This is a genomic window from Rhodococcus sp. OK611 (assembly GCF_003050885.1).
Classification (GTDB): Bacteria; Actinomycetota; Actinomycetes; order Mycobacteriales; family Mycobacteriaceae; genus Rhodococcus_G; species Rhodococcus_G oryzae.
In genome coordinates this window covers 1-55,273 of record NZ_QAOZ01000024.1, presented here as the reverse complement: position 1 = coordinate 55,273, position 55,273 = coordinate 1, and the positions used below count along the sequence as shown (strand labels likewise).

General features: G+C 68.1%; 61 protein-coding genes and 1 riboswitch (1 of these 62 cut by a window edge). Of the genes, 31 read left to right on the top strand and 30 right to left on the bottom strand.

The features are described from left to right. Positions 1-278 carry the start of a DUF3027 domain-containing protein gene (locus C8K38_RS25505; RefSeq protein ID WP_257017837.1) on the bottom strand. Its footprint begins 607 nt before the window's first position, so 278 of the gene's 885 nt are visible here — the first part of the coding sequence; it begins with the start codon at positions 276-278; its stop codon lies beyond the left edge, outside the window. 59 nt (positions 279-337) lie between these two features. On the opposite strand from C8K38_RS25505, the gene C8K38_RS25500 reads away from it, so the two are divergent. The 3 genes from C8K38_RS25500 to C8K38_RS25490 are packed head-to-tail and all read left to right on the top strand — an operon-like array spanning position 338 to position 3,346. Further along, positions 338-1,138 carry a glutaminyl-peptide cyclotransferase gene (locus C8K38_RS25500; RefSeq protein WP_097214225.1) on the top strand — a complete coding sequence of 267 codons (801 nt, stop codon included), beginning with the start codon at positions 338-340 and terminating at the stop codon, positions 1,136-1,138. A 58-nt stretch (positions 1,139-1,196) separates the two neighbouring features. After that, positions 1,197-2,867 (top strand): MFS transporter, encoded by a 1,671-nt coding sequence (locus tag C8K38_RS25495; protein ID WP_097214224.1) that lies wholly within the window; start codon positions 1,197-1,199, stop codon positions 2,865-2,867. Continuing rightward, a complete protein-coding gene (locus C8K38_RS25490; protein ID WP_077042755.1) occupies positions 2,864-3,346 on the top strand; it encodes a DUF2771 domain-containing protein in 483 nt (160 codons plus the stop codon). The genes C8K38_RS25495 and C8K38_RS25490 overlap by 4 nt, the downstream gene beginning before the upstream one ends. Positions 3,347-3,413: 67 nt before the next feature. Here the strand turns inward: C8K38_RS25490 and C8K38_RS25485 are convergent, their stop codons facing one another. Next, on the bottom strand, positions 3,414-3,827 hold the full coding sequence (locus C8K38_RS25485; RefSeq protein WP_097214255.1) for a cold-shock protein: 414 nt from the start codon (positions 3,825-3,827) through the stop codon (positions 3,414-3,416). 122 nt (positions 3,828-3,949) lie between these two features. Here C8K38_RS25485 and C8K38_RS25480 point away from each other — a divergent pair, with 122 nt between their 5' ends. From C8K38_RS25480 to C8K38_RS25465, 4 genes are all read left to right on the top strand, one after another. Continuing rightward, positions 3,950-4,177, top strand: a complete 228-nt coding sequence (locus tag C8K38_RS25480) for a hypothetical protein (RefSeq protein ID WP_097214223.1) — start codon at positions 3,950-3,952, stop codon at positions 4,175-4,177. After that, entirely contained in the window at positions 4,174-4,581 is a 408-nt protein-coding gene (locus C8K38_RS25475; protein ID WP_097214222.1) for a YccF domain-containing protein, read from the top strand. Before C8K38_RS25480 ends, C8K38_RS25475 begins: the two co-directional genes overlap by 4 nt. Then, positions 4,578-5,888, top strand: coding sequence for a glycosyltransferase 87 family protein (locus C8K38_RS25470; RefSeq protein ID WP_097214221.1), 1,311 nt, complete (start codon positions 4,578-4,580; stop codon positions 5,886-5,888). Before C8K38_RS25475 ends, C8K38_RS25470 begins: the two co-directional genes overlap by 4 nt. Positions 5,889-6,056: 168 nt before the next feature. Beyond that, a riboswitch (cyclic di-AMP (ydaO/yuaA leader) is annotated at positions 6,057-6,261 on the top strand. A 5-nt stretch (positions 6,262-6,266) separates the two neighbouring features. Continuing rightward, entirely contained in the window at positions 6,267-6,881 is a 615-nt protein-coding gene (locus tag C8K38_RS25465) for a transglycosylase family protein (RefSeq protein WP_097214220.1), read from the top strand. 67 nt (positions 6,882-6,948) lie between these two features. Here the strand turns inward: C8K38_RS25465 and C8K38_RS27930 are convergent, their stop codons facing one another. Continuing rightward, complete coding sequence (locus C8K38_RS27930) at positions 6,949-7,143, bottom strand: hypothetical protein (RefSeq protein WP_072751546.1); 195 nt, start codon at positions 7,141-7,143, stop codon at positions 6,949-6,951. A gap of 60 nt (positions 7,144-7,203) precedes the next feature. Here C8K38_RS27930 and C8K38_RS25455 point away from each other — a divergent pair, with 60 nt between their 5' ends. The 4 genes from C8K38_RS25455 (at position 7,204) to C8K38_RS25445 (ending at position 12,629) form a co-directional block, all read left to right on the top strand. Next, a complete protein-coding gene (locus tag C8K38_RS25455; RefSeq protein ID WP_097214219.1) occupies positions 7,204-9,516 on the top strand; it encodes a helicase-associated domain-containing protein in 2,313 nt (770 codons plus the stop codon). A 109-nt stretch (positions 9,517-9,625) separates the two neighbouring features. Then, positions 9,626-9,751, top strand: a complete 126-nt coding sequence (locus tag C8K38_RS27925) for a hypothetical protein (RefSeq protein ID WP_257017835.1) — start codon at positions 9,626-9,628, stop codon at positions 9,749-9,751. Between the two features lie 532 nt (positions 9,752-10,283). Next, on the top strand, positions 10,284-11,942 hold the full coding sequence (locus C8K38_RS25450) for a DNA repair helicase XPB (protein WP_097214218.1): 1,659 nt from the start codon (positions 10,284-10,286) through the stop codon (positions 11,940-11,942). Positions 11,943-11,969: 27 nt separating this feature from the next. Further along, complete coding sequence (locus C8K38_RS25445) at positions 11,970-12,629, top strand: DUF3239 domain-containing protein (protein WP_097214217.1); 660 nt, start codon at positions 11,970-11,972, stop codon at positions 12,627-12,629. On the opposite strand, the gene C8K38_RS25440 is transcribed toward C8K38_RS25445, so the two are convergent. The 6 genes from C8K38_RS25440 to C8K38_RS25415 are packed head-to-tail and all read right to left on the bottom strand — an operon-like array spanning position 12,626 to position 18,406. Further along, entirely contained in the window at positions 12,626-13,195 is a 570-nt protein-coding gene (locus C8K38_RS25440) for a GNAT family N-acetyltransferase (protein ID WP_097214216.1), read from the bottom strand. The genes C8K38_RS25445 and C8K38_RS25440 overlap by 4 nt on opposite strands. Before the next feature lie 13 nt (positions 13,196-13,208). Further along, positions 13,209-14,201, bottom strand: coding sequence for an LLM class F420-dependent oxidoreductase (locus C8K38_RS25435; RefSeq protein ID WP_097214215.1), 993 nt, complete (start codon positions 14,199-14,201; stop codon positions 13,209-13,211). 43 nt (positions 14,202-14,244) lie between these two features. Further along, positions 14,245-15,591: an LLM class flavin-dependent oxidoreductase gene (locus C8K38_RS25430; RefSeq protein ID WP_097214214.1), complete on the bottom strand. Its 1,347-nt coding sequence runs from the start codon at positions 15,589-15,591 to the stop codon at positions 14,245-14,247. A 13-nt stretch (positions 15,592-15,604) separates the two neighbouring features. Further along, the gene (locus C8K38_RS25425) at positions 15,605-16,480 is read right to left on the bottom strand and encodes an ABC transporter permease (RefSeq protein ID WP_097214213.1); all 876 of its coding nucleotides are present in this window, start codon (positions 16,478-16,480) and stop codon (positions 15,605-15,607) included. After that, positions 16,473-17,306, bottom strand: coding sequence for an ABC transporter ATP-binding protein (locus tag C8K38_RS25420; RefSeq protein WP_097214212.1), 834 nt, complete (start codon positions 17,304-17,306; stop codon positions 16,473-16,475). Before C8K38_RS25420 ends, C8K38_RS25425 begins: the two co-directional genes overlap by 8 nt. Next, positions 17,303-18,406 carry an ABC transporter substrate-binding protein gene (locus C8K38_RS25415; protein ID WP_097214211.1) on the bottom strand — a complete coding sequence of 368 codons (1,104 nt, stop codon included), beginning with the start codon at positions 18,404-18,406 and terminating at the stop codon, positions 17,303-17,305. Before C8K38_RS25415 ends, C8K38_RS25420 begins: the two co-directional genes overlap by 4 nt. Positions 18,407-18,526: 120 nt before the next feature. Here C8K38_RS25415 and C8K38_RS25410 point away from each other — a divergent pair, with 120 nt between their 5' ends. After that, on the top strand, positions 18,527-19,450 hold the full coding sequence (locus C8K38_RS25410; RefSeq protein WP_097214210.1) for a sigma-70 family RNA polymerase sigma factor: 924 nt from the start codon (positions 18,527-18,529) through the stop codon (positions 19,448-19,450). Here the strand turns inward: C8K38_RS25410 and C8K38_RS25405 are convergent. From C8K38_RS25405 to C8K38_RS25395, 3 genes are all read right to left on the bottom strand, one after another. Next, entirely contained in the window at positions 19,422-20,024 is a 603-nt protein-coding gene (locus tag C8K38_RS25405; RefSeq protein ID WP_097214209.1) for a carboxymuconolactone decarboxylase family protein, read from the bottom strand. The genes C8K38_RS25410 and C8K38_RS25405 overlap by 29 nt on opposite strands. Before the next feature lie 81 nt (positions 20,025-20,105). Beyond that, positions 20,106-21,689: an ABC transporter permease gene (locus C8K38_RS25400; RefSeq protein WP_097214208.1), complete on the bottom strand. Its 1,584-nt coding sequence runs from the start codon at positions 21,687-21,689 to the stop codon at positions 20,106-20,108. After that, positions 21,686-22,597 carry an ABC transporter ATP-binding protein gene (locus C8K38_RS25395; protein ID WP_097214254.1) on the bottom strand — a complete coding sequence of 304 codons (912 nt, stop codon included), beginning with the start codon at positions 22,595-22,597 and terminating at the stop codon, positions 21,686-21,688. Before C8K38_RS25395 ends, C8K38_RS25400 begins: the two co-directional genes overlap by 4 nt. A gap of 114 nt (positions 22,598-22,711) precedes the next feature. Between C8K38_RS25395 and C8K38_RS25390 the strand changes: the two genes are divergently transcribed. After that, positions 22,712-23,896: a pyridoxal phosphate-dependent aminotransferase gene (locus C8K38_RS25390; protein ID WP_097214253.1), complete on the top strand. Its 1,185-nt coding sequence runs from the start codon at positions 22,712-22,714 to the stop codon at positions 23,894-23,896. Between the two features lie 7 nt (positions 23,897-23,903). Then, the gene (locus C8K38_RS25385) at positions 23,904-24,923 is read left to right on the top strand and encodes an AraC family transcriptional regulator (protein ID WP_097214207.1); all 1,020 of its coding nucleotides are present in this window, start codon (positions 23,904-23,906) and stop codon (positions 24,921-24,923) included. A gap of 15 nt (positions 24,924-24,938) precedes the next feature. On the opposite strand, the gene C8K38_RS25380 is transcribed toward C8K38_RS25385, so the two are convergent. The 4 genes from C8K38_RS25380 to C8K38_RS25365 form a co-directional block, all read right to left on the bottom strand. Beyond that, a complete protein-coding gene (locus tag C8K38_RS25380; RefSeq protein ID WP_097214206.1) occupies positions 24,939-25,364 on the bottom strand; it encodes a VOC family protein in 426 nt (141 codons plus the stop codon). Positions 25,365-25,404: 40 nt separating this feature from the next. After that, the gene (locus C8K38_RS25375) at positions 25,405-26,448 is read right to left on the bottom strand and encodes a zinc-binding dehydrogenase (RefSeq protein ID WP_097214205.1); all 1,044 of its coding nucleotides are present in this window, start codon (positions 26,446-26,448) and stop codon (positions 25,405-25,407) included. A gap of 12 nt (positions 26,449-26,460) precedes the next feature. Further along, the gene (locus tag C8K38_RS25370) at positions 26,461-26,889 is read right to left on the bottom strand and encodes a CBS domain-containing protein (RefSeq protein ID WP_097214252.1); all 429 of its coding nucleotides are present in this window, start codon (positions 26,887-26,889) and stop codon (positions 26,461-26,463) included. Between the two features lie 109 nt (positions 26,890-26,998). Further along, a complete protein-coding gene (locus C8K38_RS25365; RefSeq protein WP_097214204.1) occupies positions 26,999-27,643 on the bottom strand; it encodes a LysE family translocator in 645 nt (214 codons plus the stop codon). A gap of 118 nt (positions 27,644-27,761) precedes the next feature. Here C8K38_RS25365 and C8K38_RS25360 point away from each other — a divergent pair, with 118 nt between their 5' ends. Genes C8K38_RS25360 through C8K38_RS25350 form a run of 3 tightly spaced genes read left to right on the top strand, consistent with a single transcriptional unit; the run spans position 27,762 to position 29,298 of the window. Continuing rightward, the gene (locus C8K38_RS25360; RefSeq protein WP_097214203.1) at positions 27,762-28,259 is read left to right on the top strand and encodes a GbsR/MarR family transcriptional regulator; all 498 of its coding nucleotides are present in this window, start codon (positions 27,762-27,764) and stop codon (positions 28,257-28,259) included. Between the two features lie 13 nt (positions 28,260-28,272). After that, entirely contained in the window at positions 28,273-28,617 is a 345-nt protein-coding gene (locus tag C8K38_RS27420) for a hypothetical protein (protein ID WP_245221042.1), read from the top strand. 48 nt (positions 28,618-28,665) lie between these two features. Beyond that, positions 28,666-29,298 (top strand): alpha-ketoglutarate-dependent dioxygenase AlkB, encoded by a 633-nt coding sequence (locus C8K38_RS25350; protein ID WP_097214202.1) that lies wholly within the window; start codon positions 28,666-28,668, stop codon positions 29,296-29,298. Here the strand turns inward: C8K38_RS25350 and C8K38_RS25345 are convergent. From C8K38_RS25345 to C8K38_RS25335, 3 genes are all read right to left on the bottom strand, one after another. Continuing rightward, positions 29,264-30,361, bottom strand: a complete 1,098-nt coding sequence (locus tag C8K38_RS25345; RefSeq protein ID WP_097214201.1) for a 3-deoxy-7-phosphoheptulonate synthase — start codon at positions 30,359-30,361, stop codon at positions 29,264-29,266. The genes C8K38_RS25350 and C8K38_RS25345 overlap by 35 nt on opposite strands. A gap of 469 nt (positions 30,362-30,830) precedes the next feature. After that, complete coding sequence (locus tag C8K38_RS25340; protein WP_097214200.1) at positions 30,831-31,991, bottom strand: GDSL-type esterase/lipase family protein; 1,161 nt, start codon at positions 31,989-31,991, stop codon at positions 30,831-30,833. Further along, positions 31,988-32,569, bottom strand: a complete 582-nt coding sequence (locus C8K38_RS25335) for a TetR/AcrR family transcriptional regulator (RefSeq protein WP_097214199.1) — start codon at positions 32,567-32,569, stop codon at positions 31,988-31,990. The genes C8K38_RS25340 and C8K38_RS25335 overlap by 4 nt, the downstream gene beginning before the upstream one ends. Positions 32,570-33,155: 586 nt before the next feature. Here C8K38_RS25335 and C8K38_RS25330 point away from each other — a divergent pair. Together C8K38_RS25330 and C8K38_RS25325 are read left to right on the top strand one after the other, a co-directional pair. Then, a complete protein-coding gene (locus C8K38_RS25330) occupies positions 33,156-35,456 on the top strand; it encodes an ATP-binding protein (protein ID WP_143548530.1) in 2,301 nt (766 codons plus the stop codon). Between the two features lie 240 nt (positions 35,457-35,696). Further along, entirely contained in the window at positions 35,697-36,455 is a 759-nt protein-coding gene (locus C8K38_RS25325) for a hypothetical protein (protein WP_097214197.1), read from the top strand. Between the two features lie 88 nt (positions 36,456-36,543). Here the strand turns inward: C8K38_RS25325 and C8K38_RS25320 are convergent, their stop codons facing one another. Continuing rightward, a complete protein-coding gene (locus tag C8K38_RS25320) occupies positions 36,544-37,374 on the bottom strand; it encodes an alpha/beta fold hydrolase (RefSeq protein WP_179800714.1) in 831 nt (276 codons plus the stop codon). A 98-nt stretch (positions 37,375-37,472) separates the two neighbouring features. Between C8K38_RS25320 and C8K38_RS25315 the strand changes: the two genes are divergently transcribed. Further along, the gene (locus C8K38_RS25315; protein ID WP_097214196.1) at positions 37,473-38,078 is read left to right on the top strand and encodes a TetR/AcrR family transcriptional regulator; all 606 of its coding nucleotides are present in this window, start codon (positions 37,473-37,475) and stop codon (positions 38,076-38,078) included. Between the two features lie 628 nt (positions 38,079-38,706). Here C8K38_RS25315 and C8K38_RS25310 read toward each other — a convergent pair. Further along, entirely contained in the window at positions 38,707-39,168 is a 462-nt protein-coding gene (locus C8K38_RS25310) for a hypothetical protein (protein ID WP_143548529.1), read from the bottom strand. Between the two features lie 163 nt (positions 39,169-39,331). Here C8K38_RS25310 and C8K38_RS25305 point away from each other — a divergent pair, with 163 nt between their 5' ends. Further along, positions 39,332-40,456, top strand: a complete 1,125-nt coding sequence (locus C8K38_RS25305; RefSeq protein ID WP_245221043.1) for a Rieske 2Fe-2S domain-containing protein — start codon at positions 39,332-39,334, stop codon at positions 40,454-40,456. 113 nt (positions 40,457-40,569) lie between these two features. On the opposite strand, the gene C8K38_RS25300 is transcribed toward C8K38_RS25305, so the two are convergent. Beyond that, positions 40,570-41,052, bottom strand: coding sequence for a hypothetical protein (locus tag C8K38_RS25300; protein WP_143548528.1), 483 nt, complete (start codon positions 41,050-41,052; stop codon positions 40,570-40,572). Positions 41,053-41,448: 396 nt separating this feature from the next. On the opposite strand from C8K38_RS25300, the gene C8K38_RS25295 reads away from it, so the two are divergent. Together C8K38_RS25295 and C8K38_RS25290 are read left to right on the top strand one after the other, a co-directional pair. Then, positions 41,449-41,997: a DUF4262 domain-containing protein gene (locus C8K38_RS25295; RefSeq protein WP_097214192.1), complete on the top strand. Its 549-nt coding sequence runs from the start codon at positions 41,449-41,451 to the stop codon at positions 41,995-41,997. Then, positions 41,994-42,425, top strand: a complete 432-nt coding sequence (locus tag C8K38_RS25290) for a hypothetical protein (RefSeq protein WP_209927523.1) — start codon at positions 41,994-41,996, stop codon at positions 42,423-42,425. The genes C8K38_RS25295 and C8K38_RS25290 overlap by 4 nt, the downstream gene beginning before the upstream one ends. A 62-nt stretch (positions 42,426-42,487) precedes the next feature. Here the strand turns inward: C8K38_RS25290 and C8K38_RS25285 are convergent, their stop codons facing one another. Continuing rightward, positions 42,488-43,048 carry a hypothetical protein gene (locus C8K38_RS25285; protein WP_209927525.1) on the bottom strand — a complete coding sequence of 187 codons (561 nt, stop codon included), beginning with the start codon at positions 43,046-43,048 and terminating at the stop codon, positions 42,488-42,490. 304 nt (positions 43,049-43,352) lie between these two features. On the opposite strand from C8K38_RS25285, the gene C8K38_RS25280 reads away from it, so the two are divergent. Next, entirely contained in the window at positions 43,353-44,531 is a 1,179-nt protein-coding gene (locus C8K38_RS25280; RefSeq protein WP_179800713.1) for a serine hydrolase domain-containing protein, read from the top strand. Between the two features lie 42 nt (positions 44,532-44,573). Here C8K38_RS25280 and C8K38_RS25275 read toward each other — a convergent pair whose 3' ends face one another. After that, on the bottom strand, positions 44,574-45,317 hold the full coding sequence (locus tag C8K38_RS25275; protein WP_097214248.1) for an SDR family oxidoreductase: 744 nt from the start codon (positions 45,315-45,317) through the stop codon (positions 44,574-44,576). Between the two features lie 135 nt (positions 45,318-45,452). After that, positions 45,453-46,241 (bottom strand): putative protein N(5)-glutamine methyltransferase, encoded by a 789-nt coding sequence (locus tag C8K38_RS25270; protein WP_097214189.1) that lies wholly within the window; start codon positions 46,239-46,241, stop codon positions 45,453-45,455. Positions 46,242-46,483: 242 nt separating this feature from the next. Here C8K38_RS25270 and C8K38_RS25265 point away from each other — a divergent pair, with 242 nt between their 5' ends. Together C8K38_RS25265 and C8K38_RS25260 are read left to right on the top strand one after the other, a co-directional pair. After that, positions 46,484-46,924 (top strand): MarR family winged helix-turn-helix transcriptional regulator, encoded by a 441-nt coding sequence (locus tag C8K38_RS25265; RefSeq protein ID WP_097214188.1) that lies wholly within the window; start codon positions 46,484-46,486, stop codon positions 46,922-46,924. Between the two features lie 41 nt (positions 46,925-46,965). After that, the gene (locus C8K38_RS25260) at positions 46,966-47,394 is read left to right on the top strand and encodes an organic hydroperoxide resistance protein (protein WP_097214247.1); all 429 of its coding nucleotides are present in this window, start codon (positions 46,966-46,968) and stop codon (positions 47,392-47,394) included. 18 nt (positions 47,395-47,412) lie between these two features. Here C8K38_RS25260 and C8K38_RS25255 read toward each other — a convergent pair whose 3' ends face one another. From C8K38_RS25255 to C8K38_RS25245, 4 genes are all read right to left on the bottom strand, one after another. Continuing rightward, positions 47,413-47,946 carry a VOC family protein gene (locus C8K38_RS25255; RefSeq protein WP_097214187.1) on the bottom strand — a complete coding sequence of 178 codons (534 nt, stop codon included), beginning with the start codon at positions 47,944-47,946 and terminating at the stop codon, positions 47,413-47,415. A gap of 8 nt (positions 47,947-47,954) precedes the next feature. After that, positions 47,955-48,833, bottom strand: a complete 879-nt coding sequence (locus C8K38_RS25250; RefSeq protein ID WP_097214186.1) for an oxidoreductase — start codon at positions 48,831-48,833, stop codon at positions 47,955-47,957. 72 nt (positions 48,834-48,905) lie between these two features. Further along, on the bottom strand, positions 48,906-49,127 hold the full coding sequence (locus C8K38_RS26960) for a hypothetical protein (protein WP_143548527.1): 222 nt from the start codon (positions 49,125-49,127) through the stop codon (positions 48,906-48,908). 150 nt (positions 49,128-49,277) lie between these two features. Continuing rightward, positions 49,278-49,541, bottom strand: coding sequence for a hypothetical protein (locus tag C8K38_RS25245; protein ID WP_143548526.1), 264 nt, complete (start codon positions 49,539-49,541; stop codon positions 49,278-49,280). 229 nt (positions 49,542-49,770) lie between these two features. On the opposite strand from C8K38_RS25245, the gene C8K38_RS25240 reads away from it, so the two are divergent. The 4 genes from C8K38_RS25240 (at position 49,771) to C8K38_RS25225 (ending at position 53,482) form a co-directional block, all read left to right on the top strand. Next, positions 49,771-50,865 (top strand): Gfo/Idh/MocA family protein, encoded by a 1,095-nt coding sequence (locus C8K38_RS25240; protein WP_097214184.1) that lies wholly within the window; start codon positions 49,771-49,773, stop codon positions 50,863-50,865. 49 nt (positions 50,866-50,914) lie between these two features. Next, positions 50,915-51,835 carry a pseudouridine synthase gene (locus tag C8K38_RS25235; RefSeq protein WP_097214183.1) on the top strand — a complete coding sequence of 307 codons (921 nt, stop codon included), beginning with the start codon at positions 50,915-50,917 and terminating at the stop codon, positions 51,833-51,835. Between the two features lie 110 nt (positions 51,836-51,945). Further along, positions 51,946-52,161: a hypothetical protein gene (locus C8K38_RS25230; RefSeq protein ID WP_108168849.1), complete on the top strand. Its 216-nt coding sequence runs from the start codon at positions 51,946-51,948 to the stop codon at positions 52,159-52,161. A gap of 97 nt (positions 52,162-52,258) precedes the next feature. Further along, positions 52,259-53,482 (top strand): globin domain-containing protein, encoded by a 1,224-nt coding sequence (locus C8K38_RS25225; RefSeq protein WP_097214181.1) that lies wholly within the window; start codon positions 52,259-52,261, stop codon positions 53,480-53,482. A 26-nt stretch (positions 53,483-53,508) separates the two neighbouring features. On the opposite strand, the gene aztD is transcribed toward C8K38_RS25225, so the two are convergent. Next, entirely contained in the window at positions 53,509-54,693 is a 1,185-nt protein-coding gene (gene aztD, locus C8K38_RS25220) for a zinc metallochaperone AztD (protein WP_179800717.1), read from the bottom strand. Between the two features lie 254 nt (positions 54,694-54,947). On the opposite strand from aztD, the gene C8K38_RS25215 reads away from it, so the two are divergent. Next, positions 54,948-55,273 (top strand): MspA family porin (locus C8K38_RS25215; protein WP_179800712.1); only part of this gene is annotated, 326 nt, incomplete at its 3' end.

The window sequence follows — 55,273 nt, the reverse complement described above, 5'->3', positions numbered from 1 at the left end:
GTCAGCGCGTCAGGACCGGGCAGCAGGGCCAGCTCACTGACGGTCGCCCGATCGGACTCCGGGTCGGCCGCGAGAACCACCGCCCACTGCCAGCCGCGGTAACCGGGCAGCTGCGCGGAGAACCGATGGGTGGCGGCGCACTCGCCCTCGGAGGTGACGCCCAGATGTGCACCGACTTCCCCCTCGCCGAGGTCGATCAACGCCTGACGGGCCAGGTCCACAGCATCGGCGAGGACGGGGCGCACGGGGGCAAGCTCGGGGGCAGATTGGGCACTCACACCCCCATTTTGCCGTATCGCAGCAAATCACCGGCGCAACGGGCTGCAATGCTGGTCCGATGACCGGGCGACGGCTACCCCAGATCGCGGCCGCTGTGGCCGCCTTGATGCTCACCGGCTGCACCAACGCGGCCACGAATTCCGGCACGGAACCGGACGCGGACCGCGTCGAGCGACTTCGCGTCGAGGTCGTGGGCGAGCGGCCACACGACCGGGGGGCCTTCACCCAGGGCCTCGAGGTCTCGGACGGCGAACTGCTCGAGGGCACCGGCATGGCCGGACGGTCGGACATGCGGGCCGCCTCGTTGGAAACCGGCGTGGAGCGGCTCCGGGTGCCGGTGCCCGAGCAGATGTTCGGCGAGGGCATCACCGTCGCGGGCGACACCGTCTGGCAGATCACCTGGCGCGACGGCGTGGCGATCGCGCGCGACCGCGACACTCTCGCCGAGCGCTCCCGCACGAGCTACGAGGGCGAGGGCTGGGGCCTGTGCGCGCAGTCGGACCGCCTCCTGATGAGCGACGGCTCGGACACCCTCACCTTCCGCGACCCGGTCACCTTCGAGCCGCGTGGCACCGTGGCGGTCACGCTCGACGGGCAACCGCAGGACCGACTGAACGAACTCGAATGCGTCGGGGACACAGCGGTTTACGCGAACGTGTGGCAGACCCAGCAGATCGTGCGGATCGACCCGGACTCCGGCCGGATCACCGCGGTGATCGACGCGTCGGGCCTGCTCACGGACGAGGAGAGCCGCTCGGTGGACGTGCTCAACGGGATCGCGGAAGTGCCGGGCACCGACCGATTCCTGATCACGGGCAAGTACTACCCACGCCTGTTCGAGGTCCGCTTCGTGCCCTGACAGCCGCGACGGGCGAGGCGTGTGGTCCTTTGTCGCCCATCTAGGACAGAATTGACCCGTGACCGGACCACGCGTGCCCAACGATCCCGACGGGAGTCGGGCATCCGACGACCTCGGACCGGGCCAGGGCCATCCGGGATTCGAGAACTATCCGCCGACGCGCCGGACCTCGGCCCGCCGCGCGCCGCTGCCCCCGCTGCATCCCGTGGGTGACACCCGACAGGGTTCCTCCGGTGAAACCCGGCAGGGCTCCTCGAGTGAAACCCGGCAAGGTTCCTCGCCGAAGCCGCCACCGATTCCCCGCAAGCTCACCGTCACCCGGGTGGCGGCGATGCGCAGCCGTGAACTGACGAACAGGGGCATCGCCACCTTCCACCGGGCGGCCAAGGCCGACGGCGCCGAGAAGTCGGGACTGACCGCGCTGACCTATGCGGTGATGGCGAACTTCGCCACCGACGCCGCCATCGCGGTCGCGTTGGCGAACACACTGTTCTTCTCGGCCGCCACCGGCGAGGACAAGACCAAGGTCGCGCTGTACCTGCTGATCACCATCGCCCCGTTCGCGGTCATCGCCCCGCTGATCGGCCCGATGCTCGACCGACTGCAGCACGGCCGACGGCTCGCGCTTGCATCCTCGTTCGCGCTGCGCACCGTGCTGGCGGTCGTGCTGGTCTTCAACTTCGACAGCTGGGGCCTGTATCCGGCCGCGCTCGCGATGATGGTGCTGAGCAAGTCCTTCTCGGTGCTCAAGAGCGCCGTCACCCCGCGCGTGCTGCCGCCGGAGATCGACCTGGTCCGGGTGAACTCCCGACTGACGGTCTTCGGACTGATCGGCGGCACCATCGGCGCGGGGGCGGTGGCAGGAGCGCTCGCGCTCATCGTCAGGTCGTCCTCGGGGCCGTTGTGGTTCGCCGCCGCGGTCGCCGCACTCGGCGCGTACCTGAGCATGCGGATCCCGGCATGGGTGGAGGTCACGGAGGGCGAGGTGCCCGCCACCCTGACCTATCACGGCGACGACGCGCGCACCGAGCCGATCGGCAAGGACGCGGGCGAGGCGGCGAAGGCGAGCAAGCGGCGCCAGCCGCTCGGCCGCGCAGTCATCACGGGTCTGTGGGGTAACAGCACGATCCGGGTGCTGACAGGGTTCCTGACGCTCTACATCGCCTTCGTCGCGAAGTCCCGCACCGAGCACGAGCCGATGGCGCAGGCCGCGATGCTGGCCCTGGTGGGCGCCGCGGCCGCGATCGGCAACTTCGCGGGCAACGCCACCGGCGCGCGGCTCAAGCTCGGCAGACCGTCGGTGATCGTGCTGCGCTGCACGGCCGCCGTCACCGCGATCGCGATCATCGCCGCCCTCACCGACAGCCTGCTCACCGCGGCGCTGGCCACCCTGGTCGCGTCGGGCGCGAGCGCGCTGGCCAAGGTGTCGCTGGACGCCTCGCTGCAACACGACCTGCCCGAGGAGTCCATCGCCTCCGGCTTCGGGCGCTCGGAGACCGTCCTGCAGCTGAGCTGGGTCATCGGCGGGGCGCTCGGCGTGCTGCTGCCCACCGAGTACTGGATCGGATTCTCCGTGGTGTCGGTGCTGCTCGTGCTCGGCCTTGTCCAGACCTTCCTCACCTACCGGGGTTCGACGCTGCTCCCCGGCCTCGGTGGCAAACGCCCGAATGTGGCCAACCAGGAGATCACTCGACCGATCTCCGCGAACGCAGGGAACCGAACGTCGTGACCAAGACAAAGAAGATCGTCCTCATAGGGACCCTGGGGCTGCTGATCGCGCTCGCCGGGTTCGCGGCCGTCGTCACCGCGCTGGTGCGGGGCGCGGACGAGGAGCCGCCGACGGTCACCGCGTTCGCGGGCGGCAAGTCCCTCGTGGTGGAGCCGACCCAGTACTGCAACCTCTATCTGGAGGACTGCGTGGAGAGCCCCGTCGCCGAGCTCCAGGTCCCCCGCGGCAAGCCCCTGCAGATCTCCCTGCCCGGCGACATCGCCGACGGGCTGTGGCGAGTGGTGATGGTCTACCAGCTCGACGACGGCCGGGTGGGCGTCGACGAGCGATACCACTCGCCGGGCGAGTCCCTCGCGATCACCGTCGAGACCCCGGAGGGCATGCAGCTCAACGGCATCGAGATCCAGCAGCCGTCGGCCGTGGTCAACGAGCAGGGCCTGCCGTTGGTGCACGCGACGTGGGCCATCAAGACCGCCTGATCGGGTACAGCAACGCCGAGGGGCACCGTCGCGTGACGGTGCCCCTCGGCGTTGGTGTCGGGTGCGGCTAGCTGTCGAGCTCGCGGGCGACGGCGCGCACGACCTCGGAGATGCGCTGCGCGGTCTTGCGGTCCGGGTACTTGCCCTTGCGCAGGTCGGGCTGCACCTTGGCCTCGAGCAGGGTGATCATGTCCTCGACCATGCCGTGCAGCTCGTCGGGCGTGTGCTTGCGCACGGTGTCGTCCTTGCGGGCTCCACCGCCCTGCCGGATCGACGGCGCCGGATCGAGCACCTTGAGGCTCAGCGCCTGCGGACCACGACGTCCCGCGGCCATCCCGAACTCGACGCGCTGGCCCGCCTTCAGGCCCTCGACACCGTCGGGCAGCGCAGACGAACGGACGTAGACGTCCTCCCCCTCTTCCTGGGAGAGGAAGCCGAAGCCCTTTTCAACGTCGTACCACTTGACCTTGCCGGTAGGCACTGCGTTCACCTGCTCATCTACATAAATGAACGCGCCCCACCGTTTGCGGGACGCGATGGACCGAAGTCTACCCCCGCGTGCCCCTCCCGAGCACCGGGGTTTGCGGGGGATACGGTTGGAAGGTGGTCAGCCAATCCTCTCCCCGCGGCAACGGTCTCTTCCGTGCCGCACTCCTGTTCTTCTTCGTCGGCGTCCTCGCCATCGTTGCGATCTTCGTGGTGGCTGCGACCGGCCACGAGCCGGGACTGGCGCTGTACCTGATCGCCCTTGCCTGCCCGATCGGGTTCCTGCTCGGCATTGCTTTCGCGCTGCGGTCCGGCCGCCGCGTTCGAAGAGAGGGAAACCAATGAGAATCCTGCTCAACATCATCTGGCTGATCTTCGGCGGACTCTGGCTCGCGCTCGGCTACTTCGTCGCGGGCATCATCTGCTGCATCCTGATCATCACCATCCCGTTCGGGATCGCGTCGTTCCGGATCGGTGTCTACGCGCTGTGGCCGTTCGGCAAGACCGTCGTCGAGCGCCCGACGTCGGGGATCGGCTCGTTGATCGGCAACGTGATCTGGCTGATCGTGGCCGGCATCTGGCTCGCCATCGGCCACGTGGTGAGCGCGATCGCGATGGCGATCACGATCATCGGGATCCCGCTCGCCATCGCGAACCTGAAGATGATCCCGATCTCGCTGATGCCGCTCGGCAAGGAGATCGTGGACGTCGGTGCGGCGCCCACGTCGTCAACGAGCTTCCCGGCATGACCCCGCCGCCCCGCGCCACCCCGGCCGCGGGGCGCGCACTCCCCTCTCACCCGCTGTTCCTCGGCTCACTCGGTGCCCTTGCCCTCGCCGTGATCGTGGCGCACGACCGGGTGGTGCCGATGGGATACCCGCTGTGGGGCCTGTTCCAGAACGGCCTCGACCTGCTGGTCTACCGCAGCGGCGGCGCCACCGTTCTGCGGTCGGACGGGCTCTACGACCACGCACTGCACGGCGGCATGTGGTTCACCTATCCGCCGTTCTCGGCCGTCCTGTTCGCCCCGCTCAACGCCGTCTCGGCGGAGCTCACCACCCTCCTCGGATACCTCGCGAACTTCGGGATCCTCTACGCCGTCGTCCTGCTGTGCTGGCGGCAACTCGGGTACCGGACGGATCGCCGGCTGTACGTGGCGACCGGGCTGATGGCGGTCATCTTCACCTGGCTCGAGCCGGTCCGCACCACGATCTGGCTGGGCCAGATCAATCTGCTGTTGATGCTGTTGATCGTGTGGGATCTCGGGCGTCCCGAGGGCAGCAGGCTGCGCGGGATCGGCGTCGGGATCGCGACCGGGATCAAGCTGACGCCCGGCCTGTTCATCGTCGAACTGCTCGTCACCAGGCAGTGGCGCGCGGCGGCGACCGCGATCGCCGGGTTCCTCGCGACCGTCGCCGTCGGGTTCGTGGTGATCTTCTCGGACTCGTGGTCCTACTGGACCGCGGTGATCCTGCACTCGACGCGAATCGGCGAGACCGCGTGGCCCGCCAACCAGTCCGCCGCCGGGGTACTGGCCCGCTGGCTGGACGTCGCGGACCCGCCGCTGATGCTGTGGGCGCTCTTCGCGGCCGCACTGACCGCTCTCGGGCTCGGCGCCTCCTGGCTGGCGCACAAGCGCGGACAGGCGCTGCTGGCCACCACCATGTGCGGGTTGACCTCCGCGGCGGTCTCGCCGTTCTCCTGGGGCCACCACTGGGTGTGGTTCGTGCCATTGCTGGTCCTGGCTATGCACCGCGCGCTCGGCGCCGGGCGGGCGACCGCCTGGCTACTGCCCGCGGCACTAGCGCTGCCCCTGCTCTGCTGGACCCATGAGTTCCCGGACAGCGTGCAGGCGATCGGCCTGTTCATGGTCCCCACCTCCGATGCGCTGGCTCCGTTCTTCGCCGCGGTGTATCCGCTGATGTTCGTCGTCATCGCCGTCGCCACGCTGATCGCGCTGCGGCCGCGCCGGGGCCAGGGACCGCGACTGCGCCGTGCGGAGCCCGAGGTCAGCGCCGATCGAAACTGTGATCTACCTCACATCACGGTAACATAACAGGACGGTCTCGGGCCGAGGCGACCCAATCTGACCTGCGAATACGTCGGAATTTTCGGGCGAAACGCCGAAAGAATCGAAATTTAGGTAACAGATGACTACACGGCCTCGGCCACGTACGGTCATCTGCGGCCGGAGAAGTTCGGCCAGATCCGATCCGCCGCGCCAAACCTCGTCCCGCGGAACCGGATTCCTACGAATTACCCAGGGACGAGGACGGGGGACCCACGTCCCCAGTGGACACCGAGGAAATCGCGCAAGCGAATTCCTCTTGGGGTGAAGCCAGACCCGCACCATCCAGGAGCGGCGAGGCCGGGCGACCTCTCAGCCCGAACCCGACAGCTGACCTCGCAGGCGCGTGAGGAGAGGAAAACCCGCATGAGCACTGGACGCCACCGCAAGCCCACGAACACCCGCCGCAACGCAGCCAAGGTCGTCGTGACCGGCGCAGTGTTGGGCGCAGCCGGCGCGGCCTTCGCGGCCCCGGCCAACGCAGCCCCCGATTCCGACTGGGACCGCCTCGCGCAGTGTGAAGCAGGCGGCAACTGGGGCATCAACACCGGCAACGGCTACCAGGGTGGACTGCAGTTCTCCCCCAGCACCTGGAACGCCCACGGTGGTGGCCAGTACGCCGCGACCGCCAACCAGGCCACCCGTGAGCAGCAGATCGCGGTCGCCGAGAAGGTCCTCGCCTCGCAGGGTTGGGGCGCCTGGCCGTCCTGCTCCTCGAGCCTCGGCCTGACCAGCGGCTCGACCCCGCGCTCCGCCCCCGCCGCCGAGGTTGCCCCCGCGGCCGAGCTGCCCGCCGTGACCAGCCTCCCGACCACCGACGGCGCCGCCGACGTGCTCGACAGCCTCGACAGCGCCCTCGAGGCGGTCCAGGCCAAGGGCGTCGCGCTCGATCCGCAGATCGAGGCGCTCTTCGAGCAGGCCAAGCTGAACCCCCAGGTCATCGACTTCCTGAAGGCCAACTCGGGTCTCCTGCCCCGCTGAGACCCCCCTTCACGTGAAAGGCCCCGCACCTACGAGGTGCGGGGCCTTTCGCGTTCGGTATCCGAGGTCAGCGATTGATGACCGTGTGCGGGTGGGTGTAGGGCAGTTCAGAAACGGGGAGGGGGAACTCGGTGTCCTCCCCGAACGGGGAGAGCCCACCGGAGCGGCTCGACGAGAGCTCCGTGACGGCATGATCGCCATCCTGGAGTTCCGGCGCCGGCCAGCCTGGATCTACGTATCGCTTGCTCGAATTGTTAGCCACAGTCCCATTTTGGCAGGAGCTCGCGCCGTGGTACACCCCAGGTCTCTAATCTGATAGTTGATGACCGATACCGAAGGTGCTGCCCCGGCCGCCGAATCACCTCACGGCACCGCCGTGCCCGACAGCCTGCTCGCCTGGCTGACCGCGAGGACCGATGCGGAGCTGGCCGAACTGCTCAGGCTGCGCCCGGATCTCGCGGTGCCGCCACCGGCGAACCTGGCGGTCCTTGCGGCCCGCGCCGAACAGCGCGCATCGGTGCTTCGGGTCGCCGACGACCTGAACGTCCTCGAACTCACCGTGATCGGCGTGCTCTCGCTCGAACGCGGAGCGGAGGTCGGGGTCCGGCGCGAGGTCCTCGCGGAGGCGCTCGCCGGACGGGCGCCGGTCAAGACCGTCGACCGGGCACTGAAGGCACTGCGGGCCCGGGCACTGGTCTGGGGCACGCAGGTGCTGCGGGTCGTCGCGACCGCGAACGACGCCGTCACCTGGCGGGTCGACCGGCCACAGGAGCCGATGTCCGCCGCGCAGGTCATCGCGGGCCTGGCGACCGTGACCGATGCCGAGCGCAGGCTGCTCGAGACCCTGGCCACCAGCTCGCCGATCGGCCGCACCCGCGACGCCGCGCCCGGCACCCCACCCGACCGGCCCGTCCAGCGGCTGCTGTCGCTCGGCCTGCTGACCTGGGTGGACGAGCAGACCGTCGAGCTGCCCCATCAGGTCGGCCAGGCGCTGCGCGGCGAGACGATCACCGACCCGATGGCCCTGACCCCGCCGCCGATCCGCACCAACAAGCAGAAGATCGCGGACGTGAACGCGATCGCGGCGGGCGAGGCGCTCGAACTGATCCGGCACTGCGAGGACCTGATCGCGGCCCTCGGGGACCAGCCCGCACCGACCCTCAAGGCGGGCGGGCTCGGGGTCCGCGAGACCAGGCGCCTTGCGAAGGCGGCGGGCGTCGACGAGAACCGGGTGAGCCTGATCGTGGAGCTGCTGTCCGCGGCCGGCCTGATCGCGAGCGGGGCCCCCGACCCGGCTCCGGCCGCCGACACCGGCGACGACTACTGGGCACCGACGGTCGCCGCGGATGCCTGGCTCAACACCGGCACCGCCCAGCGGTGGTACACCCTCGCCCACGGCTGGCTGGAGATGCCGCGCAGGCCATGGGTGATCGGGCTGCGTGATCCCAACGACAAGGCGATCGCCGCGCTATCCGAGGAGGTGCGCGCATCCGGCGCCCCCCGCGACCGCAAATTCGTGCTCGAGTTGCTCGGCGAGCTCGCGCCGGGGCAGGGCGCGACCACGTCCGAGCTCGCCGCGCTGGTCGCGTGGCGGCGCCCGCGCTGGTCCGGCCGGTTCGGTGCGGGGGCCGTCGAACACACCGTCGCCGAGGCGGCCGCGGTCGGGCTGATCGGCCGCGGCGCGCTCGCGTCACCTGGCCGAGGACTGCTACACGGGGCCACCGCGGAGGCGGTGGTCGCCGAGATGACGGCGAGCCTGCCCGCCCCCATCGACTACGTCCTGGTGCAGGCGGACCTGACGGTGATGGCTCCCGGCCCGCTCATCCCGGAGCTCCAGGAGCAAATCACCCTGGTCGCGGACATCGAATCGGCGGGCGCGGCCACCATGTACCGGATCCGGGAGGACAGCGTGCGGCGGGCGCTCGACGCCGGGAAGAGCGCCGCGGAGCTGCACGCGGTGTTCGAGAAGCGCTCGAAGACGCCGGTGCCGCAGGCCCTGACGTACCTCATCGACGATGTCGCGCGCAGGCACGGCCAGCTGCGGGCGGGGGTGGCGTCCTCGTTCATCCGCTGTGAGGACCCGGCGCTGCTCGCCGAGGTGCTGGCCTCCGCGGTGGCCGAGCAGCTGGCGCTGCGTGCCCTTGCCCCGACCGTCGCGATCTCGCAGGCGCCGCTGGGCGAGGTGCTCGACCAGCTCCGGTCGGCCGGGTTCGCGCCGGCGGGTGAGGACTCCTCCGGCGCGATCGTGGACCTGCGACCGCGCGGTGCCCGGGTGCCGCGACGCCGGACGCGTCCTGCGCTGCGGATGCCCGCGGTACCCACCGACGACCAGCTCGGGTCCCTCGTCAGCCAGCTGCGGGCCGGCCAGCGGGCCGCAACCGCCCCGCGCGGTCAGGGCGTGCGTTCGGACGGCAGCCGGGCGGGCGGCGCCGCGACGATGGCACTGCTGCAGCTGGCGGCGAAGGTGCGGCGCAGCGTGGCGATCGGTTATGTGGACGCGCAGGGCGTCGCGACGGAGCGCGTCGTCGATCCGATCAGCGTCGGTGGTGGTCAGCTCGATGCACTGGACCCGGACACCGGGGCGGTCCGCCGATTCACCCTGCACCGGATCACCTCGGTGAACCTCCTCGACTGATTCCGGGCCGCGCGGGCAGGAAAAGCACGCCCGCGTGCGCGACTGGCTTTTTCCTGGAAATGACGTATGGTCGGCCCAAGTGATTGCCACTTCGAATTCAGGAGCGACAATGGCAGACAAGAAACCCGGCAAGAGCCTGAAGAAACCGGCACAGTCCCTCAAGGAACGACGTGCCGAAAAAAGGGATCGCGCAGCCGATTCCGGAGAGCTGATCAGAAAACGGAAACGCCACTGATGCACACCGAGGCGACCGCACCACCCATCCCCCTGGTCCTCGACACCCTGCACAGCCGGATCGACGAACTAGCCGGGGAGGCGATGTTCTCGAATGCGCGGTCCAGTGGGTATCACGCCGCACTGCGGTCCGCCAGACTGTTCGTGCTGGATGAACGAGCACGGCAGTGCGAACTTCCAGAATGCCGCCCAACCGTAAAAAACAAGAAGGACCATCCGTGAAAAGAACACTTCTCGCCCTGGACCGAATTCAGGCCAGGCTGGAAAATGAACTCGACACCACGGAGGTCCGCACCGAGCGAGACGCCGGATACCGTTCCGGAATTTCCGAGGCGCTCGTGCACGTAATGGAGACGAAGAAAAGGGTAGCCACACAACGGTGACGCACTAAAAGTGAAGGATTCTCCGGATCGCGGGAGAATCCTTCACTTTTTTCGGCCACGGACACGGATCAGCCGGGACCGCGGTGCCTGTGACGACCACCCCACAGCAAAGTGTGGACAATGGAGTGGTTGTCTACGTAGGAGGCGCACGTGACCGACGGCCCCTTGATCGTCCAGTCCGACAAGACCCTGCTCCTGGAGGTCGACCACGAGCTCGCCGGCCAGGCCCGGCAGGCCATCGCCCCGTTCGCCGAACTCGAGCGCGCGCCCGAGCACGTGCACACCTACCGGGTGACCCCGCTGGCGTTGTGGAACGCGCGCGCGGCGGGACACGACGCCGAACAGGTGGTGGATGCGCTCGTCACGTTCTCCCGGTACGCGGTCCCACAGCCGCTGCTGGTCGACATCGTCGACACGATGGCCCGGTACGGCCGGTTGCAGCTGGTGAAGAGTCCGGTGCACGGCCTGATCCTGGTCAGCATGGACCGGGCGGTGCTCACCGAGGTGATGCGGCACAAGAAGATCTCGCCGATGCTCGGCGCCATGGTCGACGAGGACACCGTCGTGGTGCACCCGAGCGAGCGCGGCCACCTCAAGCAGATGCTGCTCAAGATCGGCTGGCCTGCCGAGGACCTCGCCGGGTACGTGGACGGCGAGGCGCACCCGATCGACCTCGCCTTCGAGGAGGGGCACTGGGAGCTGCGCGACTATCAGCAGATGGCGGCCGACTCCTTCTGGGCGGGCGGCTCGGGCGTCGTCGTGCTGCCGTGCGGCGCGGGCAAGACGATGGTCGGCGCGGCGGCGATGGCCAAGGCCAAGGCCACCACGCTGATCCTGGTGACCAACACCGTCGCAGGCAGGCAGTGGAAGCGTGAGCTGATCGCCAGGACCTCGCTCACCGAGGAGGAGATCGGCGAGTACTCGGGCGAGCGCAAGGAGATCCGCCCGGTCACCATCGCGACCTATCAGGTGATCACCCGCCGCACCAAGGGCGAGTACAAGCACCTGGAGCTGTTCGACTCCCGCGACTGGGGCCTGGTCATCTACGACGAGGTGCACCTGCTGCCCGCGCCGGTCTTCCGGATGACGGCCGACCTGCAATCGAGGCGTCGCCTCGGCCTGACGGCGACCCTGGTCCGCGAGGACGGGCGCGAGGGCGATGTGTTCTCGCTGATCGGTCCCAAGCGGTACGACGCGCCGTGGAAGGACATCGAGGCGCAGGGCTGGATCGCGCCCGCGGACTGCATCGAGGTCCGGGTGACGCTGACCGATGCCGAGCGGATGGCGTACGCGACCTCGGAGCCGGAGGAGCGCTACAAGCTGTGCTCGACGGCACACACCAAGATCGCGGTGGTCAAGTCGATCCTGGACCGGCACCCCAATTCGCCGACCCTGGTCATCGGCGCCTACCTCGACCAACTCGAGGAACTCGGCGAGGCGTTGAACGCACCGGTCATCCAGGGCTCGACGAAGAACAAGGAACGCGAGGCGCTGTTCGACGCGTTCCGGCGCGGCGAGATCCAGACGCTGGTGGTGAGCAAGGTCGCGAACTTCTCCATCGACCTGCCCGAGGCCTCTGTCGCGGTGCAGGTCTCGGGGACCTTCGGTTCCCGACAGGAGGAGGCGCAGCGTCTCGGCCGCCTGCTGCGCCCGAAGCAGGACGGGGGCCAGGCGCACTTCTACTCGGTCGTCGCCCGCGACACGCTGGACGCCGAGTACGCCGCGCACCGCCAGCGTTTCCTCGCCGAGCAGGGCTACGCCTACCGGATCACCGACGCTGACGACCTGCTCGGCCCGACCATCGGGTAGGCCCAGCCATCGGGTAAGAATGGGACCGTGCGCAGCTTCGAGTTCCCCGTCGACCACTCCCACGCCAACTCCGTCAACGAGACGGTCGGCGACGTCCGGCGACTCCGGGTCTCGGCCATCGTCACGGCCATGTTGTTGGCCGGGCTCGCGGCCTGGCTGATCTACCTGGCTCATCCGTGGTCCTACATCGTCGGCGTTGTGGTCGCCCTGCTGGCCGTGACCTCGCTGTGGGTGGCGTTCTGGGCCCCGAAGAAGGTCGGCTCGGTCGAGAAGCTCTACGCCGAGGGCCCGCTGGTGCCCGCCGTGGTGGCGGTGGCCCGGCCCCGCGGGGCCACGCTGCTGGCGCTGGTGGACGTGGCCAAGCCGTCCGCGGATCGCCCGCACTACGCCCTGGTCACCCGCAACATCCGGGCGCTGCCTGGGCATTCTCTGACCAACGTCGGCGAGCGGGTGCCCTCGATCGCGGTGCTCGCCGACCGCAGCAACAAGTCCACCGCGGACACCTGGCAGATGGTCAGCCCGATGCCGATCGCCTGGGGCACCAAGGACCAGAAGGTGATCCGGCGGGCGGCGGACTCGATCAGCGGCGCGGAGTGGAAGCTGCTGGCGAAGTCGATCCCGCTGGCCGAGCAGGTCCCGCGCGCCGAGAACCAGCAGATCCCCGTCGACCCGGCCGACCTGCGCTAGCCGAGGTCCGGCCAGCCCTCGGCCTGCTCCCGAGGATCCTCGTAGAGCAGGCCCGCCACCCATTCGTCGCGCCTGCGCCCGCGCTGGAGTCCGCCCGCGCGCAGCGTGCCCTCGAATCGGAAGCCCACCCGCCGCGCCACAGAAGCGGACTGCTTGTTGCCGACATACGCGCGCCACTCGATCCGTTCCAGCGCCATCCCGTCCGGACGGAAACCGAAGTCGCACACCAGGTTCACCGCCCTTGCCATCAGGCCGCGGCCACGGACCGCCTGGTTCAGCCAGAAGCCGATGTCCGCGGCCGAGTCGTCACGGCAGGCGAGACCGATCATCCCGACCACGGCGCCCGCGGGTGTGTGCCGCATCGCCCAGGTGGGGCTGCGGTCCGCCCATCCGACGGGCACCACCCGCTCGACGAAGCGTTGCGCGTCGTCGTGGGTGTACGGCACCGGCAGCGTGGTCCACTCCCCCACCGCCTCGTCCTGACAGCACCTGACGATGGACTCGACGTCGCCGGGTCCGGGAGGCGTCAGCCACAGACCCTCGTCGTTGAGCGATTCCACGAACATGTCGGCTCCTGCCTCACGTCCCCGCCAGCGCGGGGATCACCTCGCGTTCGAACAGCTCGATGCCCGAGGTGTCGTACGCGGCCTCGGGGAAATAACAGATCCCGTAGCTCAGGCCCTGATCGCGCAGCGCGGTCAGGTTCTCGATGATCTGCTCCGGCGTCCCGACCCCTGGCATCCCGCGGAACGCCGCCATCGACGCCTCCGCGAGGTCCTCGCCCACGAATCTCGCCATCCTGGCCTTGGTCGCGGCCAGGCGGTCCTCGACCTCCGCCTCGGTGGCGCCGATCGCCACGTTGTAGTTCGCCGAACGCACGATCGCGTCGAAGTCGGTGCCGACCGCCGCGCAGTGCTTCTCGAGGACGGCGGACTTCTGGGTGAAGCCCTCGAGGGTGCCGTCGAAATTGGTGTACTGCGCGTACTTCGCCGCGATCTTGAGAGTCACCTTCTCGCCGCCGCCCGCGATCCACAGCGGGATGCCGCCCTCCTGCAGCGGCAGCGGTCGCACGATGGCGCCGTCGACCCGATAGTGCTTGCCGTCCAGGGTCGCTGACCCGGTGCTCCAGGCCTGTCGCAGGATCTGCACGCCCTCGTCGAGACGCGCCAAACGCTCACCGGCGGAAGGGAATCCGTAACCGTAGGCACGCCATTCGTGCTCGTACCAGCCCGCACCGATGCCCATCTCGATTCGGCCACCCGAGATGAGGTCCGCGGTGGCGGCGATCTTGGCCAGGTAGGCGGGGTTGCGGTAGCTGATCGCGGTGCACATCTGCCCGAGCCGGATGGTGGAGGTCACCGCGCCGAGCGCGGACATCACCGACCAGGCCTCGTGCGTGGCCTGGTCGGTGGGTGCGGGCACCGTGTGGAAATGGTCGTACACCCAGGCCGACTCCCACGGTCCGGCCTCGGCCCGCAGCGTGACCGACTTCATCGCGTCCCACTGCTCGGCCGGGTCGATGCCCACCAGGTCCAGACGCCAACCCTGCGGTACGAACATCCCGAAACGCATGCGCTGATCCTACCGAGGAGCCGGCCTGCCCATCAGGCTTCGCTCATGCGCTGTTCCTGGCCTGCGACGCCGCGAACTGGCTGGCCGGATGCGCAAGCCCGTAGTGCCCGCGCAGGGTAGACGCCGTGTAGTCCGTGCGGAACAGCCCGCGGTGTTGCAGGATCGGCACGACCTGGTCGACGAAATCGGTCAGACCGCCAGGCAGGAAGGGCGGCATGATGTTGAAGCCGTCGGCGGCCCCCTGCTCGAACCACAACTGGAGCTCGTCCGCGATCTGCTCCGGGGTGCCCGCGAAGGTCCGATGCCCGCGCCCGCCCCCGAGCAACCCGATGAGCTCCCTCACGGTCAGGGAATCGGATTCGGCCAGCTCCTTGACCAGCTCGTAGCGGCTCTTGTTGCCCTGGATCTCGTGTATGGGCGGCAGCGGCGGCAGGGGCGCGTCGAGGGAGTGCTCGGTGAGGTCGACGCGGAGGATGGCGGACAGCTGCCGGAGCGCGTAGTCGGGCGAGATCAGATCGGTGAACTCCCGTTCCAGCGCCCTCGCCTCGGCCTCGGTCGGGGCGATGAACGGGACGATGCCCGGCAGCACCTTCAACTCGTCCGGGTTGCGCCCGTGGGCGGTCACCCGGGCCTTGAGATCCCGATAGAACTCCTGCCCCTGGGCGAGCGTGCGTTGCGCGGTGAACACCGCCTCGGCGTGCCGCGCCGCGAACTCCTTCCCACTCTCGGACGAGCCCGCCTGCACCAGCAGGGGGCGGCCCTGCGGTGAGCGCGGTGAGTTCAGCGGGCCACGGATCCGGAAGTGCTCGCCATCGTGGTCGATCGCGTGCACCTTGTCCGGGTCGGCGAAGATCCCCGTGTCGGGGTCCAGCACGACGGCGTCGTCCTCCCAGCTGTCCCACAGGGCGACCGCTGCTTCGACGAACTCCTCGGCGCGCTGATACCTGCCGAGGTGATCCGGGATCGCGTCGAGGCCGAAGTTGGCGGCCTCGTCCTCGCCTGCGCTCGTGACGATGTTCCAGCCCGCCCTGCCGCCGCTGATGTGGTCGAGCGACGCGAATTTGCGGGCCGTGGTGAACGGGTCGCTGTAGGTGGTCGAGGAGGTGGCGATCAACCCGATGTGCTCCGTTGCGCCCGCGATCGCGGTGAGCAGGGTGACCGGCTCGAAGGTGGACAGCGCGTTGTGCTTGATGCGAGGGCCGACCGCGAGCCCGTCGGCGAAGAACACCGAGTCGAGCTTGCCGCGTTCGGCGATCCGGCCGAGCTCGGCGAAATGCTCGACCGACCGCACGTCGTCGGCATCGGTGCGCGGATGACGCCAGGCGGCCTCGTGGTGCCCGACGCCCATGAGAAACGCATTGAGGTGAAACTGCTTGGAACGCTGAGACATTGCGATGATCTCCTTAGATCGGACCGACGCGCCAGCGGGACAGGCGGCGCTCGGCGAGGATGAGGATTCCGTTGAAGACGAGACCGAGAAGTGAGATCGCGATGATGCCGGCGTACATCTTCGGGATCTGGAAGTTGTACTGCGATGCCGTGATCAGATATCCCAAACCCGCTTTGGCGCCGACCATCTCGGCGGCGATGAGGACGAGGATCGAGGATGCCGCCGCCATCCGGATGCCGGTGAAGATGGTCGGGACGGCGGCGGGCAGGATCACTTTCTGGAACAGCCGGATCGGTGTGAGGCCCAACGACAGGGCGGACTTGACCAGCAGTGGATCGACCGTCCGGACTCCCGAGATGGTGTTCAGCAGGATCGGGAAGGTGCTCGCGTAGATCACGAGGGCGACCTTCGAGGTCTCCCCGATGCCGAGCACCAGCACGAAGACCGGCAGCAGCGCGAGCGCGGCCGTGTTGCGCAGCAGCTCGAGGATCGGATTCACGAACTCGGCCACCGGGCGGTACCACGCGATGGCGACGCCCAGCGGGATGGCGATCGCGATGGCGACCGCGAACCCGGTCAGCGCCCGGCTCAGGCTCGCGGAGGCATGGTTCCACAGCTCTCCGCTGGCGGCCAGGTCGCCGAAGGCGCCCGCCACCACGGAGAACGGCGGCAGGAACACCTTGTCCACCAGGCCGAGGCGTGGGGCCAGCTCCCACAGCAGGAGGAACAGGCCGATCGCCAGCGATGGCTTGAGCACCCGCCAAGCGGTGGCGCGGACCGCGCGGCCGCCGCGGGCGAGAGCCCCCGGACGTCGTGACGCCGCCTGCGCGGTGCGTGGCACCTGGCCGCGGGCGGCGACCGGCGGCGCGAGCAGTTCGACACTAGACATGGGCCGTCTCCTTCTGTGCGGGCGCCGCCACCTCGAGCTCCTGGTGCTGCGCGCGCGCCACCTCGTCCTGTAGTTGGCTCCAGATGTGGTGGCGGAACTCCCGGAATCGCGCGTCGGAGCGGACATCCGCCGAGGTGCGGTCGATGTCGATGTCGACCACCGTCTTCACGCGACCCGGCCGCGAGGTGAGCACCGCCACCCGCTGCCCCAGGTACACGGCCTCGTCGATGCCGTGCGTGATGAACAGGATTGTCTTGCCGGTGGTGCGCCAGATCCGCAGCAGCTCGTCCTGCAGGGACTCCCTGGTCTGGGCGTCGAGCGCCGCGAACGGCTCGTCCATCAGCAGCACCTCCGGGTCGAAGGCCAGGCTCCGTGCGATCGCGACCCGCTGTTTCATCCCGCCCGACAGCTCGTGCGGGTACCGGTCGCCGAACCCCTGCAACCCGACCAATTCGAGGTAGTGGTCGGCGATCTCCCGTCGCTGCCGCTTCGGCAGGCCCTTTGCCTCCAAACCGAATTCGATGTTGTGCTGCGCGGTCCGCCACGGCAGCAGCGCGTACTGCTGAAAGACGATCCCGCGGTCGAGGCCGGGTCCGGTGATCGGTTCACCGTCGAGCAGGATCCGCCCGGACGACGGTGTGGTCAGGCCGCCGAGAAGATCCAGCAGCGTGGACTTGCCGCAGCCACTCGGGCCCACCAGGACGAGGAACTCGCCGTCGGCGACGTCGATGCTGATGTCCTCGATCGCGGTGAACCGGTCATCGGACCCGCGGATGCCGAAGTGCTTGCTGACCCGGTCGAGCCGGAGCTTGGGTTCTGCGGTCATTTTCCTGCCCCCAGCGCCTGTCCGTCTGCACCGCTGGTGGCGGTGTAGGCCCCGTTCGCGTAGGGGTTGAACTCGTTGGTGAACAGGTCGGCCGCCGTCAACTCGCCCGGCTTCAGTTCGCCGTTCCTGACCAGCCAGTCGATCCACGTCTGCAGCTCGCGGTCGGCGATGACCGCCCCCGCGACCGGGATACCCGGACTGCGCCAGTAGTCCGTCAAACTCGTGTTCTCGTTGCGGCCTCGTTCGCCGATGATCTCCTTGAACCTGGCCACGACCTGGTCCCGCGGTGTGGTCTGGGTCCATCGGACGGCTCGTGCCACGCCCTGCGTGAAGTCCTTCGCGGCCTCGGGGTTCTCGGCGATGAAATCGTCACGCAGGACATAGGTGCCGTAGCTGAAGTCCCCGAAGATCGCCGAATCCGTGAAGAGCGGGCGCAGCCCGCCGCGGCCGACGGCGGTCTCCCGGAAGACACTCCCGAGTGCGGCGACGTCGATCTGGCCTTCCCGCAGCGCCTGCTCGGTGTTGATCGGGGGAACCACGATCAACTCGACCTGCTTGATCTCATCGGGCGTGAGCCCCTGCTTGGCCAGCCATTCGCGCACGACGAATTCATGGTGGGCACCAAGGGTGTTCATGCCGACCTTTTTGCCGATCAGATCCCGCGCACCGGTGATGGGCCCGCCGTCGAGCACGAAGTACCCCGTGAAGGTGCCCTGATCGGCACCGTACGAGCTCACCACCGAGGTGATCTGGGAACCCGCGGAGCGAAGCTTGACGATCGCGCCGTTGAAGGCGCTGCCGAACTCCGTCTGCCCGGTCGCCACGGACTGGATGTCCTGCGGCCCGCTGGTGGTGTCACCGACCCACTTCAGCTCGATGTCCTGGAAGTAGCCGAGGTCTGCCGCCAATTCCGGGAAGGTGACCTGTCCGGCCGCGCCCTGGTAGCGCAGCACGGACTTGCCGTCCGCGGTCTGCTCGGTCTCGGATGACCCCGCGCACGCACCGACCAGGGAACCGATCGTCAGAAGCGCGGCGAGGGCCGCGAGTGCGCGCAGGGGTCGTGGCTGCGTTGATCGTCTCTTGGGCGTCGGTGATGCCATGGTCTGAGTCCTCAGGTCGGGCGTGGCTGGATGGTGCGTCAAAGATGACGGACGCCGCGGCCGTCGGGAACAGTTCCGTTCACCGGGGTTTTAAGTCGAACTCGTTCGTAGAATCGACCCATGGGCACCGTCGCACTCGCCGAGACCTTCGAATCCCACCGTCGTCACCTGTTGTCGGTCGGCTATCGGATGACAGGCAGCGTGTCCGACGCCGAGGACGCCGTGCAGGAGGCCTGGCTCCGGCTCAGCGAGACCGACCCCGACTCCGTCCGCGACCTGCGAGCGTGGTTGACCACCGTGGTCGGCCGAATCTGCCTCGACCACCTTCGCAGCGCCGCCGTCCGGCGCGAAAGCTATGTCGGACAGTGGCTTCCGGAGCCGATCGTGACGCCCCTCGGATCCCCGGGGTCGATAGACCCCCTGGAAGCCGTTGTGCGCGAGGAGGATGTGCGGTTGGCGGCGATGGTGGTGCTCGACAACCTAGGCCCGGATCAGCGCACCGCGTTCGTGCTACACGACGGGTTCGGCGTCCCCTTCGACGAGATCGCCGGGATCCTGGGCACCTCGACCGCCGCGACCCGGCAACTGGCCTCGCGCGGACGGCGCGCGGCGGCAGGCGCCGAGCGGCCGACCCCGGACGACGAGCACGCGGAGGCGGTCGGCAGGCTGATGGCCGCGATGGCGGCGGGCGACCTCCAGGCCGTACTGGACGCGCTGCACCCGGACGCCCTGGTGATCGGCGACGCCAACGGCACCACCCGCACGGCGGTCAACGTCATCCACGGGTCCGACAAGTTCGCCCGTTTCTTCCTCGGCCTGATCAATCGCTATGGGCCACAGTCACTCCTGGCGCTCGAACCGGCCATGGTCAACGGCCAGCTCGGTTTCTACACGCACGGGTCGCCCGGGGACGAGACCCACCCGGGCTTCCCGTCGCGCGTGGGGGGCTTCACCGTCCGCGACGGCAAGGTGAGCGCCGCCTACGACATCGCGAACCCCGAGAAGTTCGCGGGCGTCAGGCTCCCGGACCGGGCTGCCCCGTAACCGCCTGATCGGCCCACGGCACCCGGCACGCGTCCCCGGAGTTGAACCCCTGCTCGGTGATCCCGAGCGCGGAGTACATCCTGGCCCGCATGTTCTCGAGCCCGATCTGATAGGTCAGTTCGACGACCCCGTCCTTGCCGAACCGGCGTTCCAGGTCCGCCACCTGCTCGTCCGTCACGGTCCCCGGAGTTGCGGTCACCGCGTCGGCGTAGGCGATCGCCGCGCGCTCGTCCTCGCTGTAGAGCGGGGAGTTCTCGTAGTCGCCGATCTTCTGGAGCCGCTCGATGTCGAGGCCGTCGAGGCGCTGCAACATGGTGCCGAAGTCCACGCACCAGGAGCACCCGACGGTCCACGCGACCCGGTACACCGCCAGCTCGCGGACGTTCGCGGGCAGCACCTTGGAGGCCTTCTCCGCCGCCATCTCGTGCCGGGCGCAGGCCACGAAGAGCTTGCGATGATTCGCCAACACGGTGAAGGGTTCGGGCACCGCGCCGAACCTGCGGCCTGCGAACTTGTAGGCCACCTTGATCAGCGGTCCGGCATCCTTCGGAGCCACCGGCTGGATTCGAGTCATGACGCCCTCCTGTTCCCATTGCGGCGACCGTTCGAGCCGCCTACCCCTTGGACGAGACAGCGCAGGAAAACGTGACAACCCTCAGTTCGTCTGCAGATCGCGCCGCCGGAAGGCCGCCGTCCCCAGCAGACACAGCGTGCCCGCGACCACTGTGGTGACCAGCAGCGGCTCCAACCGGAAGTCCACCGCGGGCACCAACGGCAGGTTCTCGAACGGCGAGACGCTCATCAGCCGGTCCGGGAACTTCAGCGTCGTCCCGAACATCAGGACGAAGAAGCAGAAGGCCAAGCCGATCCAGGCGGCGGAGGCGAGCCGCGGCAGGAGGCCGAACAGGAGCAGGGTGAGCCCGCCCAGTACCCAGGCCGCAGGCAGGTAGACGAGGGTCGCGCCGAGCATCCGCGGCACCTGCGCCATGTCGTCGGCGATGATCCCGTACATCAGTCCCATCCCGAGACCGGCGAGCGCCAGCACCAGGGCCGAACCGGCCAGCGTGATCACCGCGTGGCCCGCGATCCAGCGGATCCGGGTCAGCGCCGTGGAGAGCAGCGGCTCGAGATGCCCGGCCGCCTCCTCCGCACGCGGCCTGAGCGCGGAGGAGATCGTGTACGCGGACCCGATCATGGCCAGCATCGCGGCGGCCATCGCGTAGAACGCGTCGACCATGCTCGCGCTCTCTTGCCCCAGCAACTCGCCGATGTCGACATCGCCGAGCAGGTCACCGACGTCATTGCCGATCGTGCCGAACGCCACTCCGCCGAGGAACAACCCGACCGACCAACCGACAAGCGTGCCGCGCTGCAGCCGCCAGGCGAGCCCGAACTCACCGAGCAACCCCTGCGGAGCGCGGGCCGGGCCCGGCCGCGGGGGGAACACTCCCGCGCCGACGTCACGGTGGTCCAACACGCGGAGCGCGGTGAGGCCGACGGCCACGGCGACGGCGAGCGACAGCAGCGCGGGCCACCAGATCTCGCCGTCGTACGGCCGCATCGCCTGGCCCCAGCCCAGCGGCGAGAGCCACGACAGCGCACCGCTTCCGACGTCGCCGACCGCGCGCAGCACGTAGGCCGCGCCGATCGCGGCCCCGGTGATGCCGTAGACCGTCCGGGTGTTCTCGGTGATCTGCGCTGCCAGCAGGGCGACCGCCGCGAACACCAGGCCCGCGCAGGTGGCGCCGATGCCGAGGGCAATTGATCCCGCTGCGGCCAGACCGTAGGAGATCAGGCTCAGCGCGACCACCGCGCCGTAGAGCACGTTCGCCACCGTCGCGATGATCGCCGCCGCGGCGAAGGGCGCATGGCGCCCGACGACGGAGGACCGGATCAGCTCGTCGCGGCCGGTCTCCTCGTTGGCGCGGGTGTGCCGTCCGATCACGAACATGCTCATCAGGCCCGCGACGATCATCCCGAAAGCGCTGGCCTGGAAGGCCACCTGGCCCCCGATCGTGTCGAGGGCGCGCGGCGGGCCGGCCATGGCGATCATGGCCGCGTTGCCCTCCATGCTGGCAGCGACCGCATCGAGCTCCGGCTGGGTCGGATACGCGATGTCCACCCCGACGGCCTGCGAGTAGTAGACGACGGCGCCCGCGAGGGCCCACAGGACCAGCGCGAACCTCTCGCGCCGGAAACCGAACCGGGTCAGTGTCGCGGTGCCGGCCAGCGTGGTCACGATTCGTCCACCCCTGCCGCCGCGAGCTCGTCGCCGTAGTGCCGCAGGAACAACTCCTCCAGGGTCGGCGGCTGACTGGTGAGGGTGCGGATGCCGAACCGGGTGAGGTGAGTGATCGCCTCGTCCAATTCGCCCGTGTCCACCTGGAACCGGGCCCTGGTCCCCTCCACCACCAGGTCGTGCACGCCGGCCAGCTCGGTCAGACCGGTCGCCGGGCTCCTGGTCTCGCAGGCGATGGAGGTACGGGTGAGGTGCCGCAGGTCGGCCATGCTGCCGGTCTCGATCGACCTCCCGAGCCGGATGATCGTGAGTCGGTCGCACAGGGCCTCCACCTGGGCGAGGATGTGGCTCGACAGCAGCACCGTGCGCCCCTGCCCCGTGACCTCGGCGATGCACTCCTGGAACACCGCCTCCATGAGCGGGTCCAACCCTGAGGTGGGCTCGTCGAGGATCAGCAGTTCCACGTCGGAGGACAGGGCCGCGACGAGCGCCACCTTCTGCCGATTGCCCTTGGAGTAGGTCCGGCCCTTCTTGGTCGGGTCCAGGTCGAACCGCTCGAGCAGCTCGGCCCGGCGTCGCTCGTCGAGGCCGCCGCGCAACCGTCCGAGCAGGTCGATCACCTCGCCGCCGGAGAGGTTCGGCCACAGGTTCACGTCGCCGGGGACGTAGGCGAGACGCTTGTGGAGTCCGGCCGCCTCGCGCCAGGGGTCGCCGCCGAGCAGTCGCACGTCGCCCCTGTCGGCGCGGAGCAGGCCGAGCAGCACCCGGATGGTGGTGGACTTGCCCGACCCGTTGGGGCCGAGGAAGCCGTGCACCTCCCCGGTGCGCACCTGGAGCTCGAGGCCGTCCAGGGCCCGCGTCCGGCCGAAGGTCTTGACCAGGTCCGAGATCTCGATCGCGGCGCTCATGTATCGACGGTAGAACGGTCCGGCCACGCCCTGCTGCGGTTTGCCGAGTCGGGGCGCCTGCAGTTCGTCGACCATGCGGTCCGAACCCGCCCGGACGGCGAATAGGCTGTGACGATGCCCGCAGCACGCCACTCGCAGACGGTCTCGCGCCTGCAACCGTTCAGCTCCACCATCTTCGCGGAGATGACAGCGCTCGCCGTGCGCACGGGCGCGATCAACCTGGGCCAGGGCTTTCCCGACACGGACGGCCCGAACGCGATGCTCGAGGTCGCCAGATCCGCGATCGCCGACGGTCTCAACCAGTACCCGCCGGGTCCGGGGATGCCCGTTCTGCGCGAGGCCATCGCCGCCGACCGCGCGGCCCGATACGGCCTGGAGTACGACCCGGACACCGAGGTGCTGGTGACGGTCGGCGCCACCGAGGCGATCAGCGCGACACTGCTCGGGCTGGTCGAACCGGGCCAGGAGGTGGTGCTCATCGAGCCGTACTACGACTCGTACGCCGCGGCCGTCGCCCTCGCAGGCGGTGTGCGCCGGTCCGTGTCCCTGGTCCCGGACGGCGACGGCTTCGCCCTCGACCTCGATGCGGTGCGCGGCGCGGTCGGCCCGAACACCCGGATGCTGGTGCTCAACACCCCGCACAACCCGACCGGCACGGTGTTCACGGACGCGGAACTGCGGGCCGTCGCCGAGCTCGCCGTCGAGCGCGACCTGCTGGTGCTGAGCGACGAGGTGTACGAGCACCTGGTCTTCGACGGGCGCACTCACACCCCCCTGGCGGCGCTGCCGGGAATGGCGGACCGGACGATCACCGTGTCGAGCGCGGGCAAGACCTTCAGCGTCACCGGATGGAAGACGGGCTGGGTGTGCGGCCCCGCCGAGCTGGTGGACGCGGTCCGCTCGGCCAAGCAGTTCCTGACCTTCGTCGCGGGCGGCCCGTTCCAGCCCGCGGTCGCGCACGCGCTGACCCACGAGCAGGCCTGGGTGACCGGTATGCGAGAAGACCTGCAGCACAAGCGGGACGTGCTCAGCGGGGCCCTGCGCGAGGCGGGGTTCGGGGTGCACGCGAGCGGAGGCACCTACTTCGTGTGTGCGGACATCACCCCGTTCGGCACCACCGACGGCGAGGCGTTCTGCCGCGCGCTGCCGGAGCGGATCGGGGTGGCCGCGGTGCCGGTGAGCGTCTTCGCGGACCACAAGGCGCCGTGGAATCACGTGGTGCGCTTCGCATTCTGTAAGCGCGACGAGGTGCTCGCCGAGGCCGCCGAGCGCCTCATGGGGCTGGCTGGGCGGTGGTGACGCGGCGATGAGTCAGCGCACCATTCCCGCGGACTTCGTGCGCAGGGCCGCCGCCTTGGCGGCGAGCGGCGGGTTCGACATGTCCATCCCCCTTGCGGCCGCGGGCATCACCCTGCCCATGCTGCGCGACGAGAACGCGCGGTTGACCGCCGACCAGCTGACGCTGTTCACCCAGGCGGCCTGGCAACTGACCGGCGACGAACTGTTCGGCCTCGGCGCCGCTCCGGTGCCGCGCGGCACCTTCAAGCTGGTCTGCCTGTCGCTGATCCACACCCCCGATCTCGGCAGCGCCCTCGAGCGGATGGCCGACGTGATGCGGGCACTCCCTGGGCCGCCGCAATTGCGGATCCGGACCGGCGAGTCGACCACCCGACTCCAGGTGATGATCCCCCGGCGCGACGAAGCGCTGCCCGCCGCGACCGCGGACGCCGCCGACCGACTGCTCACCGACTTCGAGCTGATACTCCTGCACCGGTTCGCGGCCTGGCTGGTCGGCAGGCGGGTCAAGCTGATCTCGGTGGAAGTGCCGTATCCGGCTCCGGATCCGTCACTGGCCAGGAATTACGACGTCATCTTCGGTGTCAAGGTCACCTTCGGCGCCGACATGGCCGCACTCGAATTCGACAACGGCGTGATGCGTGCGCCGATCATCCAGACCGAGGAGACGCTGGAGGATTACCTGCGCGAGTCTCCGAATCTGCTTTTCTCCGAACGGGATTACGACAGCACGGCCTCCGCGCAGGTCCGCAAGGTCCTCGAGTCCGGCGTCAAGGGCCGCACCTCCACGGCCGACGACATCGCGGAGATGCTCTCGATCAGCGTCCCGCACCTGCGCCGGCTGCTGCGCCAGGAGGGCACCTCGCTCAATCAGCTCCGGGAGGAGGTGCTCCGCGACGCGGCCATCTCCGGACTCGGCCGTGGCGAGTCAGTCGACGACCTGTCCGCGCGGCTGGGGTTCTCCGAGCCCAGTGCGTTCCGGCGCGCCTTCAAACGGTGGACCGGGGAGACCCCTGGCGCCTACCGCTAGCCGCCGGGCAGGCGCTCAGCTGACGCAGAACTCGTTGCCCTCGGGGTCGGCCATCGTGATCCACCACTGCGGACCCACCTGCCCGCGATGCAGAAACGTCGCGCCACGGGCGACGAGGGCATCGGCCACCGCCTGCTTGTCCTCGCCGACCCGGACGTCGAAATGCAGCCGGTTCTTCACCGACTTCGTCTCGGGCACCGCCTGGAACAGCACCCGAGGGCGTTCCTGGTGCTCGGGGTCGCTGATCGCAGCGCCCAGCTTCCAGACCAGGGTGCCCTCGAAGACCTGAGTGTCCTCCTCGGTGGCGTGCCCGGCCGCGACCATCCGCCGGATGAAGTCCTCGTCGCTCGGCTCGACCCGCCAACCGAGTGTCTCCGCCCACCACTTGGCCTGGGTGTGTGGGTCGGCGGCGTCCACTGTCACCTGAAATTCGTATCCCATGTCGCGACAGTACGACCGGGGACCGACAGCGTCCGGGAACTCATGGCCTGACCAGGATCCTGATCGGATCGCCCTCGTGCCTGTCCAGCTTCTCGATGCCGACCAGGACGTCCTCCAGCGAGACGATCTCGCTGATCGAGCGCGAGACATCGAGACGACCGCGGGAGAGCAGTTCCGCCAGGGTCTCGATGTCGACGTTCTTGTAGCCGAGATGGCCCTTGACCTGCTTCTTCGACAGCCCGAAGGCGGTGGTGGTGCCGAGTAGCGCCTCCTGGTCGCTCAGCCCGACCACGATGAGCCTGCCGCCGACGGCGAGGCAGTCCAGCGCCTGGGAGAACGTGACCGCGAGACCCGCCGAATCGAAGGCGACGTCGAGCATCCTGCCGCCGGTGGCATCGGCGACCTTCGCCTTCAGTTCCGGATCCCGGGAGTCGAAGGCGTAGTCCGCGCCGAGTTCGAGGGCCCGCTCCCGGACCACCTGGTTGATGTCGAACGCGAGGATCGGGACCGCACCGACCAGGCGCGCGAGCTGCACGATGTGGGTACCGATCCCGCCGACGCCCCACACCCCGACGGCCTCGCCGACCCTGACCTCCCCGGTGCGCACGACGGCGCCGTAGGGCGTGGACACCGCGTCGGCCAGGATCGCCGCCTGATCGAAGGGGACGTTGTCGGGGATCCGGGTCAACCCGCCTGCCTGCGCCACCGTGTACTCGGCCCAGGCGCCGTCGTAGGCGAACGCCATCAGCTGGATGTTCAAGCAGTTGGTGAGATCCCCGCGCCTGCAGTTGCGGCACCGGAGGCAGGCTTTGCCTGCGGACGGGATGACCCGGTCGCCCACCGCCCAGCCCGCCACTCCCGCACCGAGTTCCGCGATGGTGCCGGAGGACTCGTGGCCCTGGGTGACGACCGGCAGCATCGCAGGGAAGGTTCCGTTGATCAGACTCAGGTCGGAGTGGCAGATCCCGCAGTACTCGACCTTGACGAGCACCTCCCCCGGACCCGGCTCGGGTATCGGGACATCCTCCACCACAGTCTTTTTGGAGTCGGCATGGAATCGTGCGGCGCGCATGGTCTCCGCCATGGTCGGCTCCCTTCAGCCGTGTTCGATGTAGGCCTCGAGTTGGTCGCGTTCACCCTGCAGCTCGCCGATCCGGCTCTTCACCACGTCGCCGATGCTGACGATGCCGACCAGCTGACCGTCCACGATCACGGGCAGGTGCCGGATCCGGCGCTCGGTCATGGTCTCGGCGAGGCTGTCGACGCTGTCGGTCGGCAGGCAGGCGAACACCGCCGTGGTCATGATGTCCCCGACCCGGTCGTTCAGCAGCTCGGCGCCGCGCTCGTGGATGCGACGCACCACGTCGCGCTCGGTCACGATGCCGACCACCTCGTCGTTCTCGACCACGACGAGGGCGCCCACGTTGTGCCTGGCGAGTTCGCCGATCAGCACGCTGACCGTGATCCCCGGCCCGACCGTCGCCACCGCCTGGCCCTTGTTCCGCAACACATCCGCTATTTGCATCTGGACACCCCGATCCATCCGCGCTCGGCTACCGCTGTGTCGATCATAGGCAGCAGGAAGCCCCGCCGACCATCAACGGACGAAGGAATCCGGGGCGCATCGCCGCCGGTCAGGCGACCGCAGGCCGGGACCTGTCGAGGGCGAGGGTGACGGCCAGCCCGCCGAGGACCGATCCCATCACGTAGCGTTGCACCCTCAACCAGCCGGGCCTGGCGTCGAGGACCGTCGAAATAGTGCCGGCCACAACGACTATCGCAGCATTGACGGTCAGCGCGACCGCGATCTGCACGCCGCCGAGACCGAGACTCTGGGCCCAGACCCGCCCCGCCGCCGGATCGATGAACTGCGGGATCAGCGCCAGGTACATGATGGCGATCTTCGGGTTGAGCAGGTTCGTGACCAGCCCCATCGTGAAAAGGCGCGTGGCGGAATCGGCAGGCAACCGCCGGGGAGAGAACACCGAGGCCCCGCCCGGCCGGAGCGCCTGCCAGGCCAGCCACCCCAGATAGCCCGCGCCCGCGAGCTTCACCGCGAGGTAGAGCTGCGGCACCGCGACGAAAACCGCCGAGATCCCCGCCGTCGCGGCCGCCAGGTAGCAGCCGAAACCGACGGCGACGCCGCCGAGCGAGATCAGTCCGGCGCGTCGGCCCTGGGTGACGCTGCGGGAGACGAGGTACATCATGTTCGGTCCCGGGGTGAGCACCATTCCGAGCGCGACCGCCGAGACCCCGAGAACTGCTGCGCCGGTGATCATGGCGATGAGGTTCGCACGGTCCGCGCACCGCTGTCGCGGGCCAGTTGAGCACCACTGGACTTCCAGTCCAAATGACACATATCTGTGTCATCTCAGTCAAAGCTGTTACCGTCGAGGGGTGCCACACGACACGCAGCTGATCTTCGCCGACCACGTCGGCCGCTTCTACGCGCGTCAGTACGGGTTCCCGCCGATGGCGGGACGACTACTGGGATACCTGTTCGTCTGCGATCCGCCGCAGCCGACGATCGACGAGCTGGGCGACGCCTTGCTGGCGAGCCGGAGCGCCGTGACCGGTGCCGTCAAGCTGCTCGAGGGCTATCAGTTGGCGCGGCGGACCCGTGTCGCGGGCGAGCGGGTGGACCGGGTGAGCCTGGACCCCGTGAGCCGGCAACCCCAGAACTTCGATTCCGCGGTCCACCGCGAACACGCGGCACTGTTCCGGGAGGGACTGGCGCTGCTGGCCGACGCCCCGCCCGAACGTCGCGCACCACTCGAGGAGATGGTCGCCCTTGCCGAGTTCCTCAGCGAGCGGCTGCCGGCCCTGCGCGACGAATGGCACACGCATCGCGACGAACTCCGCCGATCGGGAGCACTTCCCGCTCCCCACAACTGAGAGGTTGCCGATCATGCCCGACCACGACCTGCCCACGCTGCGGCAGCGCGCCGAGAACGGCGACGCGACCGCCCTCGACGAGCTGGTCCAGCTCGCCGTGGAACTCGGCGACATGGACGAGCTGCGGCGCCTCGCCGACGGCGGGAACTCCGACGCGACAGACGAGCTGATCCAGCTCGCCGGCGAACTGGGCGACATGGACCAGCTCCGGCACCTGGCCGACGGCGGGAACTCCGATGCCGCCGACCAGCTCATCGAACTCGCCACCGAACGGGACGACCTGGACGAGCTGCGACGCCTTGCCGAGCGGGGCAACACCACCGCGGCCGAGCAGCTCGCGGAGCTCACCGCCGAATAGCAGCACGGCGCTAGAACAATTGTTCGATCTCGGCGTAGAATTCCGCCCGTGGACATCGCGGTGCAGGCGTCGCTGTTCGACGACCCGACCGAGGGCGCTCGGTTCGAGCCGCTGGGCGACTGCGTCCGCAGGCGGGACCTGACGGCGGGCGCCTGGATCGACGTGCGACCGGGCTGGCTGCAGGGATCGGAGCGACTGTTCACCGATCTCGTCGACACGGTCCCGTGGCGGGCCGAGCGCAGGCAGATGTACGACCGGGTCGTCGACGTCCCGCGGCTGGTGAGCTTCTACGCCGAGGACGCCACCCTCCCCGACCCCCTGCTCACCGAGGCCAAGATGGCCCTCGACGCGCACTACCGACGCGAACTCGGCGAGCCGTTCGCCACCGCCGGCCTCTGCTACTACCGCGACGGCGCCGACAGTGTCGCCTGGCACGGCGACACCATCGGCCGCGGCGGCACCGAGGACACGATGGTCGCGATCGTCTCCCTCGGCGCCGCCAGGACTCTGGCCCTGCGGCCCCGCGGTGGCGGAGCCTCCCTTCGATACTCGCTCGGCCACGGCGACCTGCTGGTCATGGGCGGGTCCTGCCAGCGGACCTGGGAACACGCGGTCCCCAAGAGCACCCGCCCCATCGGGCCGCGGATCAGCGTGCAGTTCCGGACGCGCGGCGTGCGCTGACCGCGCTCGCGAGCCGGTCCAGCTGGGCGTCGGTGGTGTCCCAGTCCAGGCAGGCGTCCGTGATCGACTGCCCGTAGGTGAGCTCGTCCGCCCGCCCGAGGGTCAGGTCCTGACGGCCCGCGACGAGGAAGCTCTCCAGCATCAGTCCCGAGATGCCCGGCTCGCCTGCCTCGATCCGTGCCGCGACATCGGTGACCACGTCGACCTGCTTGTTGTGGTCCTTGCGGCTGTTGCCGTGGCTGGCGTCGATGACGACCCGCTCGGGCAGGCCCGACTTCGCCAGTCGCGCCATGGTGTCGGCGACGGTCGCGGCGTCGTAGTTCGGGCCGTCGTTGCCGCCGCGCAGGATGACGTGGCAATCCGGGTTCCCCGCGGTGCGGATCAGCGCGGACAGCCCGTTGAGGTCGGTGCCGGGGAACACGTGGCTCGCCGCCGCAGCCCTGGTCCCGTCGACCGCCACCTGCACGTCGCCCTCGGTCGAGTTCTTGATCCCGACCGGCATGGACAGCGCGCTGCAGAGCTGGCGGTGCACCTGGCTCGCGGCGGTCCTGGCGCCGATCGCGCCGTAGCTGACCAGATCCGCGATGTACTGCGGCGTGATCGGGTCCAGGAACTCGCAGCCGACCGGCAGGCCGAGCGACGAGATGTCCAGCAGCAGTTTGCGTCCCATCCGCAGGCCGGTGTTGATGTCGAAGCTGCCGTCGAGGTGCGGGTCGTTGACCAGACCCTTCCATCCGAGCGTGGTGCGCGGCTTCTCGAAGTACACCCGCATCACGATGTGCAGGTTGTCGCGGTGCTGCTCGGCCTTCGCCGCGAGTCGGCGCGCGTAGTCCATCGCGGCGTCCGTGTCGTGCACGGAGCACGGCCCGACCACCACGATGAGGCGGTCGTCGCGGCCGTCGAGGATGTTCACTGTCGCGTCCCGGCCGCCGCGCACCGTCGCGGCGACGGCGGGGTCGACGGCGTATTCGCGGCGCAGTTCGGCAGGCGCGGCCAACGGACTGATCGAGACGGTGCGCTGGTCGTCGAGGCCGAGCACATCGGTGTCGATGGTGAGGGTCATGGGGGTCCTGTTCGTTCAGGCCGACCCAGGAGAGTGCGTGCACACCCGCGAGCCGGTCGATATCGGCTCGGGGTGGAGGAAGTCAGCGCGTGGTTACGCCGACCGGCCCACCCGGGGCCAGCCTGCTAAACCAGAAATATGCGCGCTGCATGGGCGCCACTGTAGCAGCGCCCCGCAAGCCCCCTGTGAACGGTCACCGTAGTTGGCCATTCGTCACCCTAGTTGGCCAGTTCGTCAACATTGTTGGCCATTGGTCAGGATAGTTGGCCAACGGCATCGACTCGGACGAGCCGAGCGGCGAGCTGGACGGCACTGCCACTCGCGAGCCGGACCCGACCTGTCACCTACTCGTGCAGCCGCCCCATCCTTCGTCGGATTGCGGAGGTTCGGCCAGCCCTTCTGAACGACGCAGTCAGCGCTCTCCTCGCGTGATTGCAGTTGATTCCCGCACAGTGGCGTGGCGCGGCTCTCAGGCAGCTCGCGAAGCACTGAACGGCGCCGACCCAGCAAATGCGTAGTCGGCGAACCGTCGGCCGATCAGCTGGTGCGCCTCCGTACTGGGATGGAGGCCGTCGGGCAGCGGGAGACGCTCCGCGTCCTCCGGGCCATAGAGCTCGGTGCCGTCGAGATAGTGGAGATTCGCGTCGGCCGCGCGACGTTCGACGAGCGAGCGCAGGGCGTCGCGGATGACCTCGAGGGTGAGGCGGCCCTGGGCCGTATCACCCGGAGTTCCGGTCGCGACGAACTGCACGTTGTCAGTGCCCAGCGTGGCCGGATCAAATGCACCAGGACCGGGCGTGTTCTCGTGGATAGCGCAGAAGATCGGGGAGACGAGCAGGATCGGTGTATTGGGATGCCCGTCGCGGATGGTGTCGAGGAATCCGTTCACCGCCGGAACGAACGCGCGCAGGCGCATCGCGTCAAGGTTCACGACGTTGATGCCAAGTTTGACGCTGATGGCGTCGGCGGGCGCATCGCGGATGACGCGAGCCAGGAACTGGTCCACCATGGCGCTGCCGCCGAGACCGAGGTTGCGAAGCTCCACATCAGCCGCGCGGGCAGCGACGCTCGGCCAGATCTCGCTGGGAGCGAGCGCGTTCGATCCATGACTGATGGAGCTGCCGTGATGCACCCACAGTGGCCGGGGACTCACGTCGGCGTTGACCGGAGCGTCGGAGCGGAGCTCGGCCAGCTCGAGCGCCTCGTTGTGAGGGAGCCACACCTCGATGCGCTTGCGGCCGGCAGCGAGGCCGACCACCGTGGTGGTGTGTGAGGGCCCGCCGTGCGCACTGGACTCCCAGGTCTGCAGGTCGATCTCGATGCGGTCACCGCCCACCAGCGCGTCACGGGTGTGGAGGACACCGTCGACGAACACGTCGATGCGGCCGCGCGGACGGTCGGCGCCACGATAGGCGACGCGGGTCGAGTGTGTGACGAGCTCGAGGCGAGTGGCCTCCGTCTCGAATTGCAGGCGGGCACCGGAAGACTGAGCCTCCATCGCGAGCAGTTGCGAATCCGGGAACTGCTCCCGTACCCACGCGGGGAGCCGGTGCAGCGCGACACCGCGGGGTGTCCTGGTCAGCTCGGCGACACCACGGACAATGTCAGCAGTGAACAGCGTCGAGATCAAGGGAGGTCTCCTTCCGTGGGCCAGGTATTCAGGGCGCGATCGACCGCGTCGATCGCAGCCACCCAGGACAGTTCCGTTGCGGGGTCGCGGTGCTCGAACGCTTCAGCTCGGGTGAGAGCGAGAAAGCCGTTGACTGTCGCGCCGACAAATCGTGCTGCGTGGACCAGTTCCTCATCCGGTAGCCGATAGTCGCGAATGACGGCGAGCATGAGGGACGCGATACGTCCCGCTTCGGGCGATCCCACGGTGTCGGCCGACGCGGGACGCTGAAGGGACGCCCAGGCACCGGGTCGCTCACTCGCGTAGGAGCGATGCGCCTCTACGAGTCCGATCAGCGCCTCGCGCCCCGCACGTCCGGCGATGGCGTCACCGACGCGCGCGGCGAGTTCACGCAGGGCGAGCTGTTGCAGGCCGTCCAGCAGAGCGTCCCTGTCCCGGATGTGCGAGTAGATACTCGCGGGCCGAACGCCGGCTTGGCGGGCGACCGCCGAGACGGTCACCGCGTCGAAGCCTTCGCGGTCTGCGATGTCAGCGGCGATCGCGAACAGGGCCTGAGAGGAGAGTTGGGCGCGGGGCATGCACTCACCCTACATAGATTAGCTTTCTAGCTACAATCTATAGGTTGGCGTGGTGTGCGAGGGCGCCACTTCGCCCGTGTACCGAGCCAGACAATCGCAGTGACCACCGTAATGAGCACGCTTGGGATGAGCACGAGTCCCGCTGGAGGCGGGGCGCGACCGCCGGCTCGACGAGAAGCCCAGCGCGCACGCCGTATTCGTGCTGATCATGCTCGTGTGCGACACAAGGTTGACCGCCGATACCGGACACCTAGGTCACCGACGCGGCCCGGGCGCCACCGACCTTCGCGAACTCCGGGGCGGCCATTCACGAACGGCAGGACAGTTCGGGTAGTCCACTGCCGGGCATGGTTCAGCTAACGAACGACCGTGAACAATTGCCAACTATCTTGACCACGATCGCGGCCGGATGTCGTCACGGTAGTTGTCACATCGCAGGTCAGGGCGCCGGGATATGACAACTGCGATGACGATTCACACCTGGTGTGAACGGTCACCGTAGTTGGCAACCCGCAGCATCTTCTTGACCGGTGGTCGATAATTGGTGAGTGCTCGTCAATTTGGTTCCTGCCGAAACGGGTCTCCGGTGAGCGTGGCAACTCTGCCGATGGAGCTGACCAGCTTCGTCGGCCGCAAAGCCGAACTGTCCGAGGTACGCAGAGCCCTGTCGGCCTCTCGTCTGGTGACGTTGTCCGGCATCGGGGGGGTCGGCAAAACCAGGCTCGCCATTAGTGCGGCCGAGGCGGAGCGAAGGGCCTATCCCGATGGGGTGTGGCTGGTCGAACTCGGCGAGCTGCGCGATCCGACGTTGGTGGTCGAGCTGGTCGCCGCCGGCGTCGGGGTGCAGAACCGCTCGGCCCGCCCCCTGCTCGAGGTGCTTGTCGAGGTCCTGTACCCGAGCACGGGACTGCTGGTGCTCGACAACTGCGAACAGCTGATCGAGGCCGTGACCGAGCTCGCCAAGACACTGTTGACCACCTGCCCGAAGCTCCGCATCCTCGTCACCAGCAGGGAACCACTCAACATCGGCGGCGAATCCGTGATCCGGGTTTCCCCCCTGACGACACCACCGGCCGACCACCCGCTCTCGCTTCAGAAGTCGACTCATTTCGATGCCGTGTCACTGTTCGCCGAACGGGCTTCGCTGGCGCTCCCGGATTTCGAGCTCACCGGCGACAACATCAACACCGTCGCACAGATCTGCGCGCGACTGGAGGGGCTACCGTTGGCGATCGAGCTGGCGGTGGCGCGGCTGAGAGTGCTTTCACCCGAGCAGATCCTCCAGCGGCTCACCGACCGATACACCCTGCTGACCCGCGGCCGCCGGAACGCTCCGAGCAGGCAGCAGACACTGCAAATGTGCATCGGCTGGAGTTACGACCTGTGCACACCCGCCGAACAACAACTGTGGGCTCGGCTGTCGGTGTTCGCGGGCAGTCTCGACCTCGAGGCCGCCGAGGCCGTGTGCGCCGATGAGGAGGCCGATCAGGACCTGGTCGACACCTTGGCCTCTCTGGTGGACAAGTCGATCCTGTTCCGTGAGCAATCGAGTGGTGGGGTCCGCTTCCGATTGCTGGACACCGTGCGGGACTTCGGCCGCGACAAGCTCGACCACACCGGCCAGCAACTGGCCCTGCGCCGGCGACATCACGACTGGTACCTGCAGTTGGCGCTCGACGCCGACGACGCGTGGATGAGCCCGAATCAACTCGAGTGGACCGCGCGCCTCGCCCGGGACCTGCCGAATGTGCGCGAGGCGCTCGAGTTCAGCCTGTCCGGGTCCGGCGAGAGCGTGCTCCGGATCGCCGCGGCCATGAACCAATTCTGGGTATCCCGCGGCCTCCTCAGCGAGGGACGCCGATGGCTCGACCGAGCCCTGGCACGAACATCCGACAAGTCCTCCGCGGACCGAGCCAAGGCGCTATACGCCGTCGCCGTGATCGCCGCGACCCAAGGTGACCTGGCGGCGGCGACCGCTCGGATCGAGGAGGGCCGCGCTCTCGATGCGCGGCAGGAAGACCCGCTCTGGCATGTCTTCGTCGCGATCAGCGACGGGTACGTCGCGCTCCACCGCGGTGATGTCGATCAAGATCTGAGACCCCTGGAAGAGGCCGTCGAGGATTCCCGGGCACGCGGGGAGTTCAAGCGACTGGTCGAGGCGCTGTTGCTACTCGGTTTGTCCCGCCAGGCGCGCGGACAGATCGCAGAGGCACTCGCCTGTCATGAGGAGATGCTTGCCATCACGCGGGCGCACGGCGAGACGGTGTATCGGTCGTATGCGCTGTGGTCGATCGCACTTACCGCGCGAGGTCAGGGAGACAACGACCGTGCGGTGCACTGTCTCGAGGAGTCGCTTCGGTTCATCCGACTGGCAGACGACCCGGTTTCGGCGGTGATATGCCTGCAGGCGCTGGCCTCGATAGCCGGCGAGCAACACGACGCGCGGCGGGCCGCCGTCCTGATGGGAGCCTCTGACGCGCTTGGCCGAACCGTGGGCACCGTCACCTTGCGCTTCCCCGACCTCATTGCCAATCCGGACTTGTTCACGCGCGATATCAGTCGGGCACTCGGCGTGCACGAGTTCGAGGCTGCCTACCGCGAGGGCGGCGCGTTGGACTTCAGTGGCGCGATCGCCTTTGCCCTGGGAGAGCAATCACCCGAGGAGGCCCCGGCCGTTCGGCACCTGGCCAGTCTGACCGAACGCGAACTTCAGGTTGCCGATCTGATCGCCGATGGCCTGACCAACAAGGACATTGCCGGCCGACTCGCGATCTCGCCGCGGACGGTGGACGGGCACGTGGAACACACTCTGGCCAAATTGGGGCTCTCCTCGCGCACAGAGATCGCGGTCTTGGTCGTCCAGCACACGAGAGGTGAGCACATCTGACAGCACAGGCCAGTTCTGTTGTCTCCGCGCCGGGATGGGGCCGATCCGCCGGGCACGTCGGCATGTGGTCTGCCGTCCTATTCGGTTTCCGCGGCGCGGGCGGCACGGCGGGACAGTTCAGCGAAAGCCGCACGCAGCTCCGGTGGGGCGATCACCTCGAGTCGATTGTCCTTTGCCGCGGTGTGTCAGTCTCGCCGCGGCGGCCGCAGCAGCGACGGGCCGCAGACCTAGCATGAGCCGATGAAGATCGACCGGATTCCCGACGGAGCTCAGGACCCCCGCACCAGCGTCTTGACGCGCGCACGACTTACTGACGTTCAGGAGTTCGATGACATTCTGACGCTGGTGTCGGCAGAACGAGTCGCACATCTCGACTCCCGAATCTTCATCACCCTCGACGATCTCGCCCAAGCCTCGTACACGAGCATGCACGCCGGCGAGGCGGATGAACTCGAAGTTGCGACAGACGATCTCGACTTTCTGAACGACCCAGGCGCTCAACGGCGTTTCGAGCTCCGGCAGGTCGCCCATGCGGCGGCTCAGCTCGGCAGGAGCGAACTCATACCGAGCTGGGACGAACTGCACGGCACTCGAGAATGCCCTCCCGACTGGATTGACCGGATCGCCGCCGTCAACGAAGACCCGTCCACCATTCTCGACGACGAAATCCACGTTCTGCACGTGCCGGTCAGCGACAGTCTGGCGGCAATCGCCGGCTTCCCGAATGGGTACTTCAGCGTCGACTGGGACACGTTCCAGAACTACACCGTCACTCGTCATCTCGCCGACGCCTACGGCTATCGTCCACTCGGCATCGGCGCGTCCTGGATCGGATTCGAACGGGATACGCCATTGTCGCGGCTGAAGGCGAACGAGCTCATCGAGGAGCTGAAGCCCATCTACGGCAGTAGTGACGCGCCCGGATGGACGCGCTTCGAGGACGCCCTGACCCACAGGCGGACGCTCTTCCTCGGCTACACCGACAACTTCGCCGACTGACAAAGCGGTGGGTCTTGTCCAGGTCCGGGTCTGTGGCGGTCGACCCCGCAGCTGTCCTGTCTACCTGCCGACGCAGCGACATCAGGATCTATTGCTGACGGGCCCAAAATTGGCGGAGGGCGGCAACTACTTGCACGGGTTGCTCCAGGGCTGGAATCACGCGCGCGTCCGTGATCGTGACCTCTGTCGCACATGACATCTGTGCCACCACGGCGCGTGCCTGTTCGGGTGTCCATTCGCCTCGATCGTCGGTAGTGACGAACAGGGTGGGGCACCGAAGCGCACGTGCTGCCCACAGTAGGTCGGTGCGATTGAGAATGGCCGATCGGATCGCGGTAATGGTGGCGCCGCTCCCAGATTTCGCGAGGCACTCGTCGATCAATGCCACTGCCTCCAAGTCATCCTTCCGGGTGGCGTCGGTCAATATCGTCGACATGATCGCTGAGCGGACCGGGCCGCGTGGGCCGAAGGCGCGGTAGAGCGGTAGCAGCAAACGAATCTTCAGCCGTACCGCGAGGCCAATGGGAAAAGTTGGCGCACTGATGGCGACAAGGCTGCGGATCATGTCGGGGCGGATTGCTGCGAGTTCCATGCCGACATGCCCGCCCCAGGCGTTGCCGAGCCAGTCGATCGGCTGTCCGCCCAGTTCGGCGGCGAGCGCCGTAATGACTTGTGCCGCCGCACGCGCACAGGCACTGATGTCCACTGGCCCGGCGAGCGCCTCACTGGCGCCACATGATGGAGCATCGATCAAGAAGAAGCGTCGACCCGGTAGGTGAGGCGTCAGGCGGGACCAACTCGACGAGTCGACGAACATGCTGTGCCAGGCCACGACCGGGCGTCCCTCGCCCACGATGTGTACCGCGAGATTGCCGAGGTCGGTCGGGATTAGTGCGGTCTTCCACTCAGCGGTTGTCATGGATCCGGTGCCTCCCCTGGAATTCTGCATTACTCAGAGTAAACTGAAATTAGATTTCAACGTACACTACGTAAGATGAATCTCGGTAGGCTGTCAGCGTGGTGCGTGAGTACAGGTCGAAACTTCGGGAGCAGCTGGCCCTGGCCAACCGTGAAGCCGTGGTGGTGGTGGCAACGGAGATGTTCACGGCCCGCGGATGGGTGGCCACGACCATGGCCGACGTCGCCGATGCCGCACACCTGACCAGGCAGACGGTCTACCAGCAGTTCAATGGAAAACTCGCACTCCTCGACGCCTGTATTGCACACGCCCTCGCTGGTGGAGACGGTTTGCGCGTGCGTGATCAACCGACATTTCAGGCGATGGGTGTCGGCGACCAGGCGACTCGCATTCGCGCCGGCGGGCACTGGTTGCGAGGTGCACACGAGCGATCGGCGGCCATCCAGTATGTCCTCGATCAAGCGGCGGTGACCGACGACGCCGCGGCATCCAGATTGGCCGAGAGGGAATCGGCCCGTTGGAACGAAGTCGCACACGCGTCGACCCTGATTGTTGGGCATCGACCGCATGATGACGTCATCGATGCAGCGTGGGTACTGGCCAATCGCCGGTGGTGGTTGTTGCTGGTCGGCGAACGAGGCTGGAATGGCGATCGCTGGGAGCGATGGTTCGAGGACGCCGCCACCGCCACCTTCACAATGTGAGCCTCGGGTCGGGCGGTTACGGCATTCCCGGCAACACGGTTGCCGGCGCCGAATCGCTTGTGCAGCTGAGGACTGCCGCAAATGCCGCGCGCTCACGTTGGGGTAGCGACCCTGAAAACGAAGGCGGAAGATGGGCGAGTACATGGCGCTCAAGCTGCAAGCTCCGATGACGAGGAGCCCGCCCGGTGGTCCTTACGGTAGTTGTCACACCGCAGGTCAGATCTTCATGGCCTCGACTCTGACCCGTATGGACCGAAACGGCTTTCCATTGTCGATGACAATGGCACAGGACTCTCGCCACCTCGGACATCACGACCCCACCGAGCCTCCCCTCACTCGCCGCCCGGGATCGATCGACGGCGCCGCCACCCCAGCTCCTTGAGCCGCTCAGCGAACCGGCTCGGCGTCATGCCGAATTCGATGAGGAGGTCAGCGGCCTCCGGACCACCGAAGGGCTCCCAACGTCGCGCAAAGTTGAGGAGTTTTTGATCGTGTGGGTTCATCCACTTCTACTCCAAAGGTATTGGCTCCGAGCGAACTGCTTCTTCGTTCGCCGCCGCGCCGAGTTGGATGAGGCCATAAAGCATGACGGATCCTCATCGGACACCGCTTGAGACCAGCGGTGCCGTCATCGTGGGTTCATCGGTGCGCGTAGGAGCCCGACGAGCATCTCCACGATCTGCGGCTGCGTGGGCCCGAATCGGTCATCGCCCTCGCGGGCACGCTCGAAGTCGGCCAGGAGCGCGAACAGCGTGGTCGCCATCGATGAGGTGCGGCTGATCCGCTCCCGCCGGGTGCCCTCGGGGAGGAGTTCGGCGAGTGTGTTCGTGATCATCGACCAGGTGGTGTCCTCACCGGCCGGCCACCCCTTTACCTGGGTGCGCATGACCTCGAGGAACCGGAAGTAGTGGGTGCTGCCCTGCTCGACCGAGGCATCGACGAGGGAAGCCACCAGCACTTCCACGAGCGCGTGGGTGTCACCGCGGTCGACGCCGATCAGCAGCCGGGCGCCGGAGGCCTCCACCGACTGCAACCGCCATCGCACGATCGCCGCGATCAGGCCTTGGCGATCGCCGAAGTGGTACTGCACCGCGGAGTTGTTTCGCTGGCCCGCGGCGATCGCGATCTCGCGCAGGGGGACATCGGCGCCGCGTTCGGCGAACATTCGCTCGCCCGCGAGCAGCAATGCGTCGACGGTCATGGATGGAGAACTTACCCTTGACGGATTTAAGCACACACGCTTAAATCCGGATATGGACCATCGAGACATAGACACCGGCCGGCCGATCGACCGCTACGCGCGCGGCTGGCACTGCGTGGGGCTCGCCGACACGTTTCGTGACGGCCGGCCGCACGGCCTCGATGCATTCGGGACCCGGATCGTGGTCTTCGCCGAAGCCGGCGGCGAGCTTCGGGCGCTCGACGCGTACTGCCGACACATGGGCGCCGACCTGTCGGGCGGGACAATCAAAGACGGTGCGATCGCCTGTCCGTTCCACGACTGGCGCTGGGATGGGCCCACCGGTCGTTGCACGGGCGTTCCCTACGCACGCCGGGTGCCCCGGCTGGCCAGAACCCGCAGGTGGCCTACGGCGGAGCGCAACGGTCAGCTGCTGATCTGGCACGACCCCGAAGGATCCGATGCATCCACAGATCTGCTGCCACCGGCGATCGACGGCATCGAATCGGGGGCATGGACCGATTGGGTGTGGAACTCGGAACGGATCGAGGGCTCGCACTGCCGGGAGATCATCGACAACACCGTCGACATGGCCCACTTCTTCTACATCCACCATGCCTATCCGACCTACTTCAAGAACGTGCTCGACGGTCACTGCGCATCACAGTTCATGCATTCGAAGGCCCGCCCGGATGTGTTCGGCACGGGCAAACACTTCTCGGAGGATGCTCATCTTCGTTCGGAGGCAACTTATTTCGGTCCTGCCTACATGGTGAATCTCATCCACAATCACGTCGCGCCGGACTCGGTGATCGAGGTCGCGCTGATCAATTCGCACTATCCGATCTCGTCCGAGTCCTTCATGTTGCAATGGGGAATTGCGGTGCAGAAGCTGCCGGGGCTCAGCGACGAGCAGAACGAAAGGATGGCGCGAGCGTTCTCCCAGAACTTCAGCCGGGGCTTCCTCGAGGACATCGAGGTGTGGCGGTCGAAGACGAGGATCGAGAACCCTCTGCTCACCGAGGAGGACGGTCCGGTCTACCAACTGCGGCGGTGGTACCGACAGTTCTATGTCGACGTCGGCGACGTGTCCCCAGAGATGACCGCGCGCTACGAATACGAGATCGATACCGCGCGCGCGAACGACGTGTGGCAGGCCGAGGTGGCACGAAACCTGGCCGCCAAGAACGCAGGATAGGGCGCAGGCACTCCTCACCCGGTCTGCCACCGAAGCCGGCACGCCGACATCCACCACCACGCCCGAGCTGCGATGACCACGTCGCGTCGCCTGCTGGATAGTGCGGGGTCGGATCAGAGCGAAATGACGGTCTCGATCGGCGGCGCCGACACGTGCGGGGTCGCGGTGCTGAGCCAGAACCGGACCCGGCCGAGCCCCGACGCGACATATGCGGCGTTCCCGGAGGTCTGGTAGGCAGCCGGGTTCTCCCTGCTGTCCATCGGATACACGGTGCGACTGCCAGCGGCGCCGGTGTCGAGGTTCTCCCAGTGCACCGTCACCGCGATCATGCACTGGGTCAGCTGATGGGTCAGGTCCGGGAGGTAGAACTCCGGGGACAGCAGGATGTAGGCCTCGCCGCCGGGCCATCCACTGGCCAGTCCCACGGTCATCGGGATACGGACGATGCCGCACCGACCGATGTCGTCCGACACCGCCCACGTGTCAAGGGCCCGCGCCGGTACCGGTGCCGCGCCTGCCGTTCCGACGCCGAGCATCATCGTTGTGGCCAGTGCGGCCACGACGATCGCGCTGCGACCCCTGATGAGTTTCCTCATGCTGTTCCTCCCCCGTTCCGTGCTGAGCAGCACGACTGATACCGATCGTCCTTCAGCGCCAACAGTCAGTGCGGTCACCGCGAACAGTCGCCTGATCAGCGAGGCCCACATGCCGGATTGACCTACCGGTGTGTCTGTTTCCTCCCGCCGCGCGTTACGGAGCTCGGCCATGTTCCGGGTTGCCCCGCTGCTTCCCCGGAGTCGACCACACCGCAGGTCGGGTCCTCGGGAATTGCCAACAACATTGGTGATTCGCGTCCGACGACGACAACAACGGCGACGGCTGCGAACGGGCACCGTGGTTGGCAGTTGGTCACCCAGGCTCCTCGCGGCCACCGGAGCCCGCTCACAAGCCCGGGGAGCGCAACTCAGTCGCTCACCACGTAACCTCCGCCCATGACCGACGATCCGTCCCAGTGCCGCTGCATCCTGTGTCATGACTACGGCGACCGAGACGAAGCAGACCAGGCTGAGCTGACGATCATCGACAATGTGCGGCAGCACGGATGGCACGTCGTCATGGTTCCCGAGGACGAGATCGGTCCTGGTTTCGCCTACACGATCGGTCTGTCCCACACCCACGGTGTACCGGAACTCGCGATGTTCGGGATCGATGTCCACGCCATGCACAGCATCCTCAATACGCTCGGGGAGATGGCCGCCGCAGGCACCGTACCGGCCGACGGCCAGAAGCATACTGACGTCATAGTCGACCGCCACGTCGCGCTCAGGCAGGTTGATCCCCGCTGGTACCGGACCTACTTCGGGCAGGCCATCAACTTCTACCGGAGGACGCCTTTCCCTGCGCTGCAAGTTGCGTGGCCCGACGTGTATGACCGGTTCCACTGGGAAGCCCAGGCCGAGGAGAGGCATCGGGGGTCGCAGCCACAGTTGTGGCTGCCGCCCAGCGAGCACCCTGCCGGATGCTGGACGGCAGAACTTTGATCCCAGCTTCGGGGCAGGGCGAGGGGTTTGCCACCCTCGCCGCGTATGTGAAGGACTACCGCGCCGGTGGCTACGCCGTCGACACCGTCACCGAGTCGGTGTGCGCTGGATGCGGCGGACGAGCCTTCGCGATAGGTGTGGACGACGAGGCAGGTTGCGCCGAACGGCTGTGCGTGGCCTGCGACGACGCCGTCCTGATCGCCGACAGCGTGGACCAGTGGCCCGAGGCCGAACCGGTCCAGTGCGAATGCCCATGCGGCGGGGAGGAGTTCGCCATCGCCGTCGGCTTCGCCTCAGTCGGCGACGGGAGCGACGACGTGCGCTGGGTGAGCATCGGGCTTCGGTGTCTGCGAGACGGGACGCTCGGCGTGTACACGGACTGGAAGATCGACTACAGCCCCTCGGGCCAGCTGCGAGGCATGGCGTAGGCGGGACACCCCGAAGGTCACCGCCGGTCCGAGTGTCGCGCCCGGTCGCAGGACGTCTGGGCTCAGCTGTGGAGAGTGACGCTGGGCATCGGGCGGCCACCAGCGTCGAACAACGCGGCTCCGCAATCACAGCGCTCGTCGGCCAGGGTCTCCGTCGCCGGCAGCTCCCAGACCAGCATCTCCGAGCAGTCCGGGCAGTTCAGGCTGACCATGGTCTCTTCGGGTTCCGAGCCCCAGGCCCGCACCGGGAGGCCCTCGTGCGTCAGTTTGGTCAGCCCACGCTCACCGGTCAACGCGACCAGCACCTCGTAGGTATCGGTGCCGTTGTCCCGCACCGCGAGCGTGCAGCCGAGATTTGCCAGCACACCGGAGAGATGATCGAGCTGGCGGACCGGGAGATCGCCGCGGCGCAGAGTCGGGTCGGACTCGGCCGCGCGGTAGACGACGTCGGTGTCGATGTCCGTCGGCTCCGCCCCGAAGGCCCGTACCCGACCGGCCACGAACGCCGCCAGCTGGCCTTGGTGGTCCTCACCAGTCCAGTCCATCCTGAACATCACACTGTCGACTCGGACCCCCTGGGCCCGCTCACCGGGAGTCAGGACCAGGTCTTCCAGATCAGTCACGACGATCACGCTACCAACTGCCGGTGGGCAGGCCTGGGGTTGTTGTGTCGTTGTCACGCGTGACCAACGCCGGCCCCGCGGAAATCTGCGCGACCTCCAGGCCACCCGCCATTCCACTTGCCGGGGTGTTGGTTTCACTCGCAGTCGGCGAACCCGCCGGCGCGATGGCGCAGCCTGACCAATTGCCGACTACAGATGAACGACAACACCGTTGGCGACTGCCCGCGCTAGGGGTCTTCCCCCAATTCGGTCTCAGGGGTGCGCCCGGATGTGCCCCGGTGCTGGCGAAACTAGCGTTCAGTTCATGACTTCGACCAAGCGAATGCACCTCGCGGTGACACTCGGTGTCGCGACGATTCTCGTCGCCGGGGTGGCCGCCGCCGTCGTCCATTCCGCCGGTGACTCGTCTGTGGAGCAGTTGCGCCAGGACACCGAGGCGATCCATGCCCTCGGTGTCAGCGGGGTGCAGGCGCGAGTGATCGAGCCTGACGGTCAGCAGTCGGTCGCCACCAGCGGCACCGCCGACCGGAACACCGGCAGCCCCGTCAATTCCGACGGCTACTTTCGCATGGCCAGCACGTCCAAGACGCTGGTCGCCACCGTGATCCTCCAACTGGAGGCCGAGGACGGGCTGTCCCTGGACGACACCGTCGACCACTGGCTACCAGAAGTGTTGCAGGGCAACGGCAACGACGGCAGCCGGATCACCATCCGCCAACTGCTCCAGCACACCAGCGGCATCCACGACGACCTGCCCGGATACACAACGCCGGAGGAGTACTACCAGCAGCGCCACGACCTCTATGAACCCGAGCAGCTGGTTGCCCGCGCCGTGGCGCACGCTCCTGCCTTCCCGCCCGGCGAGGGCTGGGAGTACTCCAACACCGGCTACGTCCTGCTCGACATGATCATCGAGAAGGCCACCGGTCAACCCGGCCACCAGGAGATCGACGACCGTATCCTGCGCCCACTCGGCCTAGACCAGACCCGATGGATGGGCACTTCGCCCACCCTGCCCCAGCCGCACGCCCGGGCCTACCAGTTCTTCGGCCCCGATTCGGTGGTGGACGTCACCGATCAGATACCAGTGTCCGAGAACCTCTCGTGGGTGACGACCACGAGCGACGAGAACGACTTCTTCCGCGCGCTGCTCGCGGGCCGCCTGCTGCCGGCCCGGCAACTGGACGAGATGAAGCAGACCGTCCCCGTGAGCGCGGAGGTCCAACAAATGTGGCCAGACGGCCGATACGGCCTCGGCCTGGTCGAACGCCCCCTGAGCTGCGGACGAACCTACTGGAGCCACGAGGGTGGGGACGGCGGCTACATCACCCTCAACGGCGTGACCGACGACGGCAAGCGCAGCGCCGTGGTATCCATGTCCGAGGCACGCGGCGACACCCTGGAGCACATACAGCAGCAAACGATCACGGCCAGCACCCTGATCGACCACGCATTGTGCGCCGGAGGCCCCAGCACCCCGTAAGCCGAGGCGTCGTTGCGGTGAGCGGTGATCTCCACGATCAGATCACTGGCGGGCCAGCCACTCCGACAGTGATGTCTGCGCCAGCTCTGCGCCGCTGCCGGGCAGCAGGCTCTCGGGTCCCAGCACCGCCCCGAAGTACCGCGCCTGAGGATCGGTGACCACCGTGCGCGGATCGGAACGCGCGGCCAGCACGGTGCGGATCCACTGGTCCATGCCGAACACTTCCGGACCCGCGACCTCGACGGTGCCGTTCAGCGGGGTGCCCACCGCCGCGCGGCCAACGGCCGGTGCCACCTCGTCCGCGGCAATGGGCTGGACGCCGGCGCCCGGGAGCCGCACCTCGCCGTCGACGGTCGCGGAATCGGCTATGCCACCAGCGAATTCGAAGAACTGCGTCGCATGCACCAGCGAGTATGGCAGGCCCGATCCTGTGATCAGCTCCTCCTGCGCCGCCTTCGCCCGCAGGTACCCGGACTCCGGCAGCCGATCCGCGCCGACCACCGACAGGGCGACGTAGTGTCCGACGCCGGCCGCGGCGGCGACCTCGAGCAGGTTCGTGGTGGAGGTCCGGAAGAAGTTCATGACATTGTCGTCGGCGAACGACGGCGAATTGGAGACATCGACCACCACATTCGCACCCCGCAGCACGTCTTGGACTCCCTCACCTGTGAGGGTGTTCACGCCCGTGCTGGGTGCGGCCGGAACTGCCTGGTGGCCATCCGCACTCAATCGAGCGACGAGCTTCGAGCCGATCAGCCCGGTGCCGCCGATCACAACAATCCTCATCCTCATTCCTCCTACCTCGTCAGACACTCACATGCGCCGTCGTGCGCGGGGTCTGGTCCACTCGGTCCAAGGCAAGGCGGGTGGCTACGTCGACACGCACGCACCGCAGGATTGACGGTACCCGGCATCGTGTCCTCAGCCGGGGCGCCTGGTTCCGATCACGACGGTGGCGCCGGACTCCTCCGAGCGCGCGACCCGGGGAGTCAGTCCACCGCGGGCGAAGGCGTCGACCGTGAGCGGCGCCTGCCGTTCGCTGGTCTCGATCAACAGGTGTCCGTCCGGCGCCAGCCAGCGGGTGGCACCGGCGGCGACCTTGCGCTGGATGTCGACACCGTCGGTCCCACCGTCGAGCGCCAGCATCGGCTCGTGGACGCGGGCCTCCGGCGGCAACATCCCGATCGAGCCGGTGGGCACGTAGGGCGCGTTGGCCACCAGGACGTCGACCCGACCGCGCAGGGACCGGGGCAGCGGATCGTAGAGATCGCCCTCGTACACCCGGGCTCCGGCGGCATTGCGGCGCGCGCAGCGGACGGCGGCCGGATCGACGTCGACCGCGTGCAGTTCGATGTCACCCCCGGCCGCGGTCAGCGCGACGCCCACCGCACCGGACCCACAACAGAGATCGAGGACAACCGCCCGGCGGTGGGCGACGGCCGCCGCCTGACGGGCGAGGAACTCGGTGCGGCGGCGGGGTACGAAGACCCCGGGGTCAACGGCGATGCGCAGCCCGCAGAACTCGGCCCAGCCGAGGATCTGCTCGAGGGGCAGGCCGGCGACGCGGCGGTCCACCATGGCCTCGAGGTGGTCGGGGGTCGCGGCGGCGGCGGCGAGCAGGCGCGCCTCGTCCTCCGCGAAGACGCAGCCGGCGGCGCGCAACCGGGCGACGATGGGGATTTGCGGGCACAGCGATGAGATAGCAGACATGGGAACGCCTTTCGGGAAATTCCGATGGGCGCTCTCGCGATCACCTACGCCGGTCGGACCGCACACGGTGAGAGCACCCGGGTTGCCAAAACGGACACCGGTCTCACCTCCTCGGCCGGACGACTACTGCGGACGCGAACGATACCCGAGCCACAACCACCCGGCCACCGATATTTCGAGGGTCGTTTGAGCCGCATCACACTTGGTTGTGCACAACTTAGCCGTGCACTACCTTCATTCTCGTGACCGATGAACTCGCCCTCGACCGGCAGGTGTGCTTCGCCCTCTACTCGGCCTCGCGCGCCGCCACCGCTGCGTATCGCCCACTCCTGGAGGATCTCGGCCTCACCTACCCGCAGTACCTGGTGATGCTGACGCTCTGGGAGCGCGACGGCCGCGGGGTCCGCGAGATCTGCACGGAGCTCGGCCTGGACACCGGCACACTCTCGCCCCTACTCAAGAGACTGGAGGGCCTCGGGCTCATCGAACGCCGACGCCTGAGCACCGACGAGCGCCGCGTGGAGATCCACCTGACCACCACCGGACGGGCCCTCCGCGACCGCGCGCAGGGCATCCCACGGCGGCTCGCCGATTCCACCGGGATGTCCGAGCCGGAGCTGGCCACCCTCCGGGAGGCCCTGGTCCGGGTCACCGGCGCACTCCAGGACTCGACCCGATCCTGAACCCCACCAACCCATTCCCTGGCACCACCGAAGGAGAAATGATGAAGACGCTCTACACCGCAGAGGCCCTCGCCACCGGCGACGGACGCAACGGCCACGCCCGCTCCTCGGACGGCAGGCTGGACTTCGATCTCGCCATCCCGACCGCTATGGGCGGCACCGGCGACGGCACCAACCCCGAGCAGCTCTTCGCGGCCGGCTACGCGGCCTGCTTCCACTCCGCGCTGCAGCTGGTCGCCCGCCAGGCCAAGGCGAACGTCGCCGACTCGGCGGTCGGCGCCAGGGTCGGCATCGGCTCGCTCGACGGCGGCGGATTCGGTCTCGAGGTCACCCTCGAGGTGTCGCTACCGCACCTGGCTCGCGCCGAGGCAGAGGACCTGACGGCGAAGGCTCACCAGGTCTGCCCGTACTCGAACGCCACCCGCGGCAACATCGAGGTCACCCTCGTGGTGGCCGAGGCCGACGAATAGGTCTCGCCGACAAGGAGATCAGGACCGGCGGGCGAAGATCCGTTCCCACACGGCGGGATCGGTGCGCGGACCGCTCGGGGTCTCCGGCCCGTACCTCTCGATCTCGCCGTCGATGTCGAGGGGGCGGGTCGGCGGCATGCCCGGCACCAGCTCCTCCTCCACCCGGTCGTCCGGAACGAGCCAGCACACCTCGAACTCGATACCGTCCGGATCCCTGGCGTACAGGGCCTTGGTCGACCCGTGATTACTCGCACCGGTCAGCGCCCCCGCCTCGATGAGCTTCTCGCGCATCGAGGCCAGATCGGTGAGGGTGTCCACCTCCCAGGCGAGGTGATAGAGCCCCACGTCGCCCTGGCGGGCGCGGCTCGGCCCACTCGGGCTCTGGAACAGGCCCAGGTCGTGGTCGTTTGCCGAGTTCGCGGCCTGCAGGAAGGCCGCGCCCGGAAATCCCCCCGGGAGCGGACGGAATCCGAGCACGTCCTGGTAGAACGCCAGGCTGCGCTCGAGGTCGGCCACGAACAACACGGCATGGTTCAGTCGGCGAATCGACATCTGTGTGCTCAGCTTTCGAATGAGTAGGTGACGCCGGTCAGCCGCTCGGACTCGCCCCACAGCGCCCGGGCCACCGTCTTGTCCCGCGACTTCGACGAGGAGCCGACCACCTTGGGGTAGCCGCGCTGCTCGAAGGGCCCGTCGGGCCCGAAGTAGGTGCCGCCCGCCACGTCGGCGGCCGTCGCGGCGTACAGCTCGGGCAGGGCGCCCATCTCCGCGCTCTGTGCCATCAGGTCACCGATACCCATCAGTCGGTCCCAGATGGACTCGGTGTGCCCCTGCAGGCCGGTGGACGCGTATCCGGGGTGGGCAGCAACGGATTTCACGCTCGATCCCACCTGGCTCAGTCGACGGTCGAGCTCGTAGGCGAACATCAGGTTGGCCAGCTTCGACTGTCCATACGCCGGCCAGCGGCGGTAGGTGCGGCGCTGGTAGTTCGGGTCGTCGAGATCGATGCTGCCGAGCCGGTGGAAGAGGCTCGACATCGTGACGACGCGATCGGAGATCCGGTCGAGCAGCAACCCGGTCAACGCGAAGTGACCCAGGTGGTTCGTGCCGAACTGCGTCTCGAACCCGTCGGCGGTGGCGCCCTTCGGCACGGCCATCACCCCCGCGTTGTTGATCAACACGTCGACCTTCTCGACGCCGGCGGCGAACTCGCGCACCGATGCCAGGTCGGCCAGATCGAGGCGGCGCACCTGCGCGTTCTCCCCGATCTGGGCGGCCACGGCACCGCCCTTGTCGACGTTGCGGCACGCCAGGATCACGGTGGCTCCCGCCGCCCCCAGAGCGCGGGCGGCGACCGCACCCAGCCCGCTGTTGGCGCCGGTCACCACGAAGGTGCGGCCCTGCTGATCGGCAATGTCCTGTGCGGTCCACTTCACCATCAACCCAGCTTACGACGAGTGTGGGCGCGGACCCGATGGATCCGCGCCCACACCCGTGGTGCCGCTGTGCTACTACATGCCGCTCTTGAAGCCACCCGTGAAGGACTTGATCAAGGCCGCGAGGTCAAGCGCGTCGCTCGAACCGAACCCGCAATCGTCATCGTCCGTGGGGGTCTGGTTCGTGCTGTCGCACGTCTGTGCCGGGGGCGGGGTCGGGGTCGCATTGGCGACCGCCGGTGCGGCCATGAGGCCTGCGCCGACGAGGAACAGGCACGCGATAGAACGCCGAGTCATTCGTACTCCTGTGCAATAACATCCGGCCACCACGACGGTGCCGGCTCTCGATGCGCGAGACCCTACATACTGGACGCTCGGTTCATCGCAATTTCAACGAATATTGCCTCAGCCCAGCTATCGGCTCAGACCAGCGGACCTCGACGGCCGCTAGAGGCCGCTCTTGATACCGCCCGTGAAGGACTCGATCAAGGAAGCGAGGTCCTCGATGGCCTCGAAGTCGAAGCCGCTGGAGCTGTTGCCGGCGTCCGCCGCGGTCGGCTTGACCTGAGTCGATCCGTTCGAGCAGCTGTTGCCCCCGTCCGTCTGGGTCTCACCCGGCCCACAGATCACGGTCTCCGCATGTGCGGCCGCGGGCGCCATCAAGATTCCTGCGGTGACGAACATGAGGGTCGCAACAAAACGCCGATTCATTTCCCAATCTCCAATGCTGTCATCTCCGGCGCCCAGACCGGCACCGGCACTCGATTTCGTGGACGCTACAGCAGCCGTCAATCACCCATGACTATTTTGAATAGCGTTATGCTGCAAACGATCTAAGCGTCATACGGTACGCGTGACGCCTGGTCCACCGTCGGACAACATTCCGCCGGACCTCCCATCAGTTACATCGGATAACTACCAACTACGGACAAGGACACACATGACGGACAAGACACTTGGGCTGGCCGTGATCGGGACCGGCTTCGGCTGCATCACCCACGTACCGGCGTTCCGGGATGCCGGGTTCGAGGTCCGCGCCCTCGTCGGCCGCGATCGGGAACGAACCGTGGACCGCGCCGAGCGCATGGGGATACCGCACGCCGCGACCTCCCTCGACGAGGCCCTCTCGGTCACGGACATCGACGCAGTCACCATCGCGACGCCGCCACACACCCATGCCGCCCTGGCCGTCGAGGCGGCCGAGCGAGGGCTGCATGTGGTGTGTGAGAAGCCGTTCGCGGCAGACCTGAGCGAGGCTCGGGCGATGCTGGCCGCCGCCGAGAAGTCCGACGTCGTGCACATGGTCGGCACTGAGTTCCGCTACGCGAGCCCCCAGGCGCTGCTCGCCCGGCAGATCCGCCGCGGGGCGATCGGCGCCCCGCGGCTCGCCACCTTCCTCATGCACCTGCCGCTGTTCGCCGCCGAGGGCAGCGAAGCGCCCGGCTGGTGGACCGACGCGAACAGTGGCGGCGGCTGGCTCGGCGCGCAGGGCACCCACATGATCGACCAGATCCGTAGCACCCTGGGCGAATTCGAGATGGTCAGCGCCGGGCTGCCGGTCGTCGCCGACCGTGGGCAGAGCGCGGAGGACTCCTTCACCGTGCACTTCCGCACCACGACCGGAGTCGACGGCGTGCTGCAGAGCACGGTCGGCGCGTGGGGACCACTGCTGATGACCACCCGCATCGCGGGCACGCTCGGCACCCTGTCGATCAACGGCGACAGGGTTTTTCACGCCGACGCGACCGGCGAGCACGAGGTACCGATGCCGGCCGACCTGACCAACCCTGCCCCGCAACCGCCGCCGCACGACCTCTTCCAGACCACCTACGACTGGATGCACTCGACCGGGCTCGATCGCGCCCCGTATGCCCGGCTCGCCGATGCATTCCGCAGGCGCATTCTCGGGCAGGCCCCCGACCCGAACGAGCCCCCGGCGGCGACCTTCCGGGACGGCGTCGCCGGACAGGCTGTGCTGGACGCCATTCGCCGCTCGGCACACGAGGGGCGGTCCGTGCGGGTGGAGGCCCCCTAGGCCGGCCGATTCTGGCCTCGGCCGGGGGCGACCGCCTACCCTCCGAGGTGTGTCCGCCGCCCCGCTCCCCGTCCGCGACGGCCTCAACCCCACCCGGCTGAGGCTGCCCGAACGCGGCCCGTGGACCACGGTGATGGAGTACCTGCTCGCCCGGTTCCCCGACGATGCGTCGCGGCTCCGGGAGAAGGTCGCACTGGCAGAGGTGATGGGCGGGAACGGGGTGCCGGTCACCAGCGAGACCGCGTTCGCGCCGCGCTCGTTCGTGTACCTCTACCGAGACCCGCCGGTCGAGGCGCGGGTGCCGTTCGAGATCGAGATCCTGCACCGGGACCGGGACCTGCTGGTCGTGGACAAGCCGCACTTTCTCGCCAGCACGCCGCGGGGCAGGCACATCGTCGAGTCGGCGCTGGTCCGGCTGCGCCGCGACCTGGACCTTCCCGAGCTCACCCCCGCACATCGCCTGGACCGCGTGACGGCAGGCGTGCTGGTGTTCACGGTCCGGCAGGAGGCCAGGCGGGCGTACCAACTGTTGTTCGAACAGCGGCTGGTGACCAAGGAGTACGAGGCGATCGCCGGATTCGATCCGGCGCTGACACTGCCACGGACCGTGCACAGCCGCATCATCAAGGAACGCGGAATGCTGCAGTGCATCGAGGCACCGGGGGAACCGAACGCCCACACCCGCATCGAGCTGTTCGAGGCACGCAGCGATCTGGCGCGCTATCGACTGCTCCCGAGCACCGGGAGAATGCACCAGCTGCGGGTTCACCTGAACTCACTCGGCATCCCGATCGTCGGCGACAGCTTCTATCCACGACTGTATGACGTTGCACCGGAGGACTATTCGAGTCCACTGCAACTGCTGGCCCGCTCGATTGAATTCGCTGACCCACACACAGGCAAGCCGCGGCGCTTCGTGAGCGAGCGACGCCTGTCCGCCTGGGAGCGGACCAGCAATCCCAACCCTTAGCGAATTGCCAAGGAGCGCACACCGTGCGCTCACAGATCTCCGTCACCATCGGTATATCGGAAAAACCGCCGGACACCCCCGGCGGATCCGCACACCGATCGGAGCCCGAGATGACCGACCTCTGCATGATCCTCCAGCGCGCAGACGACACCGCGGACCTCTTCACTGATCGCGACTTCCTCGAGGCCGTCGCGCGGGCCGCGAACCTCCGCCAGGCCCACATCCTCGCCGAGCTGCTGACCACCACCGGCCACGAGGAGGACGCCGACCGGTTCCTGTCCGCGCACGCCGAGTCCTGCCTCGCAGACCTGCCCGACGCCGCCTGAGATACCGACGAACCCACAGGTAGGAGACCTACTACGCACCGTAGTGGAGTGCGTCACAATACTGGCATCTCAGATGCAAGTTAAATACCGTCGGGTCATGACCCTCTCCCCCGCATCCACCGAAGTCATCAAGGCGACCCTCCCCGCCGTGGGCGCTGCCATCGAGGACATCACCGCGCTCTTCTATCCGAAGATGTTCGCCGCCCATCCCGAACTCGAACGCGATCTGTTCAATCGGGGCAACCAGAAGCAGGGCCAGCAGCAGAAGGCCCTCGCCGGCGCGATCGCCGCATTCGCGGCACTGCAGGTCAGCCCCGACGCCCCCCGCACGGAGCTGATCATGTCGCGGATCGCGAACAAGCACGCCTCGCTCGGCATCACCGCCGACCAGTACGTGATCGTGCACAAGTACCTGTTCGAGGCGATCGTGGAGGTCCTCGGCGAAGCCGTCACCCCGGAGGTCGCGGCCGCATGGGACGAGGTCTACTGGCTGATGGCCGACACCCTGATCGGACTCGAGGCCGACCTCTACTCCGCGTCCGGGGTCCAGGCCGGCGACGTCTGGCGTCGCATGGTGGTGGGCCGACGCGTCCTCCAGTCCGCGGACACCGTCACCTTCATCCTCGAGCCGGCCGACGGCGAACCCCTGCCCGCGTACCGGCCGGGACAGTACGTCTCCGTCGGCGTCCGACTGCCCGACGGCGCACGCCAGATCCGGCAGTACAGCCTGGTCGGCGCGCCGTCGCAGTCCGAGTGGCAGATCAGCGTCAAGGCTGTCCCGGCACAGCCGCTGCCCGACGGGTCGGCAACTCCGGCGGGCGAGGTCTCGAACCACTTGTACCGCAATCTTTTCGAGGGCGACGAGGTTTCCGTCTCGCTGCCCTTCGGCGACTTGGTCCTCGAGGATGACGACACTCCCCTGCTGCTGGTGTCCGCCGGGATCGGCTGCACCCCCATGATCGGAATGCTCAACCACCTCGCCGCCACCGGCGACCCGCGCCAGGTCTCCGTGCTGCACGCGGACCGCTCCCCGGCCCAGCATGCGCACCGGGCGGAGCTGACCGAGCTGGTGCAGCGGATACCGTTCGCGGTGATGCACCGGTGGTACGAGGACCTGGGCACCCGGGCCGCGGGCAACACCACGCACCTCGGCCGGGCCGACCTGTCCGCCATCCAGATCGAGCCGGACACCCAGGTCTACCTGTGCGGGCCGTTGCCGTTCATGCTCTCCGTCCGCGAGACGCTGATGGAACGCCAGGTCCCGGCCGAGCACATCCACTACGAGGTGTTCGGCCCGGACAGCTGGGCCTCGGCAAGCTGACCTCCGCGCGGCGGTTGGCTGTACAGCTAGCCGCCGACGCCGGTCAGCTCGATGGGCGACTGCGGCAGCACCGCCGAACGGGCCACGGTGCCGGCCGCGAGGTCGACCGCATGGATCGACTTCGCGGCCGGATCACTGACGTAGGCCGTACCGCCGTCGACGAACAGGGCCGGCCGCGGCGACTGCCACTTCTCCGGCTCGGTCCAGGCACCGAGCACCGGTATCCGGTTGGTCACCGCCCCCGTGTTCTGGTCGATCACATGCAGGAAGCCGTCAGTACCCAGCACCAGCGCCTCACCGCGCGGGCCGCGACCGAGGGACCGGAAGGTGTAGCTGGTGCCGAGGTCGACGGGCGTCATCGCTGCGGTTGTCGTGTTGACCAGCATCACCCGCTGCGGTCGTTCGAGTTCGGCGTCGCGGTCCGTCTTGTAGTCGCCGAGCACCACGTCGGAGGTGTCCGTGCCTGCCTGGTTGCCGATCCGGCCGTAGGCGTCCGGGCTCGAGATCTTCGTGACCACGCCATCGCGGTAGACGAGCACCCCGTCCTGGCATCCGAACACCACGACCTCGTTTGCGGCCGCCGCCTCGCCGTGCACGCCGGGGCAGTGTTCGTTGCGGGTGACCTCCCGGCGCTCCCTGTCGAGGACGACGATGCCAGTGCGGGCCTTCTCGTCGCCGAGCGTGGTGATCAGTCCGCCGTTCTCCAGTTCCACCGCCACCCCGTGGTGCGGCTCGGCGGTCGTGTGGCTGTCCACCGCCGGTTTCCCTTCCGCCAGCCCGTGCGGATCGAACATCTCGACCAGCCCGGACCCATCGTGGAACAGCACGGTGCGATCGGCGTGCCGGACCACGTGGCCGGGCTTGTTCGCGGCGAACTCGGTGCCGGTGAGCGCCGGGGCCGCGGTGTAGTGATGCGAGTGGTCGCCGTGCGGCTCGGACCAGGTCCCGGTGTCGAGCACCTCGAAGGCGTCGCCGGTGGTGACGAGGACATGCCTGCCGTCTCCCGCCGGGTTCAGCCGGGTGAAGCCGTCGACGGGTACCTGTCCGACCACCTCCAGACTCTCGGCGTCGAGCACCAGGACGCCACCGTCGTATGACACCGCGAGGCGCGGTGTCGCGCCCGAAGCCTCCACCGGTCCAGCGGTTTTGGATCCAGCGGCGGCGGTGGCCTGCTCCTGCGGGTCGATCCCGGACGAGCAGCCGGCGAGCAGGGTGGTCGCGAGGACGGCGGACGCCGCCGCGGCGCGAACACGAGGAGTGAGGTCTGGGTCATGCCCACCAGCTTCGGCCTTATTGCAAATGATTGTCAAAGTATATAATGCGCATGCGTGCACTCATTTGATCGAAAAGCCTTCCCCGGGAGGACATTTGACAACACCCCCCTGCCATCCCTAGGTTTCTGGAAATCATTTCCATGTGACCTGGTGCCGCATGCCCACGCGCCGCGGCCGATGAAGGGGATTCAATGAGCGAGATCCGTAAGCGCGGCATCCGTATTGCTGGCGTCGGTGCTGCCGCGGCGGTGGCGATCGGCCTGATGTCGACCGGTGCGGCGCATGCCGACACGTTTGTGCCGCTGCCGGACGGGCAGAAGGCCGGGCCGGGTGCGGTGGTCTCCCGTACCGGTGAGAGTGTCCTGATCTCGCCGTCGCTGGCCGCCAATGGTGCCGGCCGCACCGCGTGGGTCTCGGGCACCGTCAGCGCCGATGTCACCGGTGTCTCCGGTGAGGGCGAGGCGGGTCCGTGGAACGGTGCGACGAACGACAAGGGCACCAACAACTCCTCCACGCA

Coding starts and splice junctions, on each gene's coding strand:
- C8K38_RS25500 (WP_097214225.1), top strand. CDS start 338: ATGACCGGGCGACGGCTACCCCAGATCGCGGCCGCTGTGGCCGCCTTG.
- C8K38_RS25375 (WP_097214205.1), bottom strand. CDS start 26,448: ATGGCGGAGACCATGCGCGCCGCACGATTCCATGCCGACTCCAAAAAG.
- C8K38_RS27925 (WP_257017835.1), top strand. CDS start 9,626: ATGGCAGACAAGAAACCCGGCAAGAGCCTGAAGAAACCGGCACAGTCC.
- C8K38_RS25435 (WP_097214215.1), bottom strand. CDS start 14,201: ATGCGTTTCGGGATGTTCGTACCGCAGGGTTGGCGTCTGGACCTGGTG.
- C8K38_RS25405 (WP_097214209.1), bottom strand. CDS start 20,024: ATGACTCGAATCCAGCCGGTGGCTCCGAAGGATGCCGGACCGCTGATC.
- C8K38_RS25410 (WP_097214210.1), top strand. CDS start 18,527: ATGGGCACCGTCGCACTCGCCGAGACCTTCGAATCCCACCGTCGTCAC.
- C8K38_RS25385 (WP_097214207.1), top strand. CDS start 23,904: ATGAGTCAGCGCACCATTCCCGCGGACTTCGTGCGCAGGGCCGCCGCC.
- C8K38_RS25305 (WP_245221043.1), top strand. CDS start 39,332: ATGGACCATCGAGACATAGACACCGGCCGGCCGATCGACCGCTACGCG.
- C8K38_RS25250 (WP_097214186.1), bottom strand. CDS start 48,833: ATGGTGAAGTGGACCGCACAGGACATTGCCGATCAGCAGGGCCGCACC.
- C8K38_RS25430 (WP_097214214.1), bottom strand. CDS start 15,591: ATGTCTCAGCGTTCCAAGCAGTTTCACCTCAATGCGTTTCTCATGGGC.
- C8K38_RS27420 (WP_245221042.1), top strand. CDS start 28,273: ATGCCCGACCACGACCTGCCCACGCTGCGGCAGCGCGCCGAGAACGGC.
- C8K38_RS25260 (WP_097214247.1), top strand. CDS start 46,966: ATGAAGACGCTCTACACCGCAGAGGCCCTCGCCACCGGCGACGGACGC.
- C8K38_RS25365 (WP_097214204.1), bottom strand. CDS start 27,643: ATGATCACCGGCGCAGCAGTTCTCGGGGTCTCGGCGGTCGCGCTCGGA.
- C8K38_RS25475 (WP_097214222.1), top strand. CDS start 4,174: ATGAGAATCCTGCTCAACATCATCTGGCTGATCTTCGGCGGACTCTGG.
- C8K38_RS25295 (WP_097214192.1), top strand. CDS start 41,449: ATGACCGACGATCCGTCCCAGTGCCGCTGCATCCTGTGTCATGACTAC.
- C8K38_RS25245 (WP_143548526.1), bottom strand. CDS start 49,541: ATGAATCGGCGTTTTGTTGCGACCCTCATGTTCGTCACCGCAGGAATC.
- C8K38_RS25270 (WP_097214189.1), bottom strand. CDS start 46,241: ATGTCTGCTATCTCATCGCTGTGCCCGCAAATCCCCATCGTCGCCCGG.
- C8K38_RS25425 (WP_097214213.1), bottom strand. CDS start 16,480: ATGTCTAGTGTCGAACTGCTCGCGCCGCCGGTCGCCGCCCGCGGCCAG.
- C8K38_RS26960 (WP_143548527.1), bottom strand. CDS start 49,127: ATGACTCGGCGTTCTATCGCGTGCCTGTTCCTCGTCGGCGCAGGCCTC.
- C8K38_RS25230 (WP_108168849.1), top strand. CDS start 51,946: ATGACCGACCTCTGCATGATCCTCCAGCGCGCAGACGACACCGCGGAC.
- C8K38_RS25380 (WP_097214206.1), bottom strand. CDS start 25,364: ATGGGATACGAATTTCAGGTGACAGTGGACGCCGCCGACCCACACACC.
- C8K38_RS25395 (WP_097214254.1), bottom strand. CDS start 22,597: ATGAGCGCCGCGATCGAGATCTCGGACCTGGTCAAGACCTTCGGCCGG.
- C8K38_RS25255 (WP_097214187.1), bottom strand. CDS start 47,946: ATGTCGATTCGCCGACTGAACCATGCCGTGTTGTTCGTGGCCGACCTC.
- C8K38_RS25280 (WP_179800713.1), top strand. CDS start 43,353: ATGACTTCGACCAAGCGAATGCACCTCGCGGTGACACTCGGTGTCGCG.
- C8K38_RS25390 (WP_097214253.1), top strand. CDS start 22,712: ATGCCCGCAGCACGCCACTCGCAGACGGTCTCGCGCCTGCAACCGTTC.
- C8K38_RS25440 (WP_097214216.1), bottom strand. CDS start 13,195: ATGTTCGTGGAATCGCTCAACGACGAGGGTCTGTGGCTGACGCCTCCC.
- C8K38_RS25275 (WP_097214248.1), bottom strand. CDS start 45,317: ATGAGGATTGTTGTGATCGGCGGCACCGGGCTGATCGGCTCGAAGCTC.
- C8K38_RS25465 (WP_097214220.1), top strand. CDS start 6,267: ATGAGCACTGGACGCCACCGCAAGCCCACGAACACCCGCCGCAACGCA.
- C8K38_RS25225 (WP_097214181.1), top strand. CDS start 52,259: ATGACCCTCTCCCCCGCATCCACCGAAGTCATCAAGGCGACCCTCCCC.
- C8K38_RS25300 (WP_143548528.1), bottom strand. CDS start 41,052: ATGAGGAAACTCATCAGGGGTCGCAGCGCGATCGTCGTGGCCGCACTG.
- C8K38_RS25415 (WP_097214211.1), bottom strand. CDS start 18,406: ATGGCATCACCGACGCCCAAGAGACGATCAACGCAGCCACGACCCCTG.
- C8K38_RS25455 (WP_097214219.1), top strand. CDS start 7,204: ATGACCGATACCGAAGGTGCTGCCCCGGCCGCCGAATCACCTCACGGC.
- C8K38_RS25335 (WP_097214199.1), bottom strand. CDS start 32,569: ATGCCCCGCGCCCAACTCTCCTCTCAGGCCCTGTTCGCGATCGCCGCT.
- C8K38_RS25345 (WP_097214201.1), bottom strand. CDS start 30,361: ATGACCCTCACCATCGACACCGATGTGCTCGGCCTCGACGACCAGCGC.
- C8K38_RS25420 (WP_097214212.1), bottom strand. CDS start 17,306: ATGACCGCAGAACCCAAGCTCCGGCTCGACCGGGTCAGCAAGCACTTC.
- C8K38_RS25320 (WP_179800714.1), bottom strand. CDS start 37,374: ATGACAACCGCTGAGTGGAAGACCGCACTAATCCCGACCGACCTCGGC.
- C8K38_RS25470 (WP_097214221.1), top strand. CDS start 4,578: ATGACCCCGCCGCCCCGCGCCACCCCGGCCGCGGGGCGCGCACTCCCC.
- C8K38_RS25325 (WP_097214197.1), top strand. CDS start 35,697: ATGAAGATCGACCGGATTCCCGACGGAGCTCAGGACCCCCGCACCAGC.
- C8K38_RS25370 (WP_097214252.1), bottom strand. CDS start 26,889: ATGCAAATAGCGGATGTGTTGCGGAACAAGGGCCAGGCGGTGGCGACG.
- C8K38_RS25240 (WP_097214184.1), top strand. CDS start 49,771: ATGACGGACAAGACACTTGGGCTGGCCGTGATCGGGACCGGCTTCGGC.